Here is a 51453-nt window from a genome sequence, read left to right as displayed (position 1 = left end):
GGCGGCCGTTACGACGGGCTGAGCGAGGCGATTGGCGGGCCCAAGGCTCCGGGGATCGGCTTCGCCATGGGCGAGGATCGGCTGGTGTTGACTTTACAGTCTCAGGAGTCAGCCCCACCGCAGGTGGCCGATGCGTATATCGCTCCGCTGGGGGAGGGTATGGGCCCCGCGGCGCTGAAGCTGGCGCGGGAACTGCGGCGGGCCGGATTGAAGGTGGAGCTGGGCGACGGCAGCTTCCGGCTGAAAAAGTCGTTTGAGGCGGCGGACAAGGTGGCCCGGCGGATCGTGATCCTGGGGGAGGATGAGCTCAGTTCCGGTATTCTGACTGTGAAGGAATTCGCCACGGGCGAACAGAAGAAGGTGCCGCGGGCGGAGCTGGCGGCGCAGCTGAGTTCATAGCCTGAGTTGTCAGTTTTCTCCGTTCGTTTGCGGTGCGGTGATTTGTGGTTTCCCCTTGCGCCAGGAAAAAGGCCCAAGGATGGGGCACGGAACTTCCGAATGGAGTTCCGCCAAAAAGCAGGTCCTTCGGCTTCGCTTCACTCAGCGTCAGGATGACAGGATCATCTTTTGATTCAGCTCAAGACAAATGGCTTGGGCCACTAAAGGAAAGCTATCGTGCTTAATTTTTTGGGCAACCTGGAACGGACGCACATGTGCGGCGATTTGCGCGCCTCGGATGCAGGGCAACCGGTGGTCGTGATGGGCTGGGTCAATCGCCGGCGCGATCATGGAAACCTGATCTTCCTCGATCTGCGCGACCGCTCGGGAATTTGCCAGGTGGTGCTGGACAAGGAGCTGACGCCCGATGGCCACGCCAAGGGCGAGGCGGTGCGGCCGGAGTACGTGGTGGCCGCCGTGGGCAAGGTTCGGCTGCGCGCTGCGGACGCGATCAATCCCAAGATGGTGACGGGCGAAATCGAGATTCTTGCCACGGAACTGCGCGTGTTGAATGACGCGCGGCTGGCACCGTTCTCGCCGGCCGAGGACGCGATCCAGAACGAAGAGGTCCGGCTCAAGTATCGGTATGTAGATCTGCGCCGCATGGAGATGCAGCGTAATTTCCGCCTGCGCCATGAGATTACGCGCGCCATTCGCGACGCCATGAGTGCGCAGGGATTTCTGGAGATCGAGACACCGATTTTGTGCAAGTCAACGCCCGAGGGCGCGCGGGACTTTCTGGTGCCCAGCCGTGTGCATCCGGGGGAGTTTTATGCGCTGCCGCAGTCGCCGCAAATCTTCAAGCAGATCCTGATGATTTCAGGGTTCGATCGATACTTCCAGATAGCGCGCTGTTTTCGCGATGAGGACCTCCGCGCCGACCGCCAGCTCGAGTTCACGCAGGTGGATCTGGAGATGAGCTTTCCAAGGCAGGAGCATGTCTTCGCCGTGGTCGAGAAGTTTCTGTCAGCCGCATTCGCGGCAGCGGGCGTGTCGCTGCCCACGCCGTTTCCCAGGATCACGTACGACGAGTCGATGCGGCGGTTCGGATCGGACAAGCCGGACAGGCGGCTGCCGGAGATGACGGACGTGCGCGCGGCGTTTACAGACGAGAATCTTGCGACGCTGCAGATTGATCCGGCGCTGCCGGTGGTGGCCTTTCGCATTCCCAATGTCGGCGAACTGAGCCGCAAGGAGCGCGAAGACAACTGGCCGATGTTCGACAAGAACAAGGGCGCCAAGTTTATCGACGATTTCAAGCGGCTGGCAAAGGGCTTTCCGGATTCGGCGGCGAGGGTGCGGGAGTTGGCGGGCGCGGCGGAGGCTGACTTCGTCATCATCGTGGCCGGCGATCCGGCGCATCACATCAAGGCCAGCGACACGAAGTTTGAAGGCCGGCTGAGCGAGCGCGAGATCAATGTGTATGCGGCCGCGGGAAACTTCCGCACGGAGCTGGCGAAGAAGTATGCGGACCGGCACAAGGCGTTTGAAGTGACGGAGCAGGTGGTGCGCGAAGCGGATCCCCAGCAAGCGAAACTGACGGGCGAAATGATCGATGGGTCACAGGCGTTCCATCCCATGTGGATCGTCGACTTCCCCATGTTCGAATACGACGTGGCGACCGGACATTGGGTTCCGGCGCATCATCCGTTCACGGCGCCGCACGAGCACGATATGCAGAACCTCGAGAGCGATCCGGCCAGCGTACGGGCCAACTGCTATGACCTGGCGATGAACGGACTGGAGCTGGGCTCGGGTTCGATTCGTATTCACCGCAAAGACGTGCAGCAGGTCATTTTCAAGTCGCTTGGCATCAGCGAGGAGGAAGCACGGCAGCGGTTCGGGTTCTTCCTGGATGCGCTGGAGTACGGCACCCCTCCGCATGGGGGCATCGCGCTGGGACTTGACCGGATTGTCATGCTGCTGGCGGGCGCCGCGAATCTGCGCGAAGTGATTGCTTTCCCGAAGACGGCGAAGGCAATTGATTTGATGGCCGATGCGCCGACGGGCGTGACGGAGCAGCAGATGAAGGAACTGCATCTGCGGGTGCAGTTGAAGACCTAGCCGCTCTGGAAAGATATCCGGCGGGAGACCATTTCGCGAAGCTCGGGAGTTACCACAAGGAGCGTTCCCGCCAGCCAAACAAAGTGCCCCCATACCGGCACAATTCTCTCAATTGAAAACGCGATAAAGGGCGCAATCATGAGGACCGGGATTGCGATTGAAAGCGTTCGCGTGAAACGCGGGGACCACCTAAACAGCGATGGGATCAGGTACGCCAAAACGAGAGGACTGATCCAGCCACTAACCATCCACGGGATCCGGTCAAGCCAGTGAGAACCTCTCGAGGGAGTTCGTGGATCCTCCGCCCGCAAGACGGAAACGTCTGGATCTCGGAACCGTGCCGGCGCCACCTGGCAGAAGGCATTTGGCGGATTTCGTAGCGCGGGTGTATGGTTCCATGCAAATGCACTGGATGACTCCCGAGGAACGTCGCAAGCTGGGGCAGGCGCGCCGCAAGCAGGTGGGACGGCAGGATCACTGCACTGTCAACTGCAAGGGGCGTCGCACCTCAGCATGGGAACTGCTGCAGCGCGCCTCCAAGGGCCGGGTGCCGAAACTTGTGAAGCTGAAGTGGCAGCTTATGGCGGCTTCGCCGTTCGGCTATTTCCGAGGCGCTGTGCCGGTGATGGCGGCCGATCTTGCGGCCCTGCCGAACACAGGCATTCTCACGCAGATGTGCGGCGATGCGCATGTGCGCAACCTGGGCGCGTTTGCCGCGCCGGACGGCCGCCTGGTCTTCGACATCAACGACTTCGACGAGACCATCCGCGGGCCCTTCGAGTGGGACCTGAAGCGCATGGCCGCCTCATTGATCCTGGCTGGCCGGGACGCAGGCCACAAGCGCGGCGCGGGACGCGAGGCCGTCCTGCACTGCATGACCCATTACGCCACGCTGATGCGGATGTTTGCGCAGATGCCGGCACTGGAAACAGCCCGGTTCCAGGTGCATCGTATTGGCAGCGTGCAGCCGATTCACGACGCGCTGCTCAAGGCGGAGCGGGCCACGCCGCTGCACATTCTGGAGCAGCTCACGGAGCCCTCAAGCCGCGACAGCCAGGCTCCGCGCCGATTCAAAGAACAGCCGCAACTGTGGCGGGTTACGGGCAGGGAAGCCGCCGAAGCGCTGAGCGCGCTGGGCCCTTATCGCAACATGCTGGAACCGCAGCGCCAGCATCTTCTCTCGCTTTACCGGCCTGTGGACGTGGCATTCAAGGTGGTGGGCACGGGGTCAGTGGGGCTGCGCGACTACTGCATCTATTTCGAGGGAAACGGGCCGGGCGATCCGCTCTTTCTGCAGATCAAGGAGGAGCCTGCGTCGGGGTATGCAGCGTATCTTCCAGAGGCGCATCCGCCGCACCACAATGGGCAGCGCGCGGTGGAGGGGCAGCGCATGATGCAGGTGCAGTCCGATCCGTTCCTGGGGTGGACGCACATGGCAGGGCGCGACTACCTGGTCCGTCAATTGAATGATCACAAGGGCTCGATTGAGCTCACTGATCTGGCGGGCGAGGGCCTTACCGCCTTCGCGCAGGTGTGCGGGGAACTGCTTGCCCGGAGCCATGCGCGTGCCGGAGATCCGCTGACGATCGCGGGCTACATTGGGGGCGGTGGCGGCTTTGCGGAGGCGCTGGCAAATTTCGGGAGCGACTACGCAGACCAGACGGAGAAGGACTGGCAGGAACTGCGGCGGGCGCTCAAGGCAAAACCGCTGCCAACATTGCAGCCGGAGCCGCGAGGGGCGAAGGGTGCTCCCCCGGGGCGCAAGAAAAAGCACACGCCTGCAAAGTAGGCAGGCAGCGCGGGATGAGTTCCTGAGTCCTGGTGAATGCTTTGTCTGTTTGTTTACCGGAGAAAGCTGGCGCTGGCCACGGGCGCAGGGGAGGAATTCTCATCGAGGTCCGTGGCTTGGGATTCGGGATCCGGCGATTCGGCCCGCTGATATTCTGGACGATTGCCGGAGAAATTTTTGGCAAAAGGCTGCCTCTTCGGCTTGGGCCGGAAGAGAGCCGCAATGGCGTCCCCGAGTGAGATGGGGTGCCGCAGGACGAACGGGTTATAAGTACGATCACCCATAGTGACACTATAGGCAGCACTTGTTGCTCCACGGTGAATCTTTCTCGCCCGGCCGAGCCAATATGACGGCAAGTTAATCAAGTTTTCATAAAGATGAATGCATGCACGGCGCCCAAACGCGGGAAAGCGGTACCGCTGTGAAGGAAGGCGGGCGCTGTCTCGCATGCAGGGATGCTTGCGGCGCAGGCTTTCATCGGGGCAATTTCGCGCCAACGCGACACGTAGGAATTGCATGGCAATCTTTGCACGGCGTGCATTTTTCACCCTGGGTTGTTGTCTGTTCGCAGCGGGTTTGGCATGCGGACAGGAGCTCCGCGGCGTTGCTTGTATCAGGTGCGGCGTGATTGACTTGAGCGCGAATCGGAGTTGATTGTATGGCCTACGTTCTTGCTCTCGACCAGGGCACCACCAGCTCGCGCGCCATCCTGTTTGACCAAACGGGCGCCATTGCCGCTATGGCGCAGAAAGAGTTTCAGCAGTTCTATCCGCAGGCGGGCTGGGTGGAGCACGATCCGATGGAGATCCTGACCAGCCAGATGGCATGCGCGGTGGAAGCGCTGGGCAGGGTGGGGGCGCGGCCGCGCGATATCGCCTCAATTGGCATCACCAATCAGCGCGAGACGGTGATTGTGTGGGAGCGCGCCACGGGCCGCCCCATCCATCCCGCGATTGTGTGGCAGGACCGCCGTACGGCGCAGCAGTGCAGCGCCCTGGAAGAGAGCGGAGCTGGAGATGGGATCACTGATCGCACCGGCCTGGTGATCGATCCGTATTTCTCGGCCACCAAAATCCGTTGGATTCTGGACAATGTTTCCGGGGCGCGGGAGCGTGCGGAGCGCGGCGAGTTGGCGTTCGGTACGGTGGACTCGTGGCTGGTGTGGCATCTGACGAGCGGGCAGCGCCATGTGACGGATGTGACCAATGCTTCGCGCACGCTGCTGTTCAACGTTGTGGAGGGCCGCTGGGATCCGGAGCTGCTGCGCATTTTTGAAATCCCTGAAAGCATGCTGCCGGACGTGGTCTGGTCGAGCGAGCGCGTAGGCGAAGTGACGACCACGTTGGGCCTCGGCAGCATTACCATTGCGGGGATCGCCGGCGATCAGCAGGCGGCGCTGTTTGGCCAGCTCTGCTGGAACCCCGGAGACGCCAAGAACACGTACGGCACCGGATGCTTCCTGCTGCAAAACATCGGAACAAAGTTTGTGCGGTCGAAGCACAAGCTGATCACCACGATCGCGGCCAGTGCGCAGAGGCGGCTTGAGTACGCGCTGGAGGGTTCCATTTTTATTGGGGGCGCGGTGGTGCAGTGGCTTCGCGACAATCTGCGATTGATTGGCTCGTCTGCCGAAGTGGAGTCGCTTGCGGCGGGCGAGAAAGACGCGGGCGGGCTGATGTTTGTTCCCGCATTTGTCGGGTTGGGGGCGCCGCACTGGGATCCGCGCGCGGGCGGGCTGCTGATCGGGCTGCGCCGTGACACGCGTCCCGGGCACATTGCGCGCGCGGCGCTGGAAAGCATCGCTTTCCAGGTGGCGGACGTGTTGACCGCGGTGGACGGCGAGACACCCGAGCCGCTGGCGGCGCTGCGTGTGGATGGAGGCGCCGCCGTCAACGATCTGCTGATGCAGTTCCAGGCCGATGTTCTGGGCGTGCCGGTGGTGCGCCCGCGGGTGACGGAGACGACCGCGTTGGGAGCAGCGTATCTGGCGGGGCTGGCGGTGGGGTTCTGGCATAGCGCCGACGATTTACGCTCCAGCCGAAAGGATGACACGCGTTTCGAGCCAGGGATGGACCGGGCTGAAGCGGCGCGTCTCACGTCGCGGTGGCATCGAGCCGTGGACCGCTCCAAAAACTGGGTGGAATAGCGGATCATAAGGGAAACAGGAGGTCGTTATGCCCGCTCCGTGCAGTCACGCAGCAGAACATATCAAACCGGTGAAGCCGCACAGCCGCGGTTGCGAGGAGTGCCTGAAGATGGGCGACCAATGGGTACACCTGCGCATGTGCCTGGAGTGCGGCCACGTGGGATGTTGCGATTCGTCCAAAAACACGCACGCCCGCAAGCACTTCCATTCCACGCATCACCCCATCATTCAGTCCGCTGAGCGCGGCGAAGACTGGCGCTGGTGCTATGTGGACGATGTGTATCTGTAGAGAAGCAGAGAACAGACAAGAGAGATCCGAGACGCAGCGAAAACCCTGGCGCAATCCACGTTTCGCTGTGCCTCTGTTTTGCTGGTGTATCATCCATCGTGCTGGCGGGTGGGTGCTTCAAGCCTGGCCGGTCTCCGGTCTCTCCGGGGTTACCCCGGGGCAACGTGGCAAACTGGACGTTCCATCGCATGAGGGGCGTGCGCGGCTCGCGCAGATCACCTCACGCACGGCATGACTCGTTGGAGCATCACCCTGCCGGCTTCCGTTCCCAAGTCGTACCTGGTACAGGCGCTGGCACGCGCGCTGGCCCATGGCGAGCCGCGCGAGGAAGATTTGGTTGCGCGTGCTGCGTTTGTGCTGGGGCGCGAGTGGCGGTGGCTGCTGCCAGTGGCGCGCAGATACATTGAAGCGTTCGGCGCGTCGCGGCCGCGTGTGCGGCAGGTGCGCGACTTCATCCTGTCCGATCCGGCATTTCAACGCGCATGGGAGCGCCGCGTTCTTCGTTTGGCGCAACCAGTGCCGGAACCGCATGCGATGCATCCTGCACCGTTCGCGGCGAACTGGGGTTTGCCCGATATCCCGAACCTGGCGGCGCTCGCGCAGTGGCTCCGACTGTCGCCGTCAGAACTGGAGTGGTTCGCCGATCAGAAGGGGCTGCTCACTCGGCGGGTCGACACGCGGCTGCGCCACTACTCGTATCGACTGCTGCGCAAGTCCTCAGGCGGCATGCGGCTGATTGAAGCGCCGAAGCAGCACATGCGCGCGATTCAGCGGCAGATTCTGCGCGAGATTCTCGAGAGCATTCCGGTTCATGCGGCGGCGCACGGATTTGTGAAGGGCCGATCCATCCGCACGTTTGCCGCTCTTCATGCCGGACGGGCCGTGGTATTGCGAATGGACCTGATGGATTTCTTTCCCTCGTTCACACGAGCGCGCGTGCAGGCGCTGTTCCGCATGTGCGGCTATCCGGAAGGGGTTGCCGATCTTGTTGGAGGCCTTTGCACAAGCGTGGCGCCGCGATCGCTTTTTGCGCATCTGGATTTTGAGCATGCGGCCTCAGCCCGCGAGCTTTATGGGCGCGCGCATCTGCCGCAGGGCGCACCCACTTCGCCGGCGCTAGCCAATGTGTGTGCGTATCGGATGGACTGCCGGCTGGAGGGCCTGGCGCGAACATCCGGCGCCGTGTACACCCGCTATGCCGACGACCTGGCATTCTCCGGTGATGAAGATTTTGCGCACCGTGCGGAGCGCTTTGCCGCAAGCGTGGCGGCGATCGCGCTTGACGAAAATTTCCGGGTGCATTTCCGCAAGACGCGGATTATGCGGCAGGGCGTTCGGCAGCACCTCGCCGGCCTGGTGGTCAACGCGCATCTCAATGTGCCGCGACGGGAGTGCGATCTGCTCAAGGCGATGCTGACCAATTGCATCCGCCACGGGCCGGCGCAGCAGAACCGTGACGGCCTCGCGGATTTCCGCTCGCACTTGCAGGGGCGGGTGAGCTTTGTTGAATCCATCAACCCGGCAAGAGGCGGGCGCTTGCGGGTGCTGTTTGAACAGATCCAGTGGACCTCAAACGCGTAACTCCCGTCACTGGCTTCCAGATCTCGGAAGCAAGGAGCGAAACAGCGAATCCGGCGACGCACGGCTTCGCTGTTTCACGCATCCTCAGGCCAGTTCGACTTCGATCTGTTTGGTGCCGGCATCGAGCCTGGAGATTTTGAAGCTGCGGACCTGACCTGTCTCCAGAGGCTGGGGCTTTGCGCCGGGTGCGGGGGTAGCGCCTTTCCAGCGCGCGGAGAGCATGGACGAGAGCGACGACAGATCCGCCTTGCTCTGCGCCGGCGGGGCTGACGCCGATCCCGCAGTAGCAGGGGCGCCAGGACTAGCGCCCGCACGGCAGGCAGCCATAATGCCTGCGCCCAGCTCGACTACGGCGGGGGACACGGTGACCACGCGGCCTGAGACTTTGTCGCCCACCTTGTGCTCAGCGATGTATTCGTCGATGGAGGTGGGGATGAGCTGCTTCATGGAGAGCTTGATCTGCCGCTTGCCGGTGTCGATGGCGAGCACCTGTGCCTGCACGGTGTGGCCCACGCGCAACACGTCGGAGGGATGATTGAGGCGGCGGTCGGCGACGATTTCGCTGATGTGCACCATGCCCTCCACGCCTTCGGCGATCTGTACAAAAGCGCCGAACGCCATGAGCTTGGTGACCGGGCCGGAGACCTGTGAGCCGATTGGGAACTTGCCCGCAACTTCCGTCCAGGGATCAGTGAGGGTCTGTTTCAATCCGAGAGCGATGCGGCGCTGCTCCGGCTGAATGTTGAGGATGACGGCATCCACGCGTTCGCCCGGCTTGAGGATGTCAGAGGCGACGCGGACCTTCTTGCCCCATGACATTTCCGAGACGTGAATGAGGCCCTCGACGCCGGGTTCGATCTCCACAAACGCGCCGAAGTCTTGCACCCGGGTCACGGTTCCGCTCACGCGCTGACCGGCCTGGAAACGCTGCGGCACAGTCTCCCACGGCTCGGGCTGCAACTGCTTGAGGCCGAGCGACAGCTTCCTGGTTTCGGGATCGATCTTGAGGATCTTGACCTGGAGCTTGTCGCCCACGGTGAGCACATCTTCGGGCTTGGTGATGCGGGTCCAGGCGATGTCAGAAACGTGCAGCAGCCCGTCAAGGCCGCCCAGGTCAAGGAAGGCCCCATAGGGCATGAGCGACCGGACTGTGCCGGACACTACATCGCCTTCCTTCATGGCGGCATAGCGTTCTCCAGCAGCCGCCAACGCCTGCTCTTCTAGCACCACGCGGCGATCCACGACCACGTCTTCGTCCGCCACGTCGAGCTTGGTGATGCGGCAGGTGATCTGCTGGCCCACGAGGGCTTCGAGCTCCGCGGCATCGCGGGTGCCGCTGCGGCTGGCCGGCATGAACGCGCGCACCCCCACGTCCACGCGCGCTCCGCCCTTGACCACTTCCGTCACCGTTCCGGAGACGGCGAGCTTCTGGTCGAAGGCCGCCTGGAGGCCGGTCCAGTCCTTGGGCTGCGCGACCTTGAAGCGCGAGAGCTGGTAATAGCCTTCTTCGTTTCGGCCGGTGATGGAGACCGGGAATGTGTCGCCGCGCTGCACCGTGTCTGCATTCTTCTCAAACGCGGCGCGGGGCAGCACGCCTTCAATCTTGTAGCCAACGTCGAGAAAGACCTGCTCGGGCGTGAGGGAGACCACTGTGCCCTGCAGGGTGGGACCGGCTTCAGTCTTGTGCTTATGCGACTTTTCGAAGGCCGCCAGCATGTCGCCAAAGTCCTCTACGGGCTCGGCAGCAGGAGCCTCTTCACCGGAGATCACAGCCGTGTTCACGACCTGATAGGAGGGCGCTGTTGCGAGGGCTTCGCCTGTCGTGGGCTGCGCGGAAAGCTCTGCCGAGGGCTCCGCGGAAAGCTCTGCCGAGGGCTCGGCGGCAGACGCCGGAGCTTCTACTGCGGGTTCGTCCGCGGCAGTGGTTTCCGCCACCTCAGCATGAGCGGGCATATAGACCACCTCATAGGAGGGCGCCACCGCCAGGGCTTCGCCCGTGGTGGGCTCAGCAGCAGGTTCGGCAAGCGGCGCGGAAGCGGACTCGAGGGCAGGCTGATTTTCAGAATCGGTATGTTCGGTCATGGCTACGCCCATATTCTTTCACGGCAAAGCGAAGGCTCGCATTTGAGACCGATCAGGCGACAACGCGCGCCGCAGCCAGGCATCGCAAACACACCACCGTTATGTCGTCCGCCTGACCGTGCCGTTGCGCAGCTTCCGCCAGCGCCGAGGCCGTTGCGCCTTCACGCAGCAGCGTTTCCACGCGGGGAAATCCCAACAGCCGGCCATCGGTACCCTGTGCTTCCACCACCCCGTCGGTGAGCAGAAACACTGTGTCCCCGCGCCGCAGCCGGGCTTGCGACTGCTCGTAGGCCGAGGCGGTGCTCATGCCCAGCGGCAGGGATCCGCCCGTGGCCATCTCCATGCCATTAATATAGGGCGCCAAATGCCCTGCGTTGGCTACTGTGAAGTGCCCATCGGGGTCGAGCCGAACCGCCGCGCCGGTGACGAAGCCGCCGTGCGCGCGCCCGCACAGGCGCCGGTTCAGCTCCCCCAGGATTGCGGCCGGTTCCTCGGTGAAACCTGTGATGGTGCCCAGCATTCCTACCACCATCGACATGATCATGGCCGCGCTGAGGCCTTTGCCGCTCACGTCCCCAATGATCACGAGCGAGGCGCCGCTTTTGAGAGGGATTACCTGGAAGAAGTCGCCGCCCACCTGGGCCGCCGGGCAGTAGACGCACTCAAGCTGATATCCCGGCGTGGGCGGCAGTTCTTCGGGAACCATGATGCGCTGGATCGCGCGAGCGGCGTCCATTTCGCTGTCGAGCGCGGCTTTCTCGCCCTCGAGGCGCGCGTGCCGCCTGGATTCGCTGATCGACACCGTGAGGAACCCGATGTAGCCCAGGATCACGCAGGTAACCACGGCAATGCCGTCAATGGCCAGCCGCGCACGCAGTCGTTCCGTATCCGCATGGTCGTATTGCGCCGGCTGCGGGGCGTCCGGCATCCGGTTGGCCAGCAAGCCGGACACCAGGAATTGGGCGGCAAACACCGGCACAAACACGATCCAGAATTTTTTACGCAGAATGATGCCCGAGACCGCGTAGACTACGGCGAAAAGGCCCGACATTAAAACCGAGATGACGAAGCGCGCTATCGGCTGCCGGCCCATGTTCGTGATATCGGAGACAAACCCGATGCTCGCGAACACAAAGAACACGGCCAGCAGAAAGATCAGAATGTTTCTGCGCGGGATGGTTCTCCAGGGGCTGTTCGGATGCATCCGGTGTACGCTCCTGTTCGCAGGCGTGCATCCAGAATGCCACGGGGCGGGGCGGATTCCCAGTTTTCCTGCAACCCAAACTGTACAAGCGCCAGCCGGCTTGTCGGGGGCGCCTATGGAAACTCGGTCACTCGTGGGACGGTGCGGTGCGGCGCGGGAGTGGCGGCCTCTCCTGTGTCGTTGATGACGTGCGTGATCTCGCCCTTGTCGTCGAGGGCAATGGTCATCATGTGATGGAAGCGCACTCCGGGCCTGACCGGCACCTCGATGGCTCGCGTCAGCTTCACATCGGGATGCCGGAAGACGGAATACACGCCGAGACCCCACGCCTCGTGCGTGGTGACGCTGTCGGCAACCTTGTACGATGCCCAGCCGTTGACGCCTGTGGCGGAGGTGAACGCCGGCTGCGCGGGCGGGTCATAGGGAATTTCAGACTGATAGAAGTAGGTGCGGCCACGGTTGCCGTTCCAGAGAACCTGGTACTGCTGATGGTGCTCGACGAACAGGCCGTAAGCCGTTACTTCATCGCCGTCGACCACCAGTCCGTTGTTGCTCAGATTCTGATCCCAGCCCACGCCTTTGCCGTGATCGGCCCGCCAGATCCAGGTGTGATCGATAAGGGTGTCGCTGGCGTTTATGCGGAGATCGACATCGGCTTTGCCCACCCCGGCTCCGCCCACACGAAAGAAGACATCGTGCAGGGAGATGGGGTCTTTCGCGTGACCGGCCTTGCTGCCTTTCGAGCCGACGGTCATCAGCACGGGCGACTTTGTCTCGCCGGCATCGATCAGCACGCCGGCTACGATGACTCCATCGGCATCGCCGACCGTGATCGCGGCGGTGCCTTTGACCGGCTTCACGGTTGCGAAGCCAAGGCCCAGCACGAGGGTATTTGAGCGCGTTATGCGGATAGGCTCCGTCAGGTCGTAAATGCCGGGCGTGAGCAGGAGGTTCTTCCCGCCGGCGAGCTGTGCGCTGATTGCCGCAGCCGTATCGCCGGGCTTGGCGAGGTAGAAGCGGTCGAGCGGGATGTCTTTGCCCGGCGTGCTGCCAGCATGCCAGCTGATTCCGGTCGAGTCCTTCCGCAACTCGGGAACTCGTACCTTCCAGGCACCCTTTGCGTCCACCCACAGGAAGGGCTTCTCGCGCACGATCGGGGTCGTCGCCACCTGGGTATACGGCGGCTGCGGCCACTCGCCCGCGGGGGGATGGTTTATGCCAACAAAGACCATGTTCCAGTTCGAGCCCGTCCAGCTCTTCCACTCCGTGTTGCGTGAGAGCCACTGCTGCTGCGAGCCCGAATCCACGTTGCCGTCGATCAGCGAGTCGGAAATCCATCCCCCGCTGGCCCAGCCGTGTTTCTGGTGCAGTACCAAGTCGCCAAGCACATGCATGCGGCGGAAGAAGACTGCCTGGGAGACGGCCCACTGCATTGTGTTCTCCACGGTAGGCGAGATTGAGAAGCCTTCCACGCCGCGCCAGAAGGTGCACGTGGCGTTGTTGCGCGGCAGGCTGGCGTCGGCGTGCACGTTGCCGGTGACATGCACGGCATCCGGGGTCGCGCCCAGCCCCACAATCTGGGTGTAGAAGCCCACCGGAATATCGAGGTGGTACTCGCCGGGAAGCAGCAGAATTGCGTTTCTCTGGGTGCCGAACTCGCTGTGTTCCTGCGCCGCATAGATGGCATTGATTTTTTGCTGCATCTCGGCGGACGGCATAGACGGCGAGAAGACGAGGACGTTCGGCCCCAAGACCGGCGTTGCATCCGGCGCTGCGGCTTTCGATTGTGCGAACGCGATTGTTGCGGCGGCGCACAGCGCTGCCACCAGTACCAGAGCGCTACGTCTACTGCCAGGCAAAGCGAGTGCCATGATGATGACCTTTCCATGCGTGCACGCGTGCTGCCCGAGTGCGAGCGGACTCGAAGCCGGGCTCCTCATAACACGATCAGCATCGCGTGCTCAAACGCTTTACATCATAGGTCCACACAGGTGAGAATGGGCAACGCAACGAAAGGCACATGATGAAGGGCTCCCTATCTCGCAGAGATTTCGTACGTATCGGCGCGGGTGCGGTCGCGGCAGGCGCGGCGGCATCGTCGGCGTGGGCTGACAAGGCAAAGTCGCAGGCTCTTTCGGCTGACATGCCGGATACCTCCGGCCGTAAGACGCGCTTCATTTCGATTGGCACCGGCATTCGCGGCTGCGATCTGCTGCGTGCCGCGGCGAAAGTGCCCAACAGCGAGTGCGTCGGCACGGCGGACCTCTACACGATGCACCAGAAGGCGGGCGTGGAAGCCTACGGCAAAGAGATTCCCACGGTGCGCGATTACCGCTCGCTCCTCGACCGCAAGGACGTGGATGCAGTCATTGTGGCGGTCGCGGATTTTCAGCATCGCCGTGTGGTGCTTGACTGCGTGGAGGCGGGCAAGGACGTCTACTGCGAGAAGCCGATGAGCCACAATGTGGCGGACGGTCTGGCCATGGTTGAGGCCGTCCAGAAGCACAAGCGCATCTTCCAGGCCGGCAGCCAGCGCGTCTCCAGTCCCGTGTTCAAAAAGGCAGCCGAGATTGTGAAGGCCGGCCGCCTGGGCGAGATTACTCTGATCGAAGGCCATACGGATCGCAACTCCGACTCTGGCGCCTGGGTTTACCCGATCCCGCCCGACGCGAGCCCCGAGACGATCGATTGGAAGAGCTGGATCCGCGACGCTCCCGACCGTCCGTACGATGCCGCCCGGTTTTTCCGCTGGCGCTGCTGGGCCGACTACGGCGAAGGCGTGGCCGGCGACCTGTTCGTGCACCTGCTCTCGGGAATCCAGTGTGCTACCGGGATCAACGCGATTCCCAATCGCGCCTTCTCCATGGGCAGCCTGACGCATTTCAAGGATGGACGCGACTTTCCTGACCTGCTGGCCACGATGTATGACTACAACGGCGTGACCGTGAAGCTGCACTGCAACCAGAACAACGATGCGGATGGCGACGTCACTACCCTCTTCGGCAAAGAGGGCACGCTCGTCATCAAGGACAACACCGTCACATTCACTCCCCAGAACACCCACCCTCAGCCGGAGTGGTACTCCACGGACGGTTGGACCGCTGAACTCAAGAAGAAGTACTACGATGACTGGGCGGCCGCCCATCCGCAAAAGTATGACGCGCCACTCGCCGAGACCTACAGCGAGCCGCAGGGGTTCGACTCCTCGGTGGCGCACATCGCGAATTTCTTCCGCGCGATTGATACCCGCGAGCACGTGCTGGAAGACGAGGTGTTCGGCAATAACACGGCTGTCGCCTGCCACATGGCCAATCACTCCTACTTCCACCGCAAGGTGGCCGCGTGGGACGCGGAATCGAAGACGATCAAGAGCTGACACAGAACCAGGCCAGGAGGTCACAAATCAGATGAACCCCAGTTCCCGTAGAAATTTCTTGAAGGCGTCCTGCGCCGCCGCCGCCGCGGCTTGCGTGGGCGCTGGCGATTTGTATGCCGAGAAGCTCAAAACGCCCCTGGGCCTGCAGCTCTACTCCGTACGCGAGATGCTGCCCAAGGACCTCGACGGCACGCTTAAGAAGCTGGCCGCTATCGGCTACAAGGAATGCGAGGCGGCGGGTTACTTTGGCAGGACAGCGGCCCAATGGAAGCAGTCAATGGACGCGGCCGGATTGCGCTGCGTCAGCACGCATCACACTCTGGCCGATCTCAAGTCCAAGCTGAGCGAGCTCACCGACTACGCCCATGCCATCGGCCTGGAGTACGTCATCTGCTCGTGGGCCGGCCTGCATCGTGACCCGCAGAAGAAGGGCGGAGAACTCAACCTCGACGACTGGCGCTGGGTGGCTGACCAATTCAACGAGATTGGGCAGAAGGTCAAGGCGGGCGGCCTCACGTTTGGCTACCACAACCACACCGTCGAGTTCGGAACCGAAAACGGCGTGGTCTTCTACGATGAGCTGCTCAAGCGCACCGATCCCAGGTACGTGGTGTTCGAGATGGACTGCGGCTGGGTGGTAGGCGGCGGGCATAATCCCGTCGAGTACCTCAAGCAGTCGCCGGAGCGCTTCCCTCTGTTCCATGTCAAGGACCTGGTGAAGGGGCCGGATGGCAAGTTCAAGAACGTCATCCTGGGGAAGGGAACCATCGATTACCGACCGATCTTCCGCGCCGCGACGGGCATGAAGCACTGCTTTATCGAGCAGGAGGAGTACACCTTCAATCCAATTGAGGACCTGAAGCAGGACGGCGAGTTTTTGGAGAAGCTCGACTACTAGATCTGCGTCAATGTCGCTCGCCGATTGCACCCGCGTGCCGTGTGCCCCACCCTGACCGCGCTCTTGGCGATTCAGGGTGGGAAAACCCAACCGGCCGCTGAGCGTTCCCCCTCGACCGCCGTCACACCGGTGCGTGACCGCCGGCACATCCAACAACGCAGACCTGTCGCATACTCCAGGCTGCCATCCTGGCCAAAATTATGCTGATCCAGCCCGCCGCGTTCACGCCTCCCAGCCGCATACCCCATCAAGCGGGATCTCGAAGATTACCAGAAAATTACCTAGTTCCCTTTTTCCATCTGGACCGCCCAATGAGCGTAAGTGATTGATATATAAGAATAACTATCAATTTCGCATGTGATCTAAATCACGATTTCGAAGGTATCTCCGCCGTGAATCGACACACATTTCCGATAATGCCTCCGAAGGTTCTACTTACTAAGTAGTAAATACACCCCCCCCTCCCTCCCCCGCCGAACCCCTGCCCACGCCCTGTCCTAGTACGCTGGAAACATGAGCGTCTTCGACGAAAAGCGTAGAGAGCTGGAGCAACACGAGTTCATGATGGGTCCGGAGCGCGGCCGCCTCGCCGTGGCGCTCGACCTGCTCACCGACTCCCTCATCATGGTCGGCCAGCACGGCGTTTACTGCGCTTCGGCCCGCAATCCCTCCAAGCCGGCGCTGGATCTGCAGGCGGTCATCAGCGGCATGCAGGACGCCAAGGCGCTGATTCAGTCTGTAATGGAAGAACTCCGCCAGAAAAGAGAAGCCGAGCGGAACGGCTGAGGATCTGGTGCGCCCGGAGAGATTCGAATTTGAGGCGTTTTGCGGGCGTGAGCGGAGCGGGAGCCTGCAGCCGAAATCCCGAATGGAGTGAGGGATCTTGGGAAAACCTGGTGCGCCCGGAGAGATTCGAACTCCCGACCTAATGCTCCGGAGGCATTCGCTCTATCCAGCTGAGCTACGGGCGCACTGTTTCAAGGATACCTCAAAATTAAAGCCCGGCGGAAAGCGGGTTCCTGATCAGCCGTTTCTCCGCCGGGATCGCGCAGCAATCCACAAATCCAGGCCTGCACGCGCGCTAAGCTTTGGTCTGCCGGTAGCGGCGGATGAGGTTGTTGGTTGAGCTGTCGTGGCGGAGCTCCGGCTCTTTCTGGTCCTCGAGCTCGGGGATGATGCGTTGTGCGAGCTGCTTGCCGAGTTCCACGCCCCACTGGTCGAACGAGTTGATGTTCCAGATCACGCCCTGGGTGAAGACGGCGTGCTCGTAGAGCGCCACCAGCTTGCCCACGATGTCGGGTGTGAGCTCGTCTGCCAGGATCATATTCGAGGGCCGATTGCCTTCAAAGACGCGGTGCGGAACCAGCGAGTCGGGCGTGCCTTCCGCCTTGACCTGCTCCGCGGTTTTGCCGAAGGCCAGAGCTTCCGCCTGGGCTAAGACGTTGGCGATGAGGATGTCGTGGTGGCTGCCCAGGGGATTCAGCGATTTGTTGAAGGCGATGAAGTCGCAGGGGATCAGGCGCGTGCCCTGGTGGATGAGCTGATAAAACGAGTGCTGTCCGTTGGTGCCCGGCTCGCCCCAGTAGATAGGGCTGGTGGCGTAGTCCACGTGCTGGCCATTGAGCGTGATGTATTTGCCGTTGCTCTCCATGGTGAGCTGCTGCAGGTAGGCCGGGAAGCGCTTGAGGTATTGCTCATACGGCAGGACCGCGATGGTTTCGGCGCCAAAGAAGTCGGTGTACCAGAGGGAGAGGAGAGCCAGCAGCACCGGCAGATTCTTCTCATATGCGGTGGTGCGGAAGTGCTCGTCCATGGCGTGGAAGCCATCGAGCAGGGTGCGGAAGTTCTCCGGGCCGATGGCCAGCATGGTCGAGAGCCCGATTGCCGAATCCATGGAGTAGCGGCCGCCGACCCAGTCCCAGAAGCCAAACATGTTGGCCGTATCGATCCCGAACTTCGAGACCTCTTTGGCGTTGGTCGAGACGGCGACGAAGTGCTTCGCGATGGCCGCTTCGTCTTTGAGAGAAGCCAGCAGCCACTGACGCGCGGAGTGCGCGTTGGTCATGGTTTCAAGCGTGGTGAAGGTCTTGGATGAAACGACGAACAGTGTCTCCTCACCATCGAGATCGACGACGGCCTCGGCAAAGTCGGTGCTATCCACGTTCGAAACAAATCGGAACGTCATATCCCGCTGTGAGTAATGGCGCAGTGCCTCATAGGCCATGACCGGACCCAGGTCCGATCCGCCGATGCCGATGTTCACCACGTTGCGGATGCGCTTGCCGGTGTGGCCCTTCCAGGCGCCGCTGCGCACGCGGTTAGCGAACTCCGTCATGCGGTCGAGCACCTCGTGCACCTTCAAAACCACGTTTTCGCCGTCGACCTCGATCACGGCCCCACGCGGCGCGCGCAAGGCAACGTGCAGCACGGCGCGGTTCTCAGTGATGTTGATCTTCTGCCCCGTGAACATGGCCTCCGTTCGCTGTTTCAGGCCCGACTCCTCCGCGAGCTGCACCAGCAGCCGCAGGGTCTCATCCGTGACGCGGTTTTTCGAGTAGTCGAGAAACAGGCCGGCAGCCTCGGCGGTGAATCGCTCGCCACGGCCGGCGTCGTCAGCGAAGAGCTGGCGCAGGTGCGTGTCGCGAATGTGCTGATAGTGCTCCCCAAGCGCCTGCCATGCCTTTCGGCTGGTCAACGATTTGGTGTCTGCCGCAGCTGTTGCCATGTCGTTCTCCTTTTCAACTCTGCTTGAGGGATTCACTCGCCTGCTCACGCGGTAGCAGGCGGGATGCAGGAATTCGATGCCGTCGCACGCTCTCCCGCTGTCAGGTACCGCGCGGTTTGCAGCAGGAGGATCGCGAGGCGATTCATGGTCTATTCACGCGAGCAGCTGAATCAGGATGCCTTCCCGCGTGTAGCACCATTGTACTGGGCTGCCAGTGCGCGAAATGTGGCGACCTCCTGGTCGGCCCAGGCCTGATCGCGCCCTATTTCCCGGGCCAGGAGCCGCGCCGCCACGGGGGCCATGCGCTCTGTCGCGCGTGCGTTCAGCAGCAGGGCGCGGGTGCGGCGTGATAACGCGTCGTCCAGGGTGCGCGCCATCTCGTGGCGCGCCGCCCACACAATCTGCGCGCCGATGCAGGGTAGTTCAGGATCGAGCGCAGCGGCCAGCTCAGCATCCGTCTCCGCGATCTCGCGGATCAGCGAAGCATCGGAGCCATAGACCGCCAGGGGATCTTCGGGGCGAGCCAGCCCCGCACCTTCCACCGTGCGCGGTTCGTACCCGTGAATGCGGAGGCTGCGGGTTACGCACGGCGCTTCATCGAGCGGCCCGAGCGTGATGGCCTGATCCACGACGTCTTCCGCCATGTGCCGATAGGTGGTCCATTTGCCGCCGACGATGGTCAGCAGGCCAGTGGCATCGATGTGAATGGTGTGATCGCGCGAGAGGGCAGAGGTCTTCGAGGTGTCCGATCCCGCCGCTTTGACCAGGGGCCGGATGCCCACGAATACGCTGAGAATGTCTTCGCGCTGCGGCGGCCGGCTGAGGTACTGCCCAGCGGTATCGAGCACGAATTGAATTTCGTGCTCGAACGGCCCGGGCTCATAGGAGGGGCCGTCGATGGCCGTGTCGGTGGTGCCGACCAGGGTGTGTCCATGCCACGGGATCGCGAACAGCACACGGCCATCCGCGGTGTGCGGAACCATGATGGCGGTTTCGCCGGAGAGAAAGGAGCGATCGAAGACAAGATGGATGCCCTGGCTGGGCGCGAGCATGGCTTGGGCGTCCGTGTCGGCCATGCGGCGGATTTCGTCCGTGAAGATGCCGGTTGCGTTGATGACGACCTTCGCCTCCGCGATAAAGCGCTGGCCCGATTCACGATCGACCCCGACCACCCCGTTTACAAATCCGTCAGCATCCCGCGTCAGTTCGACCACGGGCGCATAGTTGACGACGGTGGCGCCGTGTTCGGCAGCGGTCGTGATGAGGGCGATGAGGAGGCGGGCGTCATCGAATTGGCCATCGTGATAGACGACGCCGCCGCGAAGGCCATCCTGACGGATGTTGGGGAGGCGCTCGAGGGTTTCGCCGAGCGACAAGATGCGGGATTTACCGAAACCATATTTCCCGGCCAGCAGGTCATAGATCTTGAGGCCGATTCCGTAGAAGGGCGTTTCCCACCAGGAGTAATTCGGCACGATGAAAGGCAGGTCATGGACCAGGTGGGGCGCGTTTTCAAACAGGATGCCGCGCTCTTTGAGGGCTTCCATGACGAGGGAGATGTTGCCCTGCTCGAGATAGCGCACCCCGCCGTGGACCAGCTTTGTGCTGCGGCTGGAGGTGCCCTTGCCGAAGTCCTCGCGCTCCAGCAGCAGCACGGAGTAACCGCGGCTGGCGGCGTCCACTGCGATGCCCGCGCCGGTTGCGCCGCCGCCGATCACGATGATGTCCCACTGGCCCTGGTGCTCCCGCATGCGAGCCAGCATGGATTCACGACGCATGAACCGACCTCATGAATGCGGATCCGAAAGGACGCGCAGAAGTATGAGTGTTGCAAGGGAAGAATACGCCCGTTCGGGTGGGGAGGGTTAAGCGAGAATGCGATGGGGCAGACATGCTTCCATATAGACTGAAGAGGCGCGGACATCGTGCTGCGCGTGGATAGGAGCGAATGCACTTTCATCTTCCTTTTTCAATGGTGGACGCCCTGTGGACGGTCACCTTTGCGGCGCACCTGGTTCTGCTGGTCGTCCTGCTGGGGCGGGACCGCGCAAGGCGTTTTCCGGTGTTTACCGCAAGCATAGTGGTTGTTGCGTTCCGGCTTCTGACGAGCAAGCTGCTGTTCGGGCGCCTGCCGCAGATGACGATGCTCGAACTGGTCATCATCACGGCAGTGATCAGCGTGGTCTTGGGCCTGCTGATTCTGCTGGAACTGGCGCGCAAAGCATTCGGGCGCGTGCCTCGAGCGATGTGGGTTACGGGCGCGCTCATCGTGATGGCGATTGGCGCCGTGGTACTCAAGTTTTGGGGCGCTTGGCCGGCCTGGGGCCAGGTGAAGCAGGGAAGCACATTCCAGATCCTTCAACTGCTTGCGCAGAAGGGGAACCTGCTGTTGGATGTTGAGAACGTGCTGGTCGGCCTGCTCATTGTGGTGTTTGGCTCGCGCTGGGGAGCGGGGTGGCGGAGCCATACGCAGCGCATCATTGTTGGGCTTTCGACAGCCTCAATGGCGCAGCTTGCGATTCAGGGCACCTGGGAAGCGATTGCAAAGCATGCGGCTCCCAAGTCGATGGACGAGTACAACCATGTCATCGCCTTGCGTGAGCGGTTGTTCAATGCCAACAGCTTCATCTTTGTCGCCGTGCTGGTGTGGTGGATTGTGACGTTGTGGATGGATGAGCCCGGAATCATGAACGCCGCGACGGAGGAAAAGGCGACGCTTGAAAGCGAAGGCGGGCCTGCCGCACTGGAATCCGGAGCGACAGAAGACCCGGAATCTCCGCAGGCGATAGAGACAGAGTAGTGGCCCTGTCAAACGCTGCGGCGCCTGCAATCATTGCAGGCGCCGCAGCATTTTTGGTTGTTTTCACTTTTTTGCGAGTAGCGGCTTTTGCGGTCCAGAAGCCGGAGTGTTGACGTGTGCATTGAGGTAGTTGGCCAAGTCGTCCATGTCCTGCCTGGTGCCAACCATAGGCGGCATGAAGCGGTGGTAAGGCGAGTCGGGCTTGTCTTCGTGCAGCATCTGGATGAAGTTGCGAATGCCGGCGTAGTCGCGCGCAGCCATCAGGGTGCGCATAGAGCGATATCCGTCCATGGTGTGACACGAACCGCATTCTCCGCGGAAGATAGCTTCACCGCGCGAGTAGCTTGAGGGCTGCGCGGTCGCGTCGCCATCCCAGGTCCACATGGAGCGGGCGAGATAGCCCTGGGCATTGAACCGCGGCACGTAGGGCACGCGCGTTCCATTGGAATACATCCAGCGGCCAATCACGAAAGGCTTGCGCAGCATCTCGCGCGCATATTCACCAGCGCCGGTCACGATCAGCGCCAGCAGCAGAATGCTGAGAGCATGGGCAAGGTTGAAGTCGACGGGATTGCGGTAGGCGAGGTAATAGGCCACCCCCACGATGGTGGCCGAGGTGACGATGATGATCAGAGCGATACGGGTGACGGTGGAGAAGGTTCCACCGGCGATGGTGTCGATACCCAGAGTGAGCAAGGCGCGCTGCGTTCCGGGGACCATGAAGAGGTACCACATCAGCAGGAATGGGGTGGCGACGAATGAGGGGACCAGCCACTTGACGCTCCACTGGACCATTCCAGATTTCAGCGCGGGCTGCTTGTCGCCGTCGATGCGGCTGGAGGTGATGAGCGCCCAGATGCCGGCCAACGATGTGCAGACGCCGGTCCGCAGAAACAGGCTGGGCCAGTAGGTGGGATTGAAGAAGGCGTTCCAGAATTTGCCGGCTTCGTGGCCCGTTCCGGCGACCCCGATCCAGGTGTCCCCGGGGGTCAGCATGAAAGTGAGGATGCCGTTGATGATGACGAGGGTGGCGATGGAGGCAATGGAGTAAACCCAGCCCACGGTCAGGTGCAGTTTGGGATCGACGCGATTCCAGGTGTAGTAGTAGACCGCGATCGTGGTGAGCTCGATCATGAAGAAGACCCACTCCATGGCCCAGCCGAAGACAAAGTTGTGAATCAGCGTACTGGTGGCCTCGGGGTGGGTGAGGCCGATGGCAAACCAGATACCCACGCCGGATACGGTGCCGAATACGCCGGTGAGAACCAGGAAGAACTTGGAGTGGCTGACGAGTTGCGACTGCCAGGCGTTGGCAACTGCCGGATCCTTCATGCGCAGGGCCTTGCGTTCCGCCATCGGCAGGTACAGTCCTCCGCCCACCGCAAATTGGGAGATCATGACGTGGAAGATGGCGATCATGCCGATCACCCACCCCGAACCGATGTGTGGAATGTCCCAGAACGGATAGTTCATTCTTGCCTCTTTATTGAATGGTCCAGTAGCCGATGGCGGTGGTAGCGAGCAGGAGCACTACGGCAACAATCCCGAAGTAGTGTGCGGTGCGCGCGCGCTGGCCGGAGTCCTTGCGGGCGTCGTAGAAGGGGATGAGGACCCAGAGCGCGATGCCCAGCGTGAAGAGCAGCAAACCCGCGATCTCGCCCGCTTCGCCGGGCAGCAGAGTGCCGAGAACTTTGAGCATCTGAAAGGGGCTCATGAAGTACCACTCGGGATGAATTCCGAGCGGCGCCGGTGACAGCCCGTCATATTGCTTGCCGAGGGACCACGGGAACACAGAGGCGAGCAGGGCGAGCACATTGAGGGAGATGAGCCACATGGCCAAGTCCTTGCGCAGGAAGGCCGGCAGGAAGGGGATGGTTTTGCGGTCGCTGGGATGCTTCAACTCTTCGCTGGGAGGGAGGGCGTTGCCGTGCTTCTGGACCAGCCACAGGTGAAATCCCAGGAGCGGCAGGAAGAGCGCGGGAAGCACGACTACGTGCAGTGCGAAAAAGCGCTGCACGGTGAATTCGCTCACGTCGGGTCCGCCGCGGAGAATGTTGGCGATGGCGGGTCCGATGAACGGGACCGCCGCTGGAATCTGCAGGCCGACCTTGGTTGCGAAGTAGCTGAGCTCATCCATGGGGAGCAGGTATCCGGAGAACCCGAACACCGTAGCCAGAGCGAGGAGCGCCATGCCGCTGAACCAGCCGAATTCGCGAGGCTTGCGATAGGCCTTCATGAAGAACACGGAAAACATGTGCACCATGATGGCAAAGATCATGAGATTGGCTGACCACGAATGCGCCGAGCGAATGAGCCAGCCGAAGTGCATGACAAACGTGATCTGGCGGACGGATTCAAAGGCGTCGGCACCGGGCCGGTAATACACCAGCAGGAGCACGCCGGTGAAGCACTGCACCAGGAATAGGAAGAGGGAGATACCTCCCCAGTAGTACCAGAAGGAATGGCGATGCGCTGGCACGGTCTTGTGGCGGGCGAACGCAGCCACGTCAGATAGGCCCAGACGCTCATCCACCCAGCCGTACAGCGAATTCGCGATGGTTTTGGAAGTCATGCGGCAATCCTTGGAAGAGGGAACGGTGAAGCAGCGAATGGGCGAAACCGCGAATAACTCAGGCGCGGGAGACGAGCACGCCGCTGTCGTTGACGGCCACCTTGAAGAGCTTGAGAGGCTTGGGCGGAGGGCCGCTGACGTTAGCGCCGGTGCGTGGATCGTAGACGCCGCCATGGCAGGCGCAGTGAATGCGATTCATCTGCGGCTCGTACTGTACGGTGCAGCCCAGATGGGTGCACACGGCAGTGAGGGCCACCCAGGTGCCGTCGAGGTGGTGGATCAGCATGGCCGGGGCGGTGCCGAATTTGAACATCAGCACGGAACCCGAGGCGAGCTTCTGGGCGTCTTTCAGCGTGACCTCAGTGATGGCGGTGGCGCTGGAGGCCATTTCCATGGGAGAAGCGAGGTAGCGATATACGGGATAGCCGAGCGCGCCGACGTAGCAGAGGCCGGCCGCGCCTGCCGCGACGAGGAAGCCGCGGCGCGTAGCCTTTTCTCCCGGAGTCTCGGGCGGCGTCTTCAGAGGTTCAAGGACAATATGACTGCTCATTACGCAGCTCCTTCCATAGGCTTTTGCGCGCGCGCAACCACCGAGATAAGCCAGCCAACGACGCCCAGTGCGGCGACGAAGAGGACGAGGAAGAGGCCAACGACACTCCAGTTGGTAACGACGGCGCGATCCCATACGTCGTAGCCTTTGCTGAGCAGGGTCAGATCGCGGACGGCGTCGCGGTAGACGGTGAATGTGATTTCGATTAGGAGGGCAAGGAGCGCGCCTGTCCAGGCGAGCCAGCCGGCGGCGATCCTGCCGAATCCGGCGATGGTGGCAACAATCACCCCGCTAACAACCAGAGCGATCCACCCGTATCCGGCGAATCCGCCGAATTCGTAGAGCGCGTGTGAGGTAAGCCCGAACTTCACGGCTGCGGGCTGAACGCTTGCGGCCCAGAATCCAGCGCCGAGATAGACGAGCCCGAAGACAGCGGCGATCTTTCCGCCCACGCCGGCGAGGAAGCGCCGCTCCTCCTCTCTAAAGGTGCTGCGCGCCGAGAGGTAGACCATCCAAAGGCCGCCGATGAAGAGGCCACCGGCGAGCATCAGGAGCCAGCGCGGTTCGGTGGTGGGGTCCCCGGTGGGGAGGAAAATGCCCGCGGCGGAGGACGAGTACATGGAGCGCCAGACCTCCGGACGGAGCATGAGGGTCATATTGGTTGAGAGCAGGCGCGCGATGAAGCCGGCCAGGATCCAGGCGCTCAGGCCGAGCGGCCATCCAGCCCGGCCTGCTTCGAGGCGGCTGGTGAACTGGTAAAGCAGCCAATAGGTGAGCATCAGCAGAAAAACGATGGCGATCCAATAGGTGCCGATGAGGATGCTGCTGGTGTAAAGAGCGCGGCCGTACAGCACCTGGGCAAAGAGCAGCGGCGGAACGCCGAGATTGATGACATAGGTCATCACCACGGTGAGCCGGCGGGAAAGGGCGCGAGCCGCTACCGCAGCAGGGCTGCAACTCCGGAACAGGCTGAGGATAACGGCCAGTAGCAGACCGCCCAACAGCATCTCGACCGCTACGAAGTGCAGTGAGAGCGTGACGATGTGGAGGAGCTTGAACAGCCAGACAGGGGCCGGCAGAGGGATGGGATCAACAGCGGGAAACGACTGCATCTGAGTTCCTTTCACTCAGTGAATTCGTGTGCGCGGTGTAGAGGTGTGTCCACGCGGCGGTAGAGCGTAGTGGGATCGGGTTCGGCGAGTTAGTGGACTGGCCTTGTCCGATTCAAATGCGAGTTCAACTTATATCGGCCAGGCGCAGAGCTGCTGTGATGGCGCGCACGTACTGCTGTGATTTGTCGGAATACACTCAAGGCCTGAAATGCGAAATCCCGGTGTCGGGCAAGCCGACGACAGGTGGAACCATGAACGATGCAAATTCATCGATGCAACTGACGCGTGCTGCGGACTACGCAGTTCGAGTGATGATTCACCTGGTGGGCCGGGCGGGAGAGGGCCGCGTATCGCTGCCGACCGTGGCGGCGGCCACGGGGGCACCCGAGAGCTTTCTCTCGAAAGTGTTGCAGGCGTTGACGCGGGCGGGGTTGCTGGTGTCACAGCGGGGGCAGTCGGGCGGGTTTGAAGTGTCGCCGCACGGGCTGAAGGCGTCGATGCGGGATGTTATTGAGGCGGTGGATGGCCCCATTCACCTGAATGTTTGTCTGACGTCCGGCAACGCATGTGCCCGTCAGGACTGGTGCCCGGCGCATCCGGTGTGGGTGCGAGCGCAGGAGGCGATGCTGGCGGTACTTGAGGCGGCACGCATCGAGGAGCTGGCGTTCGGTGAGGAGAAGCGGAAGGCATCTTCGAGGAGCGGATTCGGGTTGGCGGGTGGCATCGCGGTAGTTCCGGCGGGACATGCTTGCTGCAGATGCGGTGAAGTCGAGACTCGCTGATGCCGCCGCCGTGACGATTTCGGATCGGAATCAAGCGCAACTGATCTGTGCGCGCATCCAAACCCGTTGGAGGGATTTACCCGGATGCACATGCGCAAATTACTCGCCTTAGCACTGACCGGTGCTGTCGTGGTTGGGGCAGGATGCAAGAAGAACACGGTTGACAAGGATGCGTTCAAGTCTGCCCTGAACAAGTATGTGGGAGCAAAACAGGAGTGCTTGTGGACGTCGCCTGTCAAACTTCCAGTGCAGGCGGATGCGTCTGACGACGACCAGACCAAGGGCTTTGACGCGTTGACCGATGCAGAGCTGCTGACGCGGAAGGCAGTGGAGAAGAAACGATTCCTGATCGGGTCAAAGCAGGCTAACGACTACGATTTGTCAGACCAGGGCAGGGCGGCGTGGACGGCTGATCCTTCGCAGCCGGGATATGGGAACTTCTGTTATGGGCATCCGGAGGTCACGTCGGTGGACGGGTATTCGCCCGACGTGGACAATGCGACGCAATATGCGGTGAACTACCACTACCAGGTGGCGAGCCTCCCACCATGGGCGAGTTCAGCGGAGATGAAAGCTGCTTTTCCCAAGCTTAACTCGGCATCGGCTCCGCAGGCGGGCTCGGCTACCCTGGTGCGAAGCAACGATGGATGGCTGGTTCAGAATGCGCCCCCGGGGGCAGCGGCGGGCGGCACGCAGTAGAGCAGGCGGGCAGTTTGCAAAAGGGCGGGTCGTTGGGTCAGGTGGCCCGCTCTGATCGTTCTTTCGGTCGATACCGGCCTCCACCCCGCCCCGTATACTTCGTCCATGTTCACGGTTACCCAGAGAGCCGCAATATGGGCAATTTTTGTGTCGTTTCCCGCGTTGGTTTTTGCCCAAGCCGCCGGTCCGGGGACACTTCCCCCCGAACAGCAGAGCGTAAAGAACGCCGAGGGTACGCAATCGGCCGCCAAGAGCGGGCAGGAGACGGGCTCGCCTCATCCTGTTCAACTGGATGCGCAGCATCGTCCGATCACAGCCGGCGGGTTTGTGAAGTCGGGTCCGCAGGTGTTTGAAGACGCCTCAGAGAAGGCCGGACTAAACAAATGGACCCACAAGATGGGAACGCCGGCGAAGGACTATATTGTCGAGGCAAAGGGGTCCGGTGTGGCTCTGCTGGATTTCGACAATGACGGGTGGATGGATATCTACCTTGTGAATGGCTCGACCTTCAACGCGCTGGACGGCAAAGAGACGCCGCCGCATGCCGCTCTGTTTCGCAACAATCACGACGGGACTTTTACGAATGTGGCCGCGAAGGCGGGTGTGACCAACGATCGTTGGGGATTCGGCGTGGCGGTGGGGGATTACGACAACGATGGCTGGCCGGACCTCTACGTGTCAAATTGGGGCAAGAATCGTCTGTACCACAACAATCATGATGGGACGTTTACGGATGTGGCGGACAAGGCGGGCGTGGCGCTTGATGATGCCGCGGCCTGGCATACGGGTGTGACGTGGGGCGACTACGACGGAGACGGGCGGCTCGATCTTTTTGTAGCGGGCTACCTGCACTATGACCGGAAACACATGCCCACCGCTGGAGACGCAGATGCTCCCAACGCATTCTGCACGTTCCGTGGCGAAAAGGTGAGCTGTGGACCGCGTGGGCTGAAAGGTGAGGGCGATCACCTGTTCCACAACAATGGCGATGGGACATTCACCGATGTGAGCGAGAAAGCCGGGGTTGAGGACAAGCCGGGCTACTACGGGCTGGGGGCGGTCTTTGTGGATATAAACAATGACGGCAAACCGGACTTGCTGGTGGGGGATGACTCGACGCCAAACTACCTCTATCTGAACAAGGGCAACGGTACTTTCGAAGATGTGAGCTACGCCTCAGGATTTGCTTTGAATCAGGCGGGGCGCGAGACGGCATCTATGGGAATTGCGGTTGGAGATTATGAGAACACCGGCCTTCTGGATGTATTTGATACCACTTTCTCAGACGACTATAAGCCGCTGTATCACAACGAAGGCGACGCGAATCTTACGGACGTCAGTTACCAGATGGGTCTGGGAGAAGGAACTGTACCCTTTTTGAGCTGGGGTGACGCTTTCTTCGATTACGACAACGATGGCTGGAAAGACCTGATGATGGCGGATGGTCATGTGTATCCCCAGGCTGACAAGTACAGCTGGGGAACAACCTGGGCGCAGCGGCCGATGTTGTTCCACAACTCTGAGGGGAAGAAGTTCGAGACGGTTGCGGCGGTGGAGGGGTCGGCACTGACCGACGTGATTGCGGGGCGCGGCATGGCCGTGGGCGACCTGTTCAACGACGGGAAAATTGACGCCGTGATCAACGTGATGGATGCGCACCCGGTGCTAATGCGCAACGTGGATGCGAACACCAACCACTGGATTGAGGTCAGGCTGGTAGGCGGTGCAAAGAGTCCGCGCGATGCCGTGGGTGCGACGGTGTATGTGACAACGAAAGGAATGAAACAGCGGGGCGATGTAATCAGCGGGGGGAGCTATCTCTCGAGCAACGATCAGCGCGTACATTTCGGCCTGGGCGATGCGACGGCGGTGGATGGGGTTGAAGTTCACTGGCCGAGTGGCAGGGGGGAGCAGTTCGCTGTTCCGGGAGTGGATCGCATTGTGACCCTGACAGAAGGCACGGGCAAGTAGGTTCAGATCCAGGTCCTTCAGGGGCCGAGAGGGGTTATGCTCTCGCGGCCCTGTTCCTTTGCGGCAAAGCGCAGTTGCTATTTGTTTTCGGGAGTGTTTCAATGAGGTTATTGAAACAGGGGTGCTCCGAGTGGCGGGGCTGAGAAATACCCTCGAACCCGATCCGGATAATACCGGCGTGGGAAGTTTCCGAAGGTCTTCTTCAAGAACTCTGCAGTACGGGCTCTCTTGTTTCAGTGGTTAAGACAAGAGGATCCCATGCCCGCTCCGACTGCGCTCTCCCTCACATCTGAATCGCGAGTACTACACTGCGTAATTCCGCACCGCCTGTTGATCATGGGTGTGATGTGGGTATGGGTTGTTGCGATTGCGCATGGTCAGAGCAGTCCTGCGGCTTCCACCCCGTCGACTGGAACCCAGCAGAACGTGCAACCGAAGGTGCCGCCCGTAACAACCACTGTGGTGGTTCATGACAGCGTTAAAGACGAGTATCTCCCCGACGCGGCGAGCACGGGCACGCTCGATGGCGCGCGCCTCGCGGAGACGCCGCTTTCCATGTCGGTGGTGACGCGGGAATTACTGAGTGATCAGGCGGCACGTACGCTGGCGGATGTGGTGAAGAACGATGCGTCCGTGGGCGAGGATTATGCCCCGGTGGGTTATTACGGCGACTTCCAGATCCGCGGGTTTCCGATCGACCTCGCCACGGGATTGCAGATCAATGGAATGACTATCGCAGGCGAGCAGGATGTGCCGCTCGAAAACAAAGAGCGGGTGGAGATCCTTAAGGGCGTGGACGGCTTGACGAGTGGGGTGGCTTCCGGCGGTGGGGTTATTGGATATGTGACGAAGCGGCCGGCGCTGGTGAAGGCTATGGATCTGGCGACGGACCATCGCGGAAGCGCTTTTGGCGATGTTGATTTCGGACAACTGTTTGGAGAACAAAAGCAGGTTGGCGCGCGAGTGAACCTGGCGGGTGAGAGGATCCAGAGCTATGTGAATGGCGCCGACGGGTGGCGCGCGATGGGCGCGGGGTCAGCGGACTGGAAGATGAGCGCGAAGGCGGCCCTTAGGACGGACTTCGAGTACCAGCACAAGGTGGAAAGGTCTGTCTCGGGATATCAATTGCTGGGCGGGACCACGGTTCCGGATATGGACCGGATGTATCCGTCGACGATGCTGGGGTTTCAGTCATGGGCTAAGCCGAACACGTTCGACGTGTACAACACAGGCGTTCGTTTCGACTATGATCTGACGCCGAACTGGCATACGTTCGGTGCGGGAAGCTTGAGCCACTCGCTCATTGATGACAACGTTGTTTATGCGTATGGAGCTTCCTATGATGAAGAAGGCAAGGTGAGCTGCGCGGGAGCGCCCGACGCGCCCTATTACTTCTTCTGCCCTGACGGGACGTACGGTATTTATGACTATCGCAATCCTGGTGAGTTACGCATTGATGCACAGGCGCAGGCGGTGTTGACGGGCGAACTGCATACGGGTGCGGTCAGGCACCAGTTGGCCGCCGGCGTAGAGGTGTTCCGCCGCAGCGTGCAGATGCCGGGTTACTTTTCCGCTGACACTCCGGCATCTGCTGATGGCGTTGTACAGAATGGGGCAGTGTATACCTACATCGGACAGGAGAATATCTATGAGCCAATCGAGCCGTTCCACTGGGCTACCAATGGCAAAGGGATCACCCAGCAGGCCGGCCCGCGACGGCTGTGGGAGGATCATCATCAGTCAGCGTTGATGATCGCGGACCGCATGCATCTGCCGGGGGGTGTCGAGCTAGTGGCGGGTGGAAGGGAAGCGTGGCTGCGGGATCATAACTACTCGCTAAGTGCCACCGCCCCTGGCACTGCGCCCACGAACACCGACAAGCCTGTGTGGCTGCCTCACTATGCGATCACGTTCTCGCCGGCGAGTAGCTTAATGCTGTACGTGAACTATGGGACGATGCTGTCGCTGGGACCGCAGGCACCATGGTGGGTGGATAACTCGAGTCAGTTCCTGGATCCTTACTTTACCCGGCAGGTGGAGGCGGGCGTTAAATATGAACCGGGACGGCGAGTTCTGCTGAGCGGAGCGTACTTCCATATGAGGGCGCCATTCTTCTATCCGAAGGTGATTCAGGCGCCGGATGAATTCTGCCCGACAGAAGAGTTTTACGGGACAGGCGATCTATGCTTCGAGTCTGAAGGTCATGAGACGCATCATGGCGGGGAGTTCAATGCGCAGGGTAAGGTGACGAACTGGCTCAAGTTGACGGCATCGGTGGCAGCGATTCACGCGGTTTCAGAAGATACGGGTACACCGGCATACGATCAGAAACAGGTGATTAATGTTCCGCGTGTGCGGACCGCTCTGTTCGCGGACATAGCTGTTTCGCATGCGCGCGGACTGTATCTTATGCCTGGCTGGGGATACAGTGCGCGCAAAGAAGCAACCAGAGATGATGCGCTGAGTGTCCCCGGCTATAACTTGTTCAATATTGGCGCACGGTATACGCCCGGCGGAGAACAGGGGCACATGACTTTGCGGTTGTATGCAGACAATGTCACGGACAAGCGGTACTGGAAGGACACGGGCGCGAGCCTCGGCGACACATTTATCCACCTGGGCGCGCCGACGACGGTGCGGTTGTCGGCCCACTATACCTTCTGAGGGGGAGAGCTAGTTGAGCACTGGAACGAAGGCGCACGGGATGGATGGGTCGCTTGTAGAGCCTGACTGGGCGCCTTTGTCTCGAGACGAGATTGATTCCGTGTTGTCGCGTTATCCAGAACTGGAACGACCGTTTCCAATTCTGACGATCAGTCCTCGGCCTTTTTCTTCCGCGAGCGTGGTCGCAGCCAGGAACCAGGATGTCTTTGTGAAGCGCCATGCGACGGGTGTTCGGGATGCGGAGGGCCTTTGCGAAGAGCATAGGTTCATGGCGCATCTGGCGAGGTGCGGAGTGCCTGTGCCACGAGTCTTCATGTCGAAGTCCGGTGAAACAGCCATTGAAGAGGGCGTGTGGACGTACGAGGTGCACACCGTTCCGTGTGGAGTGGATGCGTATGAAGATGCGATCTCGTGGACGCCGCTTCGTTCGGCGGGACATGCGCATTCGGCGGGGCGGATGCTAGCTCGGCTACACCTTGCTGCGGAAGGATACACCGCTCCGGAGCGGCGCGGGCGGCAGTTAGTTGCCGGCTTCACGATTTTTGCCGGAAGCGATCCTGCGCAGCGGATGGAAGTGTATGTAGATGAGCGGCCGGCGCTGAATGACTACCTGTCGCGGAGCAGGTGTCATGCGGAAGCGATTGATTTGCTGCGGTCGTTTCATGTGGAGCTCGCGCCGCTGTTGCCGCACTTGAGCCCGCTCTGGACGCACAATGACCTGCACGCCTCGAATCTGTTCTGGACCGATGAGACTCCGCAGGGCAAGGCGAGCGCGGTGATCGATTTTGGATTGTGCGATCGCACCAATGCGGTGCACGACCTGGCGCATGCGATTGAGAGAAACATCGTGGAGTGGCTCGCGCTGGTGAATGACCCCGAACACCGTGAGAGCGTGCCCGTTCACATGGATCATCTGTGGGCCATGCTGCAGGGGTATGAGGCGGAGCGGCCGCTCTCGGCGGCGGAGCGTGCGGCACTCGCTCCCATGCTTGCTCTGTGCCATGCGGAGTTTGCCTTGTCAGAGGCAGAGTACTTTTTAACCATGCTGCATTCGCGAGAGAAGGCGCACATGGCTTGCGAAGGCTATCTCCTCAGTCACGCGCAATGGTGGCACGGGCCGGGGGCGAAGATGCTGGACGAGATTCGCGCCTGGGCTCGGGCGGAACCGAATGATCGAAAGGCTACGACGGAATGATCGCGACGGTTCTTCACTATTTGGTGGTCCACTGGATTGAACTGGCGGGTGGGATCACGACAGGTGTCGGAATATGGCTCACCGCGCGGCGAAGCCTGCTGTGCTGGCCGATTATTCTGGCAGCCGATTTCCTGTATCTAGTGGTGTTCTATCAGGCGCGGTTGTTATCGGATGCCATTCTGCAGATCTTTTTCGTTGCCTTCACGCTGTACGGCTGGTGGAACTGGTGGCGTGGCGTGCAGCAGGATGGTGAAGTACGGGTGGTGCGTCTGCCGCTGCCCAATAGCATGGCTGCCCTCGCAATCGGATTCGCCGGAACTTTCGCGGTGGGCGCCCTGACGAAGCGGCTGAATGCGGCTTTGCCGTATTTCGATGCATCGCTCTTAAGTTTCAGCCTAGTGGCGAGCTGGTGGCAGGCTCGCAAACATATTGCGAACTGGTGGTTATGGATCGTTGTAGACGCCCTCTACATTGGCGAGTACATCTACAAGGATTTGTGGCTCACGGCGGTCATCTACGCCGTGCTGGTTTGGATCGCGGTCTTAGGCCTGCGGGATTGGCGTCATGCACCGGTTGTGGCAAGCACATAGAACTCCGCTTGTCGTGAAAGGTTCCGTTCAGGCACGAGATTCTTCACCTTGTGATCTGCACCACGTTGCGCAGAGGCTTGCCGTTCAGATAACGCCTGAGTTCGTCGGCGACCACTTCAAGAGCGCGTGCCGCGAACTGCGGTGTGGATGCGGCAACGTGCGGGGTTAGCAGAAGATTGGGGCAGCGCCACAGCGGGTGTTCGGCCGGCAATGGCTCTGGATCCGTTACATCGAGCGCCGCGCGAACCTTGCCGTTGTTCAGCGCATGGACAAGTGCATCGGTATCAACGATGGCACCGCGTGCGGCATTGACGAGCAGGGCGCCCTGGCGTATCAAGCCGAACTGGTGAGCGCCGATGAGTTCGCGTGACTCGTCGTTGAGCGGCAGTATCAGGATGATCACATCTGCCGTGGGGAGCAGACGGTCAAGACTTCCCACGGGATAAACGCACGGGTCAATGCGAGGGTTACGGGCCACGCGAACGAGTTCTACCCGGAACGGTGCGAGCATGCGCTCGATCTCTTTTCCGATCGCGCCATATCCCACGAGCAGAACGTGTTTTCCGGTAAGCTCCTCAACCATGACAGGTGGATGCAATGAGCGTGCGTCGCCGGTTACGGACTGAAACTCCGTGGTGGCCTGATTGCGGCCGCCCCAGTCAGCGGCGTGCTGGAGGTCCTGGAACAACGGAGAGTGTTTTAGCATGGCCAGGGTCGCGGATATCGTCCATTCCGCCGTGGATACGCTGTGCGCGCCGCGCGCATTGCAGATTGTGACGTGCGGCCCCACGGTGGCGGCGATCCACTCCGTACCTGCCATGAGCGAGAGCACAAGACGAACGCCACGGAGACGGGGCCATATACGCAGGGCGCGGGTGGGGTAGGGGTCCGGGATCCAGACATCGATCTCCACGTCGTGACCGAGCCCATCAGGTAGAGCAACAAGTTCGATGCCATCAGGCAATATGCGGAGGAACTCAGCGCCGAGACTTGCGGGATGGCCTACACGCAACATGTACTTGCTTGGATGTTAAAGCCTGGGCCGCGGCGAATGAGAATTGAGGCCTCAGGACGGGCCGGATGCTGCATTCTAAGTAGTGCGGAGGTGGGTGTTCGCATGCGCCTGAACACAAGCAGAACACGGTCGCAGCAGGAGCTTGCCATGAAGCTGGGTGTCCAGCCGGTGACGCAGGTGGGTTTGCTCACCTGGGAACGCAAACGGCTGCTCATTCACGCGGCTAAAACGGCGCTAGCGGCAACCCTGTGCTGGTGGCTGGCTTTGCGGTTCGGCCTACACGATGGCTACTGGGGCGCGATCAGCGCCATTATCGTTCTACAGTCGAATGTAGGCGCTACTATCTCGGCGTCGAGAGATCGCATTGTGGGCACGATCATTGGAGCAGGTCTCGGCTTCACGTTCTCGCTATTCGGGTCCGTGCCCTGGAATTATGTTTGCGCGGTGTTTGCGGCAATTATTGTTTGCGGGTTGCTGGGGTTTCGGAGCAGTTCGCGTTTGGCCGGAGTGACTATCACGATCATAATGCTGGTTCAGTCGAACTCGCGCAAGGCGCTTGCCTTCGATCGCGTTCTGCAGGTGGTACTTGGCATCGTGATCGCGGTGATTGTTATTACCGTGGTGTTTCCCGATCGCGCGCGACTGGCTTTGCGAGATGGATTGGCGCAGGAGTCTTTATTGCTGGGATCGTTCTTTGAGGCGATTCTAAGCGGTTTCAGGGGCGCGCGCGCTGAGAGTATCGAGACTCTTCGGGCGGATGCGCTTGCTCTTCTGCGCGGGAACAATCAGTTGTTGCAGGCCGCCCGCAATGAACCCTCGGGAGGACCAGGATGGCGAGAAGGGCTGGCTCTCCTGGCCGAGTCCGAGCGCGCCATTTTCGATTCACTCGTTGCTCTTGAACTTGCGATTAAGGACAGTGCCGGAGATGGGTACGCGGAGCAGTTGGAACCTATGCTGGGCAATCTGGCGAACGACATTCACTCAGGCTTTCACTACGTGGCAGGGTGTATCCACAAGTGGCAGTTCAATGTTCCGCCGCCTAACTTGCATCTTGAAGAGGATATTGCTCTCCTGGAGCAGCGCATGGCGCAGTTGCGCCATAAGGGTAGGGAATTTTCCCAGGCAGAAATTCTGCGGGCCTATGCGGTGCAACTGCACCTGAAACAACTTGCGCGATTGTTGCGTGCGGCACGCGTGGAGACAAGCCGGGCGGTTGGTCAGATACAGGCAACTTGAAAGCGCGCGAAGCTCTATCGAAAGAAGGTGCGCAGAGCCTCCACGCACTGTTCGATTTCCTTGACAGGGATGGCATAGCCAAAGCGAAGGTGTCCTTCGCCTTGCGCTCCAAACACGGAGCCCGGGATGGTGGCGATGTGGGCTTTGTCGAGAAGGATTTCGGCGGCGGTGCGGCTGTTCTTGTGAATCTTCTCCGTGATTGGGAAGGCATAAAAGGCGCCGGCAGGGGGATTGCAGTCCAAGCCAACTTCGTTGAGGCCGGTAAGCAGCAGATCGCGTCGTTTGCGATACTCGTCGCGACGCGCGGCGATGACGGACTCAGGCGTGGTGAGCGCCTGCAGCATCGCATGTTGCACGGGGGTGGCGACTCCGTTGGTTGAGTAGAGCACAATTTTGCGCAACGCGGTCATGAACGGCTCCTTCGCAACCGTGTATCCCGCCCTCCAACCGGTCATGGCGTACGTCTTCGAGAAGGTGTAGCAGGTGATCGTCCGTTCGAGCATGCCGGGGAGTGAGGCAATGGAGACGTGCTCCCCGTCATAGACCAGATCCTCATATGCTTCATCCGCAATCACGATGAGGTCCCGTTCGCGCGCGAATGCCGCCACTTCTTCCGCTTCGGCACGTGTGAAGACAAGGCCGCTGGGGTTCTGGGGAGTGTTGTAGTAGATGGCGCGAACGCGCGGGGTGGAGAACTGCTCGAGGGTCTTGCGGATGCCATTGCGGCGCGCGGTAATAGTGGGTACAAGCAACGGTCGCGCCTGAGCACCGGTGACGAGATCCCCGATGGGCGTCCAGTATGGTGAGAAGACGAGCGCGTCATCACCAGGGTCAAGGACACTCTGGAACGCGGCATAGAGGCCCTGAGATCCACCCACGGTGACGAGCACCTCGTCAGGGGTGACCTGCAGGTTGTTTCTGGAGGCAAGCTTATTCACGAGGGCTTGCCGCAGCGGCACCAAGCCCGAGGACGGTGCGTAATGGGTTTGGTTGCCCACGAGCGCACGGACGGCAGCGAACTTGATTTCGTCAGGAGTTTCGAAGAAGGGCTCGCCCCCATGCAAGGCGTGGACCTGCAAGCCTTCGGAGCGCATGGACATCACCTTGTTGCGGATTTGGACGATGTCTGAAAACCCTACCTCGTCCAGCCGCTTGGCCAGACGGATTCCGCTTTGCCGCCTCAATGTCATGCCAGTCCTATTCTCCAACGTCCACATCACAGCATAGCCCAGCGGCTCCAAGGATGTCGCGGATGCGAGAAGTGTCTTAAATGGCTAGGAGGTTGGTGTAAACGGCCATCCCAACCACTGCATCCACGCCGAGTGCCTCGAGAGAATCAACTTCCTGCTGACTCCGAACGCCGCCGGCAACGATGAACTGTCGCTGCGTCAGCTTTCGCAGGCTTGCGGCTGTGTCGATTGGGAATCCGCCCATCAGTCCTTCCCCATCCACATGTGTGTAAAGGAAGGCGGCGACGTGGGACTCCAACTGCGGGATCACCTGTTGGGGCGTGAGGGCAACTTGCTCTTTCCAGCCCTTGACGGCTATACGTCCACCTTTGGTGTCGATGCCAGCAACGACGCGGTCAGGGCCGATTCCCTCCGCGAGTTCCCGCGCGAAGACGGTGTTGACGGAGGCTGTTTCGGAGTTCGACGAAAAGAGCGCCGAGCCGACTATAACGCGCTTTGCGCCGGCTCCTAGCACTTGCCGGGCTCGCTCGACGGAGTGAATGCCGCCACCGACCTGGCACGGAAGGCGACTCGCGATCTGGTTTACGAGCGCAGAGTTCTCACCGGTACGCATGGCCGCGTCAAGGTCGATGAGCTGAACGAGCGGGAAGCTCGAGAACTTCTCGATCCAGTATTCGAAATCGTCGAACGCGAGCCGTAGCTTCTCGCCCTGGACTAGCTGGACAATGCGGCCACCGAGCAAATCAATGGATGGGATCAGCATGGCAACCTCACTGGAATTCCGGCAGCAGCCAGATCTTCCTTGAGAGAGCGGGCGCACGACACGCCAAAGTGGAAGATGCTGGCGGCCAGAGCCGCATCGGCTTTGCCAGTGGCGAAGACATCGGCAAAGTGGGAGACCGTCCCAGCGCCACCGGAGGCGATCACCGGGATGCGCACGGCATCACTCACAGCCGCCGTCAGTTCGCAATCGAAGCCGTTCCGCGTGCCATCGGAATCCATCGACGTGAGCAGTATCTCGCCCGCACCGCGGGCTTCGGCCTCACGTGCCCATTCGACCACGCGCCGCCCGGAGGGCTTGCGCCCGCCCTGTAAGAACACCTGGGCCTGGCGCACGGGATCTGCGGCTGCAGGATCGCGGCGGGCATCGATTGCTACAACCACTGCCTGTGCACCAAAGGTCCGCCCGATGGTCCAGATCAGAGATGGGTCAGTGAGTGCGGCCGAGTTGATGCTGATCTTGTCCGCTCCGGCTTCAAAGACCTGTTCGGCATCCCACCCGGTCCGGATGCCTCCGCCCACCGTGAACGGCACAAAAAGTTCGCGAGCTGTGCGGCGAATCGTATCGAGAAGTGTCTTGCGGCCTTCGTGCGTGGCGGTGATGTCCAACAGCACGATTTCATCAGCGCCCTCGCGCGCGTGGCGAGACGCGAGTGCAGCAGGATCTCCGGCGTCGATGAGATCCACAAATTGAACACCTTTGACGACGCGTCCTGCGTGAACGTCGAGGCAGGCAATGATGCGTTTGGTCAGCATGGCTCTCCGTCCCGCTCCCAAGTGAGGAAATTCTGCAGGATGCGGAGCCCTGCCGCAGCCGACTTTTCCGGATGAAACTGCACGCCCGCGACGTTTCTCCGCTCCACTGCAGCTGCGAAGTCATCGATGTAGGTGGCTGCTGCGCATGTGTCGGCAGTTACCGGCGCACGGTAGGAGTGCGTGAAGTACACGTAGGTTCCGGGTTCCACTCCAGCGAGGAGTCTCGACCCGGGGCGTGGATCAAGCGCGTTCCAGCCGACGTGAGGAACCTTCAAGTTGCATTCTGGGAACCGCGTGCATGATTCATTGAAGTGCTCAAGGCCGACTTGCCCCTCTGCTTCAGCTGAGCCGGCGTAGAGCCATTGCATGCCGACGCAGATGCCGAGGAACGGTACTCCGCGAGCGATGGCGGATCGAATGACTGAAGTCATTCCTGTGGCCTCAAGTCGCTGCGTTGCCGCGAAATGACCGACGCCGGGAAGCACGATGCGTTCTGCATTGTTGATCAACGAGAGGTCATGGGCGGTTATTTCAACATCAGCCTCGAGATGGCGGAAGGCTTTTACAACGGAGGTAAGATTCCCGGCCTGGTAATCCACTATGGTCACGCGCATCAGAGGAGTCCCTTTGTGGAGGGCAACATTTCGCCTAGTTGCTTGTCGCGGCTGCAAGCCCCCCGGAGGGCTCGCGCGAAGGCCTTGAAAATCGCTTCGATTTTGTGATGATTGGAACGCCCGTACATTGTTTTCACGTGGACGTTGGCGCGGGCTCCGCGGGCGAAGCCTTCAAAGAAGTCTGTGACCAGCTCCGTCTGTAGGTCACCAACCAGCCGGGTGCGAACCTTCGTATCCACCGCATAGGCCGCGCGCCCACTCAGATCCACCGCGGCAATGGCGAGGGTCTCGTCCATCGGCATTAGAAAATATCCGGCACGAAGGATGCCGCGCTTTTCGCCCAGCGCCCGATCAAAGGCTTCGCCTAACGCGATGCCCACATCTTCAACCGTGTGATGCTGATCGACATCAAGGTCGCCGTCGCACTTCAAATTGAGATCGAACGCACCGTGGCGCGTGAATAGTTCCAGCATGTGGTCGAAAAACCGAATGCCGGTGCTGATTTCGTAGCGGCCGCTGCCTTCAACAGTCAGTTGGATGGAAATTCGGGTCTCCGTCGTATTGCGGTCGAATTGGGCAACGCGTAAGGCGTCTTGAGTCTCGGTATCTGGGCGCCGCTTTGAGACTGCCCTCATGCTTCCGCCTCCTTAGCTTCCCGCATGTGCGAAACGACGTTATTTAGGACCATCGCCGCGCGACGCATCTGCTCCCGCGTGCCGATCGTAATGCGAACACAGCCGGCGCAGCCTGGATCGTTGCTTCTGTCACGGACCAGTACGCCGCCAGCGTTCATTGCTTGCACGAATTCGCGGTGCTTTCCACCGATATGAACGAGTATGAAGTTGGCCTCGCTGGGCCATCTACGGATGCTGAGGGCATCGAGCGCGGCCTCAAATTCTGTGCGGGCTGCGAGCACTTCTTCAACATATCGGTCGAGGTATGCACGGTCAGCCAAAGCCGCCGGGATACACGCGAGAGCAACCGAGTTGACGCTGTAAGGCGAGATGACGCGCCGCATCCAGCGAGCATTCTCAGCAGACGCCGCGAGGATCCCTACTCGTAATCCGGCCACGCCGTATGCCTTAGAAAAGGTGCGTGCGATCACGAGGTTTGATAGCGATGCGAGGAGGTCGATTGCTGTTTCGCCGTAGAAATGAAAATATGCTTCGTCGAGGAGAACTATTGCGTGAGGCGCGCGTTCAGCAATTGCGATGATCTGATCGCGTCTGATAATACTCCCGGTCGGGCTATTGGGATTCGCTAGCGCAATCACCTTGGTCTGGGGCGTGATTGCTTCAAGCAAGGCTTGGTATGGGAACTTGAAATCCTTTGCAGCCTGGACCGTTACGATTTGCGCATCCGTTGACGATGCGTAGACTTCGTACATGGTGTACGTAGGCACAGGAAGGAGTAATTCGTTGCCCTCCTCCAAAAAGGCTTGGAACAGAACATGGATGGCTTCGTCTACGCCGTTGGTGAGGATTACCTGTTCTGGGTTCAGCTCAAGGTTGCGTGCCACCTGTGCTTCAACCGATTCCCGTTCAGGGTAGCGCGTGAGATCACCTGCAGAAATACCGCTCAGGACATCGCGCACCGCGGGTGAGCACGCAACGGTGTTTTCGTTAAAGTCAAGACGGAGAGAGTCACGCGAGCCGAGCGGAGGATGATACTCCTTCATTGCCTGCACGCGCGCGCGTGGTTTGGGTGCGGGCCGGTTTGGTATGTCAACCATTCGCCCTCCTTGTCTCAAGAGATGACTGGAGACGCACTCTGATTGCTTCTGCGTGGCCGACGAGCCCTTCGGCCTCTGCGAGCAAAACGGCAGACGGACCGACTGCGCGCAGGCCATCCGGAGTATATTCCTGCACGGTAATGAGCTTTACGAAGTCGTGTACGCTGAGACCGCCGCGGACTCGTGCCATGCCTCCTGTAGGCAGGGTGTGGTTGGGTCCTGAGATGTAATCTCCCAGAGGCTGCGATGACCAGCGTCCCACGAACACCGAGCCGGCGTTCTGCACCCAGGCGAGATCGGCTGACGAGTCAACGGTTAGATGCTCTGCCGCCAAGCGATTGGTGAGGTCACGGGCTTCGACCAGGGTGGAGGCAACAAGGGCTAGTCCATTGCGCTGGAGTGATGCGCGCGCGATCGGATTCATGCGCGCCGAGATTTTGGTCTGTGCAATGACGTCGCGCGCCAACTCTTCGCGCGTGGTGATGAAGATAGCGAGAGCTTCGGGGTCGTGTTCTGCTTGTGCAACAAGGTCAGACGCGATCTCTTGAGGATTGCCCGTTTCACTTGTAACAACGATCTCCGTGGGTCCAGCGAGCATATCAATTGCGCAGTCGAAAGCCACAAGCTTCTTGGCCGCAGTGACATAGAGATTTCCTGGGCCGACGATCTTGTCGACGCCCGGAATTCGCTCTGTCCCGTACGCCAGAGCGGCAATCCCATGCGCACCACCAATCCTGTAAAACTCGGCGATGCCAAGGAGGTGCGCGGCGGCCAGAGTCTCAGTTGCCGGCCGAGGTGACACAACGACGATCCGCTCAACGCCGGCAACCTGTGCCGGGATGACTGACATCAACAGAGTGGAGGGCAGGGGATGGCGACCGCTGGGCACATAGCATCCGACGGAGGCGAGGGACCGCACCAATTGCCCTCTCGTGGCTCCATTTGTCGTCTCGTGCCACGGCTTGGGTAACTGCTTCTCAGCGAAGGTGCGGATCTGGGATGCTGCAGTGCGGAGCGCCTGCTGCAGTGCGGGACTGGTGCTCTCCCACGCTTCAGCCATGTCTTCGCGGGTGATGTGCAAGGACTCCGCGGTTGGCAGAGAATCGAACTGCTGTGCGTATCGAAGCAATGCGCGATCGCCCTGGCGTCGGACTGCAGCGACAATCCGACCGACTACCGGCATGACGGACTCGAGTGCTGCGCCTCCGCGGCACTCGAGCTTTGCGATCACGTCGGCAGCCCTGCGGGCGCCGCGCCCTTTGGTGCGAATTAGCTTCATCTTGTCTCCACCAGGATTAGAGGACGACCTTGTTCAACGGGTATTCGACGATGCCCGTAGCATTGGCAGCTTTCAAACGGGGGATGACATCGCGAGCGGTGCGTTCGTCCACAATGGTGTTCACTGCCACCCATTCTGAATCGCTGAGTTGAGAGACCGTGGGAGAGTTGAGAGCCGGCAATACGGCCAGAACGGCACCTAGATCGGCTCGCTCGACGTTGAGCATGAGGCCGACTTGCGATTGTGCGTCAATGGCGCCCCGGAGCATCAGGGCGATGGAGTCGATCTTGCTTCGCTTCCAGCCGTCAGCCATGGCAGCCTTACTGGCAATGAGGCGCGTCTCGCTTTCCATCACAGTGTCAATGATCTTCAGGTGGTTCGCCTTCAGCGAACTGCCCGTTTCGGTGACTTCCACGATGGCGTCGGCCAGCATGGGAGGCTTTACTTCGGTTGCTCCCCAACTGAACTCGACTTTGACATTCACACCGCGATCAGCGAAGTAGCGCTTGCTCACCTCGACAAGTTCCGTGGCGATGATCCTGCCTTCGAGATCTTCAGCTTTCTCAAAGCCGCTGTTCTCCGGCACGGCGAGCACCCAGCGGACTTTGCGTCGGCTTTGCTTCGCATAGGTGAGGGAAGTGACACTCGTTACGTCTAAGCCGCTTTCGACTACCCAGTCTATTCCTGTGAGACCGGCATCCAGAACGCCGTGATCCACGTAGCGCGCCATCTCCTGCGCACGAATCAGCATGCACTCGATGTCACTATCATCGATAGAGGGGAAGTAAGACCGGCCATCCGCATAGATGTTCCAGCCTGCGCGTTTGAACAAGGCGATGGTGGCTTCCTGCAGACTTCCTTTGGGGATTCCGAGCCGTAACTTAGCCATTGGCGTTTGCCTCCTTCGCGGCCATTTGAAGCGGACGAGTGAAGCAACTTACGGTGCCTTCGTGACACACGAGGCCGTCGCCCTGCACCTCAACCCGAAACAGCAAGGTGTCGTTGTCGCAATCAGTGGACGCGGATATGATCCGGAGCCGGTTTCCGCTGGTCTCGCCTTTCATCCACAGCTTCTGGCGGGTGCGGCTCCAAAAAGTTACGAAGCCTGTTTCCATGGTTTTGGCATAGCTCACCGGGTTGAGGAAGCCCAGCATCAGGACTTCGCCTGTCCGCGCATCCTGCACAATCCCAGGCGCCAGGCCGTCCATTTTCTCGAAATCGATCATGTTTCGTCTCGCTTTGAATTTGAAATGGAATTGGAATTAGAAACGACAAAAGGCCCGCTGGCGGAGTCGCCGGCGGGCTTGGGTGAAGCTTAGATCTGTTGAGCCTTAGAGCATCAGGCCGAAGCAGTCCGCCGGCATGGAGTGTCCATGATGGTGGTGATGACCGTGATGATGGCGGGTCTGCATCTGCTTTTGACCATAAGCGAGAAGCTCGCGCGTGTCAAATGCTATTCGGGTGTCGCCTCAGAGCCTCTAATTTGTGGAGGCGCTGAGGGCGGTAAGATCGGCCTGCCCGGATGATCACTTCGCGTTGTTCGGAGCAACTCAATCACGCGCTTGTAGAGGCGGTTACGCATCTGGAAGCGCTCCGAAGCGCGCGTTATATAGCGAATCTCCACGCTGAAGTTACTTCCTACGGGGCGGAGATTCACAGCGGGAGCGGCGCGCATATGAGTGAGCCCGGCGCTGCGCGCGCGGCTCCACTCGCGCTCCGCCAGAGGCACGCTTTCAGATGTCTCTTCTTGAGCTGCCTGCAGGATCTGCTCCGCCACTTGATGGGTTTCCTCCGACGAAGGAATCACGACCTCGAACTGATCCCACAGCCATTGACCCGCAGTTGAAAAGTTGAAGTACTTGTTCTTGATGGCGAAGCTGTTCATCAGAGAGATGCGCCGGCCGGTGCGGTAACCTGGATTTGCCAGGGTGCCGGTTTCAAGCAGGGTTGTAGACATCAGTCCAATTTCCAGCACCTCGCCGCCCACGCCGTCTATTTCCACGTTGTCGCCGACCCGGATGCCTTTCTTCCCCATCAGGATGAACCAGCCGAAGAAGGCCAGAACGAAATCCTGCAGGGCTACTGTCAGCGCAGCAGTGGCCAGGCCAAACATGGTTGCGGGCTGTTTCGGCGGGCCGAAGATGACCAGGAGAATGATTGCGGCCCCGACGATCTGAATGCACAGCTCCAGGATGCTCTGCAGGGTGTGACGCTGTCTCGGGTCGAGAACGGGATGCTGGATCAGCTTGCGCAAGAGGACGATGGAAAGCACCAAGCCCGCGAGGATGGCGAGTACCCACGCCAGCGAAATCAGAATGAGGTGCAACACGAGGCGATGTTGCAGTTGCGCCTGCGCTTCCCACCTCTTGTAGACATCGGCAAGCTGTTGCTCCGTCGTGATCCGGTCGTCGTAAATGCTCAGGAGCTGGTGTTCTATGCTGCCGTTCCGGAGGCTTGCCAGGTGCGAATTCTGGTCCGTCGCGGCATTACTGCCAGCCGTTGCACCATCGCCAAGTTTCGCCGCAAGCGCCTTGTGCGCGGCCGAGAAGGTTTGTACATCCGCTCGGGTCTGCTGCTCCGCGTCCGCAAGCATTTGGATTCGACTTCGCTGCCGATTCCACGCCCCGATACGACCTGCAAGGGTGCCGAACTGATTCGCTGCCACCACGGCAATTTGCCCGCGTTCCTGGGACTGGCTATCGTATTTCTTCATCTCAGACTCGTGCGCTGAAAGTTCGCTTTGAATCTGCGACCTTTCATCGCCAGTCGCGCGATCGAGGTCGTCTTGTGCGTCAGACAGTTCATCCGAATCAAGCTGAAGTTGGGCCTTCGCGATCTGTAAGTCGACATCGTCGGAATCTTCAGAAGCCTGAGGCGCCTTGTTGGCAGGCTGCGCGGCCGAGAGCTGCTTCACGGCGGCCTGATCCTGTGAGACGAGCAGTTGAAGCTGCTGGATGCGGTTTGCAATCGTCTGGGCATCGCCGCTGAGCTTCCGATTCTGGGCGCGAAGATTGGCCTGGCGCAGCGCGGCAGCAAAGGCTTGATCTACCGAATGATCGGCCAGGCGCTCGGCTTGCTGAGCGAAAGCCTTCTCTTCCGCCGTTACGGCCATCTGCGAAAGAGCTTCCGCTGTTTGCCAAGCGCTGATATCAACGATTGTCCTGGGGGCAACGGTGCTGCGGGATGCGCCGGTGTCGGATTGAGACAGGGGCCTCCGCAACGCATCTCTGGTTGTCCAGGCAAATGCGATGCACAGCGCTAATAGAAGGCCGACGACGAGCAGGAATGCCAACAGTCCGCGGCTGACGGTCGATGCCGCGCCGCCTCCGGCTGGGGGAATACCGGGCGAAGAAGGATGCATATCTGCCATTGTTACAGGTCGTGAGCACCTGCTCAAAGCAGCGCTGTAGGGAAGACTATTGCATTGAAGCGCAGCCAGACCGACAATGATTGGTGCTCAGGACCCGGCTATTTGCTGCCCTCACCCTCCTGCTTGTGCTGAACCTGCCGGCCATTCCGCAAGTGGCGGGCAGGCACTCGGGCACGGAGAAGGCCACAGCGTCGCAACCGTTAGTGGATATCAATCATGCCAGTCTCGAAGAGCTTCTGAGAGTGCCTGGACTGACTCGCGGGTGGGCGCAGCGGATCATGCGATTCCGGCCGTATCGCAGCAAGCTTGACCTATTTGAGGAGGGCGTTCTGCCCGGCTGGATGTACTACAGCATCAGGAACTACATTGTCGCCCATCGCCAACCGGAGTAGCGGCGCACGCTTTATGCGTGCGCCATCTTCTCTGTGTTGGCTCTTACCTTCGACCCGAGCAGCGTGCTCAGAATCACGTACAGCGTGGGAATGAAGAACAGGTTCAGGATGGTGGATAGCAGCATTCCGCCAACAATCGTCGTTCCCACCGAGCGGCGTCCAAGCGCGCCTGCGCCAGTGGCGAAAACGAGGGGCAGGATGCCGAGGATGAAGGCGAATGAGGTCATGAGAATGGGGCGAAGGCGAAGCTCTCCGGCTTCAATCGCCGCCTCGGCGATGGACCGGCCGTTGGATCGAAGCTGCTCAGCGAATTCGACAATCAGGATCGAGTTCTTCGCGGAAAGCCCGATGAGCATCACGAGTCCAATCTGACAGTACACATCGTTCGAAAGACCGCGCCAGGATACCAGGCTCAAGGCGCCCAAAATTGCCATCGGCACAGCTAAAAGAATAATGAATGGCAGCGCAAAACTCTCGTACTGAGCCGACAGAGTGAGGTAAACGACCAGGATGCCTAATCCAAAGATGAGCAGAGCCTTGCCGCCGGATTCGATTTCGTCCAGCGTCAGCCCCGTCCATTGATAGGTCATGCCTGGCATCATTGCGTGCTTCGCTAACTCCTCCATGCCGCTGATGGCTTGTCCGGAACTGTAGCCCGGCGCCGCCGAGCCGTCGATTTCCACCGAGCGGAAGAGGTTGTAATGATTGATGACCTGCGGTCCCGAACTGTTGACCACAGTGACGAGGTTATCGAGCGGAACCATCTGCCCGGAATCGGAGCGGACGTAATACTCATGCAGATCGCTTGCGCTCATGCGGAACGGCTGATCCGCCTGCACATACACGCGGTAGGTGCGGTTATTGAAGTCAAAATCGTTGACATACTGCGAACCCATGAACACCCCCAGGGTGGTCGTCACCTGGGAGAGAGGAATGTTCATGGCCTTTGCCTTCTGCCGGTCAATGGTGACCAGAACCTGGGGATCGTTGGCTGAAAACGTGGTGATCAGGTTGGTAATGTCCGGTCGGTGCGCGTTAGCTATCTGGTGTGCTACCCGATCCAAATCACTGAGCGTGTTCTTCCCCTGGTCCTGGAGCATGAATTGGAAGCCGCCAAAGCTACCCACGCCCTGGACCGCAGGTGGGAGAATCATGCGCACAAGGCCGCCATCGGGGGAGAACATGAGCATCTGCAGCCTTTGATTCACGCGCGCAGTGACGTCGACGGTGGAGCGACCGGCTCCGCGTCTCTTATCGGCATCGGTCGTAGAAACGAACATCATTCCCTGATTTGAACTCGCGCCGGAGAAACCAAAGCCCATGACCGAGAATGCTCCTGCAATGTCGGGATCCTGCCCGATGATCATCCCGGCCCGATCTGCCAGCGCAGCCGTATATTCAAGCGACGACCCGGGGGGCGCCTGCACAATGACCATCAGAAATCCCTGATCCTCCTGAGGGATGAACCCGGTGGGTACACGTTGGTACATCCAGACCGTCGCACCCATTCCTGCGAAGAACAACAGAAGCAGGAGGTAGCGTACGCGTAGCGCGTAGTGAATCGACCGGGCGTAGGCTCTGCTCAGCCAGCCAATGGCCGCATCCGTGCCATGAACGAATCCTGCGAACGCTCTGGAGAGCGGCTTGACATGCAAAAAGTCAAGCTGATGCGGCCGTTCTTCTTCACCGCGCAGGAACAGCGCCGAAAGCGCAGGTGATAGCGTCAGTGCGTTGAATGCAGAGATGGCGATAGAGATCGCGATGGTGAGCGAAAACTGACGGTACAGAATACCTGTGGTGCCGGGGAAGAAGGACACAGGCACGAACACCGCGATAAGAACCAGGGAGGTGGCGATCACGGCACTGGTTACTTCGCTCATGGCGCGCGAAGTAGCCTCATGCGGATCGGAATGTTCGAGGTGAATGTGGCGCTGCACATTCTCAATTACCACGATAGCGTCGTCGACCACAAGTCCTGTCGCCAGCGTGATTCCGAAGAGCGTGAGAGTGTTGATGGAAAATCCAAATGCTTTTACGAACGCGAAGGTACCAATGAGCGAGACAGGGATGGTGACGGCTGGAATTATTGTGGCGCGCCAGTCGAGCAGAAAAAGAAAGATCACCACGATGACGATTCCAATGGCCTCAGCCAGCGTGATGAGCACTTCGCGAATAGAGTCGCCGACCGCCGTGGTTGAGTCGAATGCGATGGCATACTGGAGGCCCGGCGGAAAGCTCTTCTGCAGGTCTCTCAATACAGCTTTGCATTGAGCATCCACTGCAAGTGCGTTCGCGCTTGAAAGCTGCTGCACACCGATGCCTTGGGCAATATGGCCGTTGTAGCGCAGGGTGGAACTGTAGGTCTCGGCGCCCACTACTGAATGCCCGACGTCCTTGAGCAGAATGAGGCCATTGGCTGTGTTCTTGAGGATGATGTTGTCGAACTGCACCGGGTCTGTGAGTCGCCCCACGACGCGCACGGGAATCTGGAACGCCTGCTTCGCATCTGACGGCGGTTGGCCCAACTGGCCGGCCGGGATCTCCACGTTCTGTTCCTGCAGTGCGCTCACCACGTCGCTGGCGGTGAGGTTTCGGGCAGCCAGGCGAACAGGATCGAGCCAAATGCGCATAGCATACTTGCGCTCGCCGAAGATCATCACATCGCCCACGCCCGGTACGCGCTTCAACGCATCCTTGACGTAAACATCGAGGTAGTTGGAGATGAACTCGTTGGAATAGCGGCCATCGAGGGTAAAGAATCCAGCGCCGAATACAAAATTCGTGTTTGCCTTCGTGATGCTGATGCCGGTCTGATTCACCGCTGCCGGCAGGCGGCCTTGCACACTGGCGACACGGTTCTGCACGTCCACAGCGCCAATGTCGAGATCGTATCCGGTCTGGAAAGTAACGTTGATGGAGCTGGTTCCGCTGCTCGTGCTGGAGGAACTGATGTAACGCATGCCCTCAACTCCGTTGATGGCTTCTTCCAGCGGAATCGTTACAGCCTTCTCAACCGTGTCTGCATTCGCGCCAACGTAGTTGGTTGCCACAGTCACCTGCGGAGGGGCCAGAGTTGGATACATGGCCACCGGCAGATTAGGGATGCAGACCGCGCCCCCGAGAATAATCATCAGCGCGCAGACTGTGGCGAAGACGGGCCGGTGAATAAAAAAATCAACAAACAATGTATGCCTTCCTTCCCTTGGTTCGATTACGGCGGCTCAAATCGACGACCGGACGGTGAACTCACATTCCGCGCGATTCTCCAGACGCTCTTCTATGCGCCCGCGTTCCCGCCCATTGGCGCGACCGGCATTCCGTTCACCAGGAATTGGGTGCTCGAGACGATCACTCGATCACCGGAGTGCAATCCCGAAGTAATGGCGTAGTTGTTGCCCACCGTATCGCCCACGGTAACGGGAGTCTGGGTGGCTATATAGTGCCCATTTTCTTGACGGGCGACGAAGACAAAAGGCTGACCGCCCTGACGTGTTACGGCCAGCACGGGGACAACCGCAGTCGGCGCGGTGTTCCAGACTACGCGGACCTTTACCAGTTGTGAGTTTCGCAGCGATTCCGGTCCGAAATGGACGGGCGCTTTTACCAAGATGCCTTGCAGCGAGTTGTCGACCTGAGGGGAGATGAAGTCAATCTTCGATTTTTCGAGCTGCTTACCGGTCGTGTCCATTACGTCCACTTCCAGGCCGGGCCGCAGTTGTCCGGCACGTTCGGCGGGAACGTAGATATAGGCTTCCAAGTCCTTGTTTTCATCCACCGTCGTCAGCATTGTCGAACTGGAGACATAGTCACCCACATGCACAGGAACATCTCCGACAACTCCATCGAACGGCGCCCGTATGGAGTAGTAAGCGAGCTGCTCTTCCTGGGTTTGGCGCGACGCAACGGCCGACTCGTAGTCTGCCTTCGAATTGTCGTAGGCCTGTTGAGCCTGATCAAACAACTCGCGGCTGATGATCCCGGCGTCGAACAGCTTCTTCTGCCGATCGAGCTGCGTAGCGTTGTAGTCGAAAACGGCCTTCTTCTGCCGCTCGGTTGCGCGTTGCGCATCCACGGACGCCTGCTGATGCAGCGGATCGATGGTCATCATTACTTGCCCGGACTTTACGCGGTCGCCTGATCGGACGCTGATTGAAGTCAGCCGGCCGTCCACCTGCGGCTGAAGTGTGGCACTACGGCGCGACTTGATCGTCGCCACGTATTCGCTGCTCTGCGGAACTGGAGCAATGGTGACGGCGACGGTCTGTACGGGCATGGCCTGCATCCCAGCACCTTGCCCCTGCGGCTGCGTGGGCTTTTGACGGCATCCGACTGTCACTAATCCCAAAACGACACAACTCATAACAATGACGTGTTTTAGCACGGTATCCTCGCGACACGGCTTCCCTTCGGTTGTGTCAGGGAAACGAATAAGGTGGACTTTTTCTTTCGATTCAACTGAACGCACCATTGTCGCAAAATTCCGTAGGACGCGCCGTGATTTAGTTGCAGAACGGCTCAGACCGGAAGCCCGAATGGGTCGGAGTGCGCCGGGCAGTGATCCTGCATTTTGACACACCTGGCCTCAGTTGATAGCCTTGGATCAGGGCATTCCGGTCATCCGGCCTGTATCCGAGACGATGCGCTGGTTTGGCGTCGGAGTTTCGGTTTCCGCCCCACGCAACGTCCCCGTCGTCTAGCCCGGCCTAGGACACCGCCCTTTCACGGCGATAACACGGGTTCAAATCCCGTCGGGGACGCCAAACATACCAAATGCCTCCACGGCACCCTTCAGCTCACTGAAAAGACAGCATTTATCTGGGTTCAAAATTCCGTTCTTGCGGAGTACCTCAGACCGTTTCGGAAGAGCATTTTTTGAAACATCTGTTGCTTGTCGATCTCTGCACGTTTCCATGCGGCTCCAACATCGATCAACAGGTTTCTTGAGAAGGTCCAGAACACGATGGACATCATCTCTCGTCCCTTCAACTCTTCGAGGTATGCCTCATAGCCGTCACATGTCTGATCGAACTCCTCTTTCGCCGTTGCGTTGGTTTTCTGGTCGATCACGCCCTTAAGCAGAGCTGGCAAGAGCCTCTTACGCATCTCGTCCTGCTCCTTCAACTCAGCTTCCGCCTGCTTGATCAGCGCCGCCCTTTCAGGTTCGCTAGCTTGCCACACCTTCTTCAACTCCGGCAAAAATCGATTCCTCGAAATTGGGGCATGATCTCAGTTCATTCAACAACTGTAGGAATTCGGCTTCGATCTTGTGCGCCGCGGTATTCTTCACTGAGCGGCACCTAGGAGTGCGACACCAGTAGTACGGGTACTTCTTTCCGCCCCGGCCAGTGACATTACCGGCTGTGAGTGGTTGAACACAGGCCTCACAAAGCAGTGTGCCTCGCAGCGGAAATTGTGGGTGGTTGTGAGCTGCCCCCTTCGGTTAGTCCGGGTAAGTGAGAGCACTCGGGTTTGAGTTTAGCTGCAAATTCAGCCCGCAGCAGTCGTCGAGGCTGTGCGAATGTGGGAAGCGCTTTTTGCTTTCCACATTTGCATAGCCTGTTG

Annotated in this window: 42 protein-coding genes, 2 tRNA genes and 1 riboswitch; of the genes, 19 read left to right on the top strand and 25 right to left on the bottom strand. The window is 60.3% G+C overall.

Going from position 1 to position 51453, the window contains the following annotated elements; genetic code table 11:
- From VGL22_RS13065 to VGL22_RS13040, 6 genes are all read left to right on the top strand, one after another.
- The coding region (locus VGL22_RS13065; protein WP_465267370.1) for a His/Gly/Thr/Pro-type tRNA ligase C-terminal domain-containing protein at positions 1 to 399 on the top strand (399 nt) is incomplete at its 5' end.
- 252 nt (positions 400 to 651) lie between these two features.
- Positions 652 to 2502, top strand: coding sequence for an aspartate--tRNA ligase (aspS, locus tag VGL22_RS13060; RefSeq protein ID WP_465267373.1), 1851 nt, complete (start codon positions 652 to 654; stop codon positions 2500 to 2502).
- A 364-nt stretch (positions 2503 to 2866) separates the two neighbouring features.
- The gene (locus VGL22_RS13055) at positions 2867 to 4291 is read left to right on the top strand and encodes a DUF2252 domain-containing protein (RefSeq protein ID WP_465267369.1); all 1425 of its coding nucleotides are present in this window, start codon (positions 2867 to 2869) and stop codon (positions 4289 to 4291) included.
- A 658-nt stretch (positions 4292 to 4949) separates the two neighbouring features.
- Positions 4950 to 6437 carry a glycerol kinase GlpK gene (glpK, locus tag VGL22_RS13050; protein WP_465267368.1) on the top strand — a complete coding sequence of 496 codons (1488 nt, stop codon included), beginning with the start codon at positions 4950 to 4952 and terminating at the stop codon, positions 6435 to 6437.
- A gap of 28 nt (positions 6438 to 6465) precedes the next feature.
- Positions 6466 to 6726, top strand: a complete 261-nt coding sequence (locus VGL22_RS13045; protein WP_465267367.1) for a UBP-type zinc finger domain-containing protein — start codon at positions 6466 to 6468, stop codon at positions 6724 to 6726.
- 231 nt (positions 6727 to 6957) lie between these two features.
- A complete protein-coding gene (locus VGL22_RS13040; RefSeq protein ID WP_465267366.1) occupies positions 6958 to 8307 on the top strand; it encodes a reverse transcriptase family protein in 1350 nt (449 codons plus the stop codon).
- Positions 8308 to 8391: 84 nt separating this feature from the next.
- Here the strand turns inward: VGL22_RS13040 and VGL22_RS13035 are convergent, their stop codons facing one another.
- From VGL22_RS13035 to VGL22_RS13025, 3 genes are all read right to left on the bottom strand, one after another.
- Positions 8392 to 10389 (bottom strand): S1 RNA-binding domain-containing protein, encoded by a 1998-nt coding sequence (locus VGL22_RS13035; protein ID WP_465267365.1) that lies wholly within the window; start codon positions 10387 to 10389, stop codon positions 8392 to 8394.
- 52 nt (positions 10390 to 10441) lie between these two features.
- On the bottom strand, positions 10442 to 11593 hold the full coding sequence (locus VGL22_RS13030) for a PP2C family protein-serine/threonine phosphatase (protein WP_465267364.1): 1152 nt from the start codon (positions 11591 to 11593) through the stop codon (positions 10442 to 10444).
- A 113-nt stretch (positions 11594 to 11706) separates the two neighbouring features.
- Positions 11707 to 13464 carry a coagulation factor 5/8 type domain-containing protein gene (locus tag VGL22_RS13025; RefSeq protein ID WP_465267363.1) on the bottom strand — a complete coding sequence of 586 codons (1758 nt, stop codon included), beginning with the start codon at positions 13462 to 13464 and terminating at the stop codon, positions 11707 to 11709.
- 149 nt (positions 13465 to 13613) lie between these two features.
- On the opposite strand from VGL22_RS13025, the gene VGL22_RS13020 reads away from it, so the two are divergent.
- The 3 genes from VGL22_RS13020 (at position 13614) to VGL22_RS13010 (ending at position 16653) form a co-directional block, all read left to right on the top strand.
- Positions 13614 to 14969 (top strand): Gfo/Idh/MocA family protein, encoded by a 1356-nt coding sequence (locus VGL22_RS13020; RefSeq protein WP_465267362.1) that lies wholly within the window; start codon positions 13614 to 13616, stop codon positions 14967 to 14969.
- A gap of 31 nt (positions 14970 to 15000) precedes the next feature.
- Positions 15001 to 15867 (top strand): sugar phosphate isomerase/epimerase family protein, encoded by an 867-nt coding sequence (locus VGL22_RS13015; RefSeq protein ID WP_465267361.1) that lies wholly within the window; start codon positions 15001 to 15003, stop codon positions 15865 to 15867.
- A gap of 513 nt (positions 15868 to 16380) precedes the next feature.
- Positions 16381 to 16653 (top strand): hypothetical protein, encoded by a 273-nt coding sequence (locus VGL22_RS13010; RefSeq protein WP_465267360.1) that lies wholly within the window; start codon positions 16381 to 16383, stop codon positions 16651 to 16653.
- 108 nt (positions 16654 to 16761) lie between these two features.
- Here the strand turns inward: VGL22_RS13010 and VGL22_RS13005 are convergent.
- The 3 genes from VGL22_RS13005 to VGL22_RS12995 form a co-directional block, all read right to left on the bottom strand.
- Positions 16762 to 16838 (bottom strand) — tRNA-Arg (locus tag VGL22_RS13005).
- A gap of 110 nt (positions 16839 to 16948) precedes the next feature.
- Complete coding sequence (gene pgi, locus VGL22_RS13000) at positions 16949 to 18592, bottom strand: glucose-6-phosphate isomerase (RefSeq protein ID WP_465267359.1); 1644 nt, start codon at positions 18590 to 18592, stop codon at positions 16949 to 16951.
- Between the two features lie 170 nt (positions 18593 to 18762).
- Positions 18763 to 20370: a glycerol-3-phosphate dehydrogenase/oxidase gene (locus VGL22_RS12995; protein ID WP_465267358.1), complete on the bottom strand. Its 1608-nt coding sequence runs from the start codon at positions 20368 to 20370 to the stop codon at positions 18763 to 18765.
- Positions 20371 to 20540: 170 nt separating this feature from the next.
- On the opposite strand from VGL22_RS12995, the gene VGL22_RS12990 reads away from it, so the two are divergent.
- Positions 20541 to 21392, top strand: coding sequence for a hypothetical protein (locus VGL22_RS12990; RefSeq protein ID WP_465267357.1), 852 nt, complete (start codon positions 20541 to 20543; stop codon positions 21390 to 21392).
- A 63-nt stretch (positions 21393 to 21455) separates the two neighbouring features.
- Here VGL22_RS12990 and VGL22_RS12985 read toward each other — a convergent pair whose 3' ends face one another.
- Genes VGL22_RS12985 through VGL22_RS12970 form a run of 4 tightly spaced genes read right to left on the bottom strand, consistent with a single transcriptional unit; the run spans position 21456 to position 25626 of the window.
- Positions 21456 to 22865 carry a cytochrome ubiquinol oxidase subunit I gene (locus VGL22_RS12985; protein ID WP_465267356.1) on the bottom strand — a complete coding sequence of 470 codons (1410 nt, stop codon included), beginning with the start codon at positions 22863 to 22865 and terminating at the stop codon, positions 21456 to 21458.
- Positions 22866 to 22875: 10 nt separating this feature from the next.
- The gene (locus tag VGL22_RS12980; protein ID WP_465267355.1) at positions 22876 to 23964 is read right to left on the bottom strand and encodes a cytochrome b; all 1089 of its coding nucleotides are present in this window, start codon (positions 23962 to 23964) and stop codon (positions 22876 to 22878) included.
- Between the two features lie 58 nt (positions 23965 to 24022).
- The gene (locus VGL22_RS12975) at positions 24023 to 24514 is read right to left on the bottom strand and encodes a QcrA and Rieske domain-containing protein (RefSeq protein WP_465267354.1); all 492 of its coding nucleotides are present in this window, start codon (positions 24512 to 24514) and stop codon (positions 24023 to 24025) included.
- Positions 24514 to 25626, bottom strand: coding sequence for a hypothetical protein (locus tag VGL22_RS12970; RefSeq protein ID WP_465267353.1), 1113 nt, complete (start codon positions 25624 to 25626; stop codon positions 24514 to 24516). The genes VGL22_RS12975 and VGL22_RS12970 overlap by 1 nt, the downstream gene beginning before the upstream one ends.
- Positions 25627 to 25877: 251 nt before the next feature.
- Here VGL22_RS12970 and VGL22_RS12965 point away from each other — a divergent pair, with 251 nt between their 5' ends.
- From VGL22_RS12965 to pnuC, 6 genes are all read left to right on the top strand, one after another.
- Positions 25878 to 26408, top strand: a complete 531-nt coding sequence (locus tag VGL22_RS12965) for an RrF2 family transcriptional regulator (protein WP_465267352.1) — start codon at positions 25878 to 25880, stop codon at positions 26406 to 26408.
- Positions 26409 to 26498: 90 nt separating this feature from the next.
- Entirely contained in the window at positions 26499 to 27107 is a 609-nt protein-coding gene (locus VGL22_RS12960; RefSeq protein WP_465267351.1) for a hypothetical protein, read from the top strand.
- 105 nt (positions 27108 to 27212) lie between these two features.
- Positions 27213 to 29078, top strand: coding sequence for a CRTAC1 family protein (locus VGL22_RS12955; protein ID WP_465267350.1), 1866 nt, complete (start codon positions 27213 to 27215; stop codon positions 29076 to 29078).
- A gap of 107 nt (positions 29079 to 29185) precedes the next feature.
- Positions 29186 to 29280, top strand: a riboswitch (TPP riboswitch).
- 56 nt (positions 29281 to 29336) lie between these two features.
- Positions 29337 to 31742, top strand: coding sequence for a TonB-dependent siderophore receptor (locus VGL22_RS12950; protein WP_465267349.1), 2406 nt, complete (start codon positions 29337 to 29339; stop codon positions 31740 to 31742).
- A gap of 40 nt (positions 31743 to 31782) precedes the next feature.
- Positions 31783 to 32937, top strand: a complete 1155-nt coding sequence (locus VGL22_RS12945; RefSeq protein ID WP_465267372.1) for a phosphotransferase enzyme family protein — start codon at positions 31783 to 31785, stop codon at positions 32935 to 32937.
- On the top strand, positions 32934 to 33527 hold the full coding sequence (gene pnuC / locus VGL22_RS12940) for a nicotinamide riboside transporter PnuC (RefSeq protein ID WP_465267348.1): 594 nt from the start codon (positions 32934 to 32936) through the stop codon (positions 33525 to 33527). Before VGL22_RS12945 ends, pnuC begins: the two co-directional genes overlap by 4 nt.
- Positions 33528 to 33570: 43 nt before the next feature.
- Here the strand turns inward: pnuC and VGL22_RS12935 are convergent, their stop codons facing one another.
- Entirely contained in the window at positions 33571 to 34542 is a 972-nt protein-coding gene (locus VGL22_RS12935; RefSeq protein ID WP_465267347.1) for an NAD(P)-dependent oxidoreductase, read from the bottom strand.
- On the opposite strand from VGL22_RS12935, the gene VGL22_RS12930 reads away from it, so the two are divergent.
- Positions 34525 to 35778 (top strand): FUSC family protein, encoded by a 1254-nt coding sequence (locus VGL22_RS12930; protein WP_465267346.1) that lies wholly within the window; start codon positions 34525 to 34527, stop codon positions 35776 to 35778. The two genes, VGL22_RS12935 and VGL22_RS12930, sit on opposite strands and share 18 nt — an antisense overlap.
- A gap of 14 nt (positions 35779 to 35792) precedes the next feature.
- Here VGL22_RS12930 and VGL22_RS12925 read toward each other — a convergent pair whose 3' ends face one another.
- The 10 genes from VGL22_RS12925 to VGL22_RS12880 form a co-directional block, all read right to left on the bottom strand.
- A complete protein-coding gene (locus VGL22_RS12925; RefSeq protein ID WP_465267345.1) occupies positions 35793 to 36968 on the bottom strand; it encodes a pyridoxal phosphate-dependent aminotransferase in 1176 nt (391 codons plus the stop codon).
- Positions 36969 to 37044: 76 nt separating this feature from the next.
- Positions 37045 to 37731, bottom strand: a complete 687-nt coding sequence (locus VGL22_RS12920) for a 1-(5-phosphoribosyl)-5-[(5-phosphoribosylamino)methylideneamino]imidazole-4-carboxamide isomerase (protein WP_465267344.1) — start codon at positions 37729 to 37731, stop codon at positions 37045 to 37047.
- Positions 37725 to 38504 (bottom strand): imidazole glycerol phosphate synthase subunit HisF, encoded by a 780-nt coding sequence (hisF, locus tag VGL22_RS12915; RefSeq protein WP_465267343.1) that lies wholly within the window; start codon positions 38502 to 38504, stop codon positions 37725 to 37727. The genes VGL22_RS12920 and hisF overlap by 7 nt, the downstream gene beginning before the upstream one ends.
- The gene (hisH, locus tag VGL22_RS12910) at positions 38498 to 39118 is read right to left on the bottom strand and encodes an imidazole glycerol phosphate synthase subunit HisH (protein WP_465267342.1); all 621 of its coding nucleotides are present in this window, start codon (positions 39116 to 39118) and stop codon (positions 38498 to 38500) included. Before hisH ends, hisF begins: the two co-directional genes overlap by 7 nt.
- A complete protein-coding gene (hisB, locus tag VGL22_RS12905) occupies positions 39118 to 39753 on the bottom strand; it encodes an imidazoleglycerol-phosphate dehydratase HisB (protein ID WP_465267341.1) in 636 nt (211 codons plus the stop codon). Before hisB ends, hisH begins: the two co-directional genes overlap by 1 nt.
- On the bottom strand, positions 39750 to 40850 hold the full coding sequence (gene hisC / locus VGL22_RS12900) for a histidinol-phosphate transaminase (protein ID WP_465267340.1): 1101 nt from the start codon (positions 40848 to 40850) through the stop codon (positions 39750 to 39752). The genes hisB and hisC overlap by 4 nt, the downstream gene beginning before the upstream one ends.
- The gene (gene hisD, locus VGL22_RS12895) at positions 40843 to 42129 is read right to left on the bottom strand and encodes a histidinol dehydrogenase (protein ID WP_465267339.1); all 1287 of its coding nucleotides are present in this window, start codon (positions 42127 to 42129) and stop codon (positions 40843 to 40845) included. The genes hisC and hisD overlap by 8 nt, the downstream gene beginning before the upstream one ends.
- Positions 42130 to 42145: 16 nt before the next feature.
- Positions 42146 to 43018 (bottom strand): ATP phosphoribosyltransferase, encoded by an 873-nt coding sequence (hisG, locus tag VGL22_RS12890; RefSeq protein ID WP_465267338.1) that lies wholly within the window; start codon positions 43016 to 43018, stop codon positions 42146 to 42148.
- On the bottom strand, positions 43011 to 43355 hold the full coding sequence (hisI, locus tag VGL22_RS12885; protein WP_465267337.1) for a phosphoribosyl-AMP cyclohydrolase: 345 nt from the start codon (positions 43353 to 43355) through the stop codon (positions 43011 to 43013). Before hisI ends, hisG begins: the two co-directional genes overlap by 8 nt.
- A 227-nt stretch (positions 43356 to 43582) precedes the next feature.
- The gene (locus VGL22_RS12880; RefSeq protein ID WP_465267336.1) at positions 43583 to 45421 is read right to left on the bottom strand and encodes a mechanosensitive ion channel family protein; all 1839 of its coding nucleotides are present in this window, start codon (positions 45419 to 45421) and stop codon (positions 43583 to 43585) included.
- Between the two features lie 161 nt (positions 45422 to 45582).
- Here VGL22_RS12880 and VGL22_RS12875 point away from each other — a divergent pair, with 161 nt between their 5' ends.
- Entirely contained in the window at positions 45583 to 45891 is a 309-nt protein-coding gene (locus VGL22_RS12875; RefSeq protein WP_465267335.1) for a ComEA family DNA-binding protein, read from the top strand.
- Between the two features lie 11 nt (positions 45892 to 45902).
- On the opposite strand, the gene VGL22_RS12870 is transcribed toward VGL22_RS12875, so the two are convergent.
- Complete coding sequence (locus tag VGL22_RS12870) at positions 45903 to 49076, bottom strand: efflux RND transporter permease subunit (protein WP_465267334.1); 3174 nt, start codon at positions 49074 to 49076, stop codon at positions 45903 to 45905.
- Positions 49077 to 49168: 92 nt separating this feature from the next.
- Positions 49169 to 50164 carry an efflux RND transporter periplasmic adaptor subunit gene (locus tag VGL22_RS12865; protein WP_465267333.1) on the bottom strand — a complete coding sequence of 332 codons (996 nt, stop codon included), beginning with the start codon at positions 50162 to 50164 and terminating at the stop codon, positions 49169 to 49171.
- Positions 50165 to 50573: 409 nt separating this feature from the next.
- Between VGL22_RS12865 and VGL22_RS12860 the strand changes: the two genes are divergently transcribed.
- Positions 50574 to 50651: transfer RNA gene (locus VGL22_RS12860), tRNA-Glu, on the top strand.
- Between the two features lie 61 nt (positions 50652 to 50712).
- Here VGL22_RS12860 and VGL22_RS12855 read toward each other — a convergent pair.
- Both VGL22_RS12855 and VGL22_RS12850 read right to left on the bottom strand, forming a co-directional pair.
- Positions 50713 to 51087 (bottom strand): hypothetical protein, encoded by a 375-nt coding sequence (locus VGL22_RS12855; RefSeq protein ID WP_465267332.1) that lies wholly within the window; start codon positions 51085 to 51087, stop codon positions 50713 to 50715.
- Positions 51056 to 51295, bottom strand: coding sequence for a hypothetical protein (locus VGL22_RS12850; protein WP_465267371.1), 240 nt, complete (start codon positions 51293 to 51295; stop codon positions 51056 to 51058). Before VGL22_RS12850 ends, VGL22_RS12855 begins: the two co-directional genes overlap by 32 nt.
- Positions 51296 to 51453: the final 158 nt, after the last annotated feature.

The sequence above is a fragment of the Occallatibacter sp. genome, assembly GCF_036502485.1.
Taxonomy (GTDB): Bacteria; Acidobacteriota; Terriglobia; order Terriglobales; family Acidobacteriaceae; genus Telmatobacter.
Note: the sequence above shows the minus strand (reverse complement) of the source record. Positions and strands in the feature narration are given on the sequence as shown.

Coding starts and splice junctions, on each gene's coding strand:
- aspS (WP_465267373.1), top strand. CDS start 652: ATGTGCGGCGATTTGCGCGCCTCGGATGCAGGGCAACCGGTGGTCGTG.
- glpK (WP_465267368.1), top strand. CDS start 4,950: ATGGCCTACGTTCTTGCTCTCGACCAGGGCACCACCAGCTCGCGCGCC.
- VGL22_RS13045 (WP_465267367.1), top strand. CDS start 6,466: ATGCCCGCTCCGTGCAGTCACGCAGCAGAACATATCAAACCGGTGAAG.
- VGL22_RS13040 (WP_465267366.1), top strand. CDS start 6,958: ATGACTCGTTGGAGCATCACCCTGCCGGCTTCCGTTCCCAAGTCGTAC.
- VGL22_RS13035 (WP_465267365.1), bottom strand. CDS start 10,389: ATGACCGAACATACCGATTCTGAAAATCAGCCTGCCCTCGAGTCCGCT.
- VGL22_RS13030 (WP_465267364.1), bottom strand. CDS start 11,593: ATGCATCCGAACAGCCCCTGGAGAACCATCCCGCGCAGAAACATTCTG.
- VGL22_RS13025 (WP_465267363.1), bottom strand. CDS start 13,464: ATGGCACTCGCTTTGCCTGGCAGTAGACGTAGCGCTCTGGTACTGGTG.
- VGL22_RS13020 (WP_465267362.1), top strand. CDS start 13,614: ATGATGAAGGGCTCCCTATCTCGCAGAGATTTCGTACGTATCGGCGCG.
- VGL22_RS13015 (WP_465267361.1), top strand. CDS start 15,001: ATGAACCCCAGTTCCCGTAGAAATTTCTTGAAGGCGTCCTGCGCCGCC.
- VGL22_RS13010 (WP_465267360.1), top strand. CDS start 16,381: ATGAGCGTCTTCGACGAAAAGCGTAGAGAGCTGGAGCAACACGAGTTC.
- pgi (WP_465267359.1), bottom strand. CDS start 18,592: ATGGCAACAGCTGCGGCAGACACCAAATCGTTGACCAGCCGAAAGGCA.
- VGL22_RS12995 (WP_465267358.1), bottom strand. CDS start 20,370: ATGCGTCGTGAATCCATGCTGGCTCGCATGCGGGAGCACCAGGGCCAG.
- VGL22_RS12990 (WP_465267357.1), top strand. CDS start 20,541: ATGCACTTTCATCTTCCTTTTTCAATGGTGGACGCCCTGTGGACGGTC.
- VGL22_RS12985 (WP_465267356.1), bottom strand. CDS start 22,865: ATGAACTATCCGTTCTGGGACATTCCACACATCGGTTCGGGGTGGGTG.
- VGL22_RS12980 (WP_465267355.1), bottom strand. CDS start 23,964: ATGACTTCCAAAACCATCGCGAATTCGCTGTACGGCTGGGTGGATGAG.
- VGL22_RS12975 (WP_465267354.1), bottom strand. CDS start 24,514: ATGAGCAGTCATATTGTCCTTGAACCTCTGAAGACGCCGCCCGAGACT.
- VGL22_RS12970 (WP_465267353.1), bottom strand. CDS start 25,626: ATGCAGTCGTTTCCCGCTGTTGATCCCATCCCTCTGCCGGCCCCTGTC.
- VGL22_RS12965 (WP_465267352.1), top strand. CDS start 25,878: ATGAACGATGCAAATTCATCGATGCAACTGACGCGTGCTGCGGACTAC.
- VGL22_RS12960 (WP_465267351.1), top strand. CDS start 26,499: ATGCGCAAATTACTCGCCTTAGCACTGACCGGTGCTGTCGTGGTTGGG.
- VGL22_RS12955 (WP_465267350.1), top strand. CDS start 27,213: ATGTTCACGGTTACCCAGAGAGCCGCAATATGGGCAATTTTTGTGTCG.
- VGL22_RS12950 (WP_465267349.1), top strand. CDS start 29,337: ATGCCCGCTCCGACTGCGCTCTCCCTCACATCTGAATCGCGAGTACTA.
- VGL22_RS12945 (WP_465267372.1), top strand. CDS start 31,783: ATGGATGGGTCGCTTGTAGAGCCTGACTGGGCGCCTTTGTCTCGAGAC.
- pnuC (WP_465267348.1), top strand. CDS start 32,934: ATGATCGCGACGGTTCTTCACTATTTGGTGGTCCACTGGATTGAACTG.
- VGL22_RS12930 (WP_465267346.1), top strand. CDS start 34,525: ATGGCCTACACGCAACATGTACTTGCTTGGATGTTAAAGCCTGGGCCG.
- VGL22_RS12935 (WP_465267347.1), bottom strand. CDS start 34,542: ATGTTGCGTGTAGGCCATCCCGCAAGTCTCGGCGCTGAGTTCCTCCGC.
- VGL22_RS12925 (WP_465267345.1), bottom strand. CDS start 36,968: ATGACATTGAGGCGGCAAAGCGGAATCCGTCTGGCCAAGCGGCTGGAC.
- VGL22_RS12920 (WP_465267344.1), bottom strand. CDS start 37,731: ATGCTGATCCCATCCATTGATTTGCTCGGTGGCCGCATTGTCCAGCTA.
- hisF (WP_465267343.1), bottom strand. CDS start 38,504: ATGCTGACCAAACGCATCATTGCCTGCCTCGACGTTCACGCAGGACGC.
- hisH (WP_465267342.1), bottom strand. CDS start 39,118: ATGCGCGTGACCATAGTGGATTACCAGGCCGGGAATCTTACCTCCGTT.
- hisB (WP_465267341.1), bottom strand. CDS start 39,753: ATGAGGGCAGTCTCAAAGCGGCGCCCAGATACCGAGACTCAAGACGCC.
- hisC (WP_465267340.1), bottom strand. CDS start 40,850: ATGGTTGACATACCAAACCGGCCCGCACCCAAACCACGCGCGCGCGTG.
- hisD (WP_465267339.1), bottom strand. CDS start 42,129: ATGAAGCTAATTCGCACCAAAGGGCGCGGCGCCCGCAGGGCTGCCGAC.
- hisG (WP_465267338.1), bottom strand. CDS start 43,018: ATGGCTAAGTTACGGCTCGGAATCCCCAAAGGAAGTCTGCAGGAAGCC.
- hisI (WP_465267337.1), bottom strand. CDS start 43,355: ATGATCGATTTCGAGAAAATGGACGGCCTGGCGCCTGGGATTGTGCAG.
- VGL22_RS12865 (WP_465267333.1), bottom strand. CDS start 50,164: ATGCCCGTACAGACCGTCGCCGTCACCATTGCTCCAGTTCCGCAGAGC.